Below are 57,200 nucleotides of genomic sequence, written 5' to 3' on the forward strand. Positions count from 1 at the left end.
CGACACGCCAGATGTCGGACGGTTCCGCAGAACGCGTCCGACATCTGGCGTGTCGGCCCCCGGAGTGTATGTGAGCGACGATCTCAGTCCCGGCTGAGCGTCACCGCCAGGTCGAGGAACAGCGCGGCCGACCAGCCGAACGCCGTGGTCGCGCGCTCGGCCTTGAAGCCGGTGCGCGGGTTGTAGTACTCGTGCGGCCCGCCGCCGTGGACGACAAGACGCACGGTCTGCTCGCGCAGCTGACGCGCGCGCTCCGCATAGCCGGATGCCTCCAGCCCCTCGGCGACAAGGGCGCTGGTGTTGATCCAGATCGGCCCGCGCCACATCCGCTCCGGCGAGAAGTCGGGGTCGGATGCCGCGACAGTCGGCAGTCCCCACTCCAGCGCGAAGCGCGCCGAGTCGTCGACCGCCGCGCGCAGAACATCACGGATGTCGTCCGGCAGCGTGCCGGTGAGCAGCGGCATGAGCCCGACCACCGTGTCGCTGTCGATGCGCTGTCCGTCGCCGAAGGCGAGGAAGCGCCCGGCCTGGGCGTCCCACATGTCGTGCAGAAGCTGCTCGGTGCGCTCCGCACGCTCGGAGAAGCGGCCGGTCGCGGCCGCAGGCTCGTACCGCGACAGCAGGTCCGCGATCTCCCGGTCCTGACGCACCAGGTACGCCCCGAGGTCGGGGGCCGCCGTCGGGATCGGCCCGTCGAAGATCGGGCTGTCGTCCAGTCCGGACGAGTACGGATGCCCGTACTCCGGCATCCCGTCGCCGTCGAGGTCGGACCCTGCGAACCACCAGTCCTGCGACCGGATGACTGTGGCGAGCTGCGCACGCGCCCACTCCGGAGCATCCTCCGCCTCGAGCACCTTGCGCAGCGCCCACGCCGCCAGCGGCGGCTTGGTCAGCGGCACCGGCGCAGTCGGGTCGGCGACCGCCGAACCCGTGCGACGCAGCTTGGCCCGATCGCCCTCGGGCAGGTCGTCGCTGGAGGCCAGCACACCGAGCTCGTGCACGACGTCGGGCAGCTGCCCGTCGGCGCCGGGGAATCGGAAGGCGATCTCGAGCTGCTCGCGGGCGAGCTCGGGGTCGCCATGCCGCAGGCCGACGGCGATGAAGTAGGCGTCCCACTGCCATACGCCGACATAGCCGATCTTCGACGGCACGACGCCGCGGGCGTCGCCGAGGGCGGGCAGCGAGACGATGTTCGCCCCGAGCACCCACCAGCAGAACGCCGCCATCTGCTGCAGATCGTCGCGCACGACCGGGCACTTCGCGAACCAGGCATCCCACTGCGCTGCGCAGGCGGCGAGCGCCGCCGCGTGGTCGCCGGGTGACACGGTCGCCGTCCGGTCGGCGGCGACCTCGATGCGCAGACCGGCACCGAGCGGATGCTCCTGCACGCGCCCGTCCGGATGCGTCAGCCGCACGCGGAGCCCGAGCCCGGCTTCGGAGCTCGCGTCCGCCACGCCGGCGGTCCCGCCCGAGACACCGGCGTGTCCGGCATCCGATCCGAAGTCCGGCACGCCGACGCTCAGCGCACCCGGGCCGTCGAAGGTCAGCGACACGTCGTCGCCGAAGGCGATCCGGTACGGCAGCACGTCGGTCACCGGCAGCACCGCGCCCGCGGCATCCAGCACCGCGAGTCCGTCGAGCACCCGGCAGTCCTCCAGCCACCGCTCGTACTCCGACGTGTGCACGCGCAGCGTGCCGTCCGCGGCATCCTCATCTCTGAACACCAGGATGCGCGACTTCGGCAGCGTGAACGGAGCCGTGACCAGGTCGAGATGACGGCCGGCGAGTTCGGTGAAGCTCATCGTCCCCCCAGTCCCGATGCGGCCATGCTGTTCAGGATCCTGCGCTGGCCGATCACGAACACGATCAGCATCGGGACGGTCGCGATCGCGGACGCCGCCATCACCAGCCCGTAGTTGATCGAGCCGAACTGGCTCTGGAACGAGGTCAGCAGCAGCGGCACGGTGAACAGGTCGGGCGAGTTCAGCAGCACCAGCGGGAACAGGAACGCGTTCCAGACGCCGAGGGCGGTGATGATCGCGAGCGCGGCGAGGCCGGGCTTCAGGTTCGGCAGCACGATGCTCCAGAAGATCCGCCAGCGGCCGGCACCGTCGACGAGCGCGGCCTCCTCGAGCTCCCTCGGCAGCCCGAGCACGAACTGCCGCATCAGGAACACCGCGAACGGGTTGGCGATCATGCCGGGCACGATCAGCGCCAGGTGCGAGTCCACCCACCCGAACTGCGACATCAGCAGGTAGAACGGGATCAGGGTGACCTGCGAGGGGATCATCTGCGTCGCGAGGAAGATGATGAACAGCGTCTTGCTGCCCTTGAACCTGATGCGCGCGAACGCGTAGCCCGCCATCGACGCCGTGATCAGCGTGCCGACCACGACCAGGATCGTGATGTACGCGCTGTTCAGGTACGCCTGCGCGAACGGCACGGCGTTCCAGGCGTCCACGTAATTCTGGCTCGTCCACGGGCTGGGGAAGAACGACAGCGGATCCTTCAGCAGCTGCGGCAGCGTCTTGAACGACGTGAGCAGCATCCAGATGAACGGGAAGACCATCGACAGGCCCGCGATGATCAGCAGGATGTGCAGCACGATGTTGCCGCTGCGGCGCCTGCCGCCGCCGGTCGGGCGTCGGCGCTGCTTGCGTCCGGGGGCGATCAGCGCGACGGTCGAGTCGGTCGCCGGCAGCATCGCGCCTTCGGTGAGGGAGGGGGTCGTGGTGCTCATTCGGGATCGTCCTCGTAGTGCACGAACTTCTTCTGCGCGCCGAACTGGATCGCGGTGATGATCAGCGTCAGGATCAGCAGGATGATGGATGCCGCGCTGGACGGCCCGAACTCGAAGCGCCCGAAGCCGAGATCGTAGATGTGGTAGACGATCGTGCGGGTGGCGTTGTCGGGGCCGCCGCCGGAGACGAGCACGTAGACGATGTCGAACGTCTGCAGCGACGAGATGAAGGCGATCACCGACGAGAAGAACATGATCGGCGAGAGCAGGGGCAGGCGGATGCTCCAGAACAGCCGCCACGCACCGGCGCCGTCGATGCGCGCAGCCTCGATGACCGAGGGCGAGATGTTCTGCAGGCCGGCCAGGAAGATGATGACGTTCAGGCCGAGCGACGACCAGATCGCGACGATGCACACCGCGATCAGCGCGAGCTTCGGGTCCTCCAGCCAGGCGGGCGGGGCGATGCCGAAGACCTTCGAGATGAACGCCGACATCACGCCGTCGGAGCGGAACATCTGCTGCCAGATCATGGCGATCGCGACCGTGGAGGTCATCACGGGCGCGAAGAACAGCATCAGGTAGAGGGTGCGGGTCTTCAGCTTCTCCAACGCGACCGCGACGATCACGGCGAGACCGAGGCCCACCGGTACGGTGATGACCGCGATGATCAGCGTGTTCAGGATCGAGCGCCACAGCAGCTCGTCCTGGAACTGCGAGGTGAAGTTCTCGAACCCGACCCATTCCAGATCGCTCAGCCCGTCCCACTTCGAGAACGCGAGCACGAGGCTCGCCGCGAACGGGACGACCACGAACAGGAACATGCCGACCAGCTGCGGGGCGACGAAGAAATAGCCCCAACGCCGGTCGCGGCGACGCCAGGCCGCCTCCTTGCGCATCACAGGGGCGGATGCCGCAGGCGTGGCCTGCGGCATCCCCCCATCCGTCAGAACAGCCGACATGTCACTCCGCCGAACGCTTCTTCACCAGCTCGGCGGCCTTGTCCAGAGCCGTCTGCGCGTCTTCCTTGCCCTCGTAGAGCTTCTGGAACTCCTCGGCGATCGCCACCGGCAGGCCGGGCACGCGGGCCTCGGCGGGGTAGTTCACGAAGCCGATGTCGCGCATGTCGAGGAAGGTCTGCGCGTGGGCGGGGAAGCCGTCCTCGAGCACGACGTCGTCGGCGCCCTTGATCGACGGGACCGCGTTGCCGCTGCCCTTCAGGCGGAAGGTCTGGCCCTCGGCGCTGAGGAACTCGGTCCAGAACGTGAACGCGGCGTCCTTGACCTTGGTCTTGCCGTTCATCGCGAGGAAGCTCGTCGCGACGCCGGTCGGGGCGGCCTCGCCGTCAGGGGTGGGCCAGCGCACGATGTCGTAGGAATCCCTGTTCACCTTCGCACCGTCGAGGGAGCCGATCGTGTAGCGGCCCTGCACGAAGAAGCCGGCCTTGTGGGTGACGAACTGGCTGTCGGCACCGGCGGTCTCGGGCATCGTGTCGGCGACGACGAACGTCTTGCTCTGGAACAGGTTGCCGAACTGCTGCATCAGCCCGACGGACGTGGAGTCCTTGTTCGCCGTGAACTCGCCTGACTCGCTGTAGGGCTCCGGAGCGCCCTGGGAGTTGAGCCAGCTCCAGTGCGTGGCCCAGTAGTTCCAGAACATCGAGCCGATCAGGCCCTTGTCGTGGAGCTTCTCGTTCATCTCGAGGTACTTGTCGGTGGTCCACTCGCCGCTCTCGGCGAGGGTCGCGGGGTCGTCGGTGATGCCGGCGGCCTTCAGCGCCTCCTTGTCGTACCAGAGCACGTCGGGGTTGGAGTCGTTCGGGGCGGCGTAATACTCGCCGTCCTTCTCGGCGGCGCCGAACAGGCCGGGGAAGAAGTCGTCGGGCTTGGTCTTGCTGTCGGACGACTCCATCAGCTTCTTCAGCGGCATGAGCCGCTTCGAGTCGACGAACTGGCCGACCATGTCGTCACCGACGTAGAACACATCGGGTGCGGTGTTGCTGGTGAGCTGCGCGAGCAGCTTGGAGTGGTAGTCGCCGTAGCCGGCGACGGGCTGGAACTTGACGGTGATGTCGGGGTGCTTCTTCATGAAGTCGGCGTTGAACTCCTTGTACCGCGTGAGTTCGTCGGCGGAGCCCCAGGTCGACCAGACCACGGTCGCCTTGCCGTCCGCACCGACGCTGCCTCCGCCGGAGTTGCCGCCGCTGCAGGCGGCGAGTCCGGCGCCGAGCGCGAGGATCGCGCCGAGAGCGACGGATTTCCTGATCGTTGCACGTGAGATGGCCAACGCTCTACCTCTTTCGTCCTTGGAAGGGTTCCGGTCGGGTGCCCGGGTTGTGACTGCATCCGTATTCTGTATACAAAACGCATTCCCTGTCAAGGCTTTGAGATCATCCCGTGATGAAAGGGGTGGCGGGCGACGAAGGGCAACCACTTCCCGCGCCGGACTACGCTCGGAGCCATGCCCCTCGTCGTCACAGTCCCCACCGCACGCCTCGCCACCGACATCGGCGACCTTCCCGATGGGGTCGAGCTGCACGTCTGGGACTTCACGACGCCGCCGCCGGCATCCCGGCTCGACATCGTGGTGCCGCCGTACATGGGGTCGGCGGGTGCGCTCGAGAAACTCGACGGCCTCGACGTCGGGCTCGTGCAGAGCCAGTCGATCGGCTACGACGGCGTCGCCGATCGACTGCCGGCAGGGATGCCGTTCGCCAACGCCGCCTCGGTGCACGAAGCCTCGACGGCCGAGATCGCGGTCGCGCTCATGCTCGTCGCGCAGCGCCAGTTCCCCCGGTTCGTGCGCGCTCAGGACCGCGGCGAGTGGTCACCGGTGTTCGCCGAGAGCCTCGCCGACCGGCGGGTGCTGCTGGTCGGCTTCGGCGGGGTCGGCACCGCGACCGCACGCCGCCTCGCACCCTTCGAGGTGGAGATGACCGCGGTGGCGAGCAGGCCGCGGACCGAGCAGGTCGACGGCGTCGGCGAGGTCGCGGTGCACGGCATCGACGAGCTGACCGCGCTGCTGCCGGACGCCGAGATCGTCGTGCTGTCGCTGCCCGACAACGATGCGACGCGGCATCTGTTCGACGCCGGCATGCTGGCACACATGGCCGACGGCGCGCTGCTGGTCAACGTGGGCCGCGGCCCGCTGATCGACACCGACGCCCTGCTCGCAGAGCTGCAGGCCGGCCGACTGCGCGCCGCCCTCGACGTCTTCGAGCCCGAGCCGCTGCCCACCGGGCACCCGCTCTGGTCGGCGCCGGGCCTGGTCGTCAGCCCGCACGTCGGCGGGGCATCCACGGCCATGAACCCGCGCATGGCTCGCCTCGTGCGCTCGCAGATCGAGCGGATGCTGGCCGGCGAGCCCCCGGCGAACGTGGTGATCGCGGGGGCCTGAGCTCGACGATCCGCATCCCGCCGCGCACGGTGACGTCGCCGCCCGCCGTTACGGTTGAAGGATGACGATCACCGCCGCCGCAGACGGCTCCGCCCTGGGCAATCCCGGCCCGAACGGCTGGGCCTGGTACATCGACGACGCGAACTGGGCGGCCGGCGGATCGCCGCACGGCACCAACAACCAGGGCGAGCTGCAGGCGGTGCTCGAACTGCTGCGTGCGACGGCGGGCACCGACGACGACCTGCGCATCCTGTGCGACAGCAAGTACGTGATCGACTCGATCACCAAGTGGATGCCGGGCTGGAAGCGCCGCGGCTGGCGCAAGGCCGACGGCGGCGCCGTGCTCAATCAGGACCTGATGAAGGCCCTCGACGAGGCGATGTCCGGGCGCGACGTGCGCTTCGAGTGGGTCAAGGGTCACGCCGGTCACGACCTGAACGAGGCCGCGGACGAGCGCGCGAACGCCGCCGCGAAGGCCTATCAGCAGAAGCAGGAGCCCCGCCGCGGACCCGGTTTCACGATGAGCACGGCGGGCGCGGCAGCTGCGACGTCCACAAACCGGATGCAGGGAGATCCGACGGATGCAGGGCGACGCGCCGCCGATCCGCCCGCCCGCCCCGCATCCACCCCTGCAACTGCGCCGGCCGCCACCGCCGTGGCCCCCGCGGCTGTGCCCCTCTGGGCCGAGGCATCCGATCTTCTCGAGGGACTCGACGACAGCCCAGCTCCCGCTCCCCTCGACCTGCACGTGACGCTCTCAGCGCAGGAGCACGCCCGCCTGCGCGATCGCGCCGACGCCCAGGGTGTCTCGCTCGAAGAGGCTCTCCGCCGCCTGATCTGAGCACACCGCTCCGGCCACCTGCAGGGCGAGAAGACATCGGCAGGGCGACGCGCCGCGCAGCGGCCCTGCATCCGGGCATCCGCCCTGCATATGTCGCCGAGAAACCTGCGTCCGAATCGATTCGAACACACCCCTGGCGGGACTGTAAGCGTTTGCAGTAACCTGGTGCTCATGACCCTCGAGCAGATCGCCGCCCCCGGTTCCGAATGGTGGCGCAGCGCCGTCATCTACCAGATCTACCCCCGCTCCTTCGCGGACGCGTCGGGTGACGGCATCGGTGACCTGCCCGGCATCACGAGCCGACTGGACTCCCTCAAGGAGCTCGGCGTCGACGCCATCTGGCTGAGCCCGTTCATGACCAGCCCGCAGCGCGACGCCGGCTACGACGTTGCCGACTACCGCGACGTGGACCCGCTGTTCGGCACCCTCGCCGACTTCGACGAGATGCTCGCACAGGCCCACGCCCGCAGCATCCGCGTCATCGTGGACCTCGTGCCGAACCACTCCTCCGACCAGCACGTCTGGTTCCAGGAGTCGCTGAAGGCTGCACCGGGCAGCCCCGAGCGCGCGCGGTACATCTTCCGCGACGGCAAGGGCGAGAACGGCGAGCTGCCCCCGAACAACTGGGAGTCCGTGTTCGGCGGCGGCCAGTGGACCCGCGTGACCGAGGCCGACGGCACCCCCGGTCAGTGGTACCTGCACATCTTCGACCCCACCCAGCCCGACTTCGACTGGACCAACGAGGAGGTGCGCGAGGAGTTCCGCAGCATCCTGCGCTTCTGGCTGGACCGCGGGGTCGACGGTTTCCGCGTCGACGTCGCCCACGGCATGATCAAGAAGGACGGCCTGCCCGACTACACGCCGCCGGCCGACGCCGACTCGATGGGCGGCGGCGAGGACGACGTGCCGTACTGGGGCCAGCCCGGCGTGCACGACATCTACCGCGACTGGCACAAGGTCATGGCCGAGTACGACGGCGACCGCGCACTGTGCGGCGAGGCCTGGCTCCCCACGCTGAAGCAGACCTCGCTCTGGGTGCGCCCCGACGAGATGCACCAGACGTTCAACTTCCCCTACCTGATGACGCCGTGGGATGCCGCGCAGCTTCGCGCCGTGATCCGCGAGTCGCTCGACGAGTTCGGCGGCGTCGGCGCCCCGAGCACCTGGGTGCTCTCGAACCACGATGTCGTGCGGCACGCCTCGCGTCTGGCGCTCACCGCGGACAACCCGCAGGGCGAGGGCATCGGCCCGAAGTCGGCAGGCAAGCCCGACCCGGTGGTCGGCCTGTCTCGCGCTCGCGCCGCGACCACGCTCATGCTGTCGCTGCCCGGCTCGGCGTACCTCTACCAGGGCGAGGAGCTCGGGCTTCCCGAGGCGATGGAGATCCCGGACGAGTTCCGTCAGGACCCCACCTGGTTCCGCACGAACGGCGAGCGCTACGGTCGCGACGGATGCCGCGTGCCGCTGCCCTGGACGGCGGATGCTCCGGCCTACGGCTTCAACGACACCGGCGACTCCTGGCTGCCCCAGCCCGCGGAGTGGGCGCGCTTCGCCCGTGACGTCGAGGAGGGCGACGCCACGTCGACGCTCAACCTGTACAAGCTGCTGATCGAGCTGCGCCGCGAGCGCGGCCTCGGATCCGGCTCGCTGGTCTGGGAGGATGGCGGTGACGACACCGTGGCGTTCCGTCGCGGCGACATCCATGTCGTGGCGAACCTCGGCACCGAGCCGGTGGAGCTCGGCGACGATGTGACCCTGCTGGTGCAGAGCGAGCCGTTCACCGGCACTGCCCTGCCCCCGAACACGGCCGCCTGGTTCACGAAGGCCTGACCCTCCTCCGGTTCCGGTCTCACCCGTTGCGGGTGGCAGTGCCTCTGAACCCGCCACGGGTGAGACGGGAACCGAGATCGATGAAGGAACGACGATGACGAGTATCGACGAGGTCGCGAAGCTCGCGGGCGTCTCCACGGCGACCGTCTCGCGGGCACTCAGCGGGCGCGGGCACGTGTCCGCCGCCGCGCGCGAGCGCGTGCAGGAGGCCGCGAACCAGCTCGGCTACGTCGTCTCGTCGCGGGCCTCGAGCCTGGCATCCGGTCGCACGCGCAACATCGGCGTGATCGTGCCCTACCTCGACCGCTGGTTCTTCGCGACGGTGCTCTCCGGCGTCTCGTCGGCCCTGATGAAACAGGGCTACGACATCACGCTGTACAACATCACGGCGGATGCCGCAGTGCGGCGCGAGGTGTTCCACACGGCGCTGCGCCGCCAGCGCGTGGACGCCGTGATCGCCGTGTCGATCGAACTCGACGACGACGAGTCGGCGCAGCTGCTCGCGCTCGGCCTGCCGGTGATCGCTATCGGCGGCCCCAACCCGCAGCTGAACACGCTCACCGTCGACGACACCGCCATGGCACGGCTCGCGACCGAGCACCTGCTCGGACTCGGCCACCGCGACATCGCGCACATCGGCGCGAATCCCGAGTTCGATCTCGACTTCCATGTGCCCAGCCAACGCCGGCTCGGTTTCGAGCAGGCGCTGGAGGATGCCGGCGTGCCCGTCAACCACGCGTTCCTCGAGCCTGCGGACTTCACCGTCGACGGCGGGTTCCGCGCGGCGAAGCAGCTGCTCGGGCGGCCCGGTCCTCGGCCGACCGCGATCTTCGCAGCATCCGACGAGATGGCGATCGGTGCGATCCTCGCGGCGCGCGACCTGGGCTTCCGGGTGCCGGAGGACCTGTCCATCATCGGCATCGATGGCCACGAGCTGGGCGAGTTCTTCCAGCTGACGACGGTCGACCAGTTCCCGCTCGGTCAGGGCGAGCGGGCCGCCTCCGCCGTGCTGTCGCGCCTGGAGGACGGCCCCGGGCAGACTCCGCAGACGGCGCTGCCGTACGAGCTCATCGTGCGCGGCACGACCGCCCTGCTGCATCCGCGCACCTCGACCACCCGGCGCTGAGCCGGGCCGCACGTCGGTTCCGATCGCGACGGATGCGGCACCGGCGCGGGGCACCCACAACCGGTGAGACCGGAGCAGAGAGGGTCAGAGCACGGGCTTCTTGTCTCCGCGGCGGATCAGGAGCAGGTGCACGACGAGCGACATCACCAGGAACACGGATGCCAGCGGGATGAGCATGTCGGCGGGCAGACCTGCGGCGAGCGCCGCACCACCCGTCGCGCTGCCGATCGCCGAGCCGAGCATCATGCCGCTGGTGTTCAGCGCGACGACCAGCGCGACCGAGTCCGGCGCCATCATCGCGAGCCGAGACTGCAGCGAGACGCCGGATCCGCCGTTGAACGTGGCGGTGCCGAGGAACCAGACCAGGATCGAGACGACGCCCCAGACACCGGGCAGGGCGAGCCCTGCGGTGCCGAGCAGCATGAATCCGATCAGCGCGATGATGATGGTCGTGATCACGCGGTCGGGGCCACGGCGGTCGATGGATCGTCCGGCGATCATGTTGCCGACCAGGCTGAAGACGCCGTAGCCGAACAGCGCGCCGACCATCGGCAGACCCAGCCCGGTGCGCGGGCCGATGATCAGCGCCGCGTAGGTGAAGCACAGGTAGCTCGCGCCCATCAGGCCGATCGGCACCAGCAGCGCGGCGAGGATCGGCCCGCGGGTGAGCGGTCTCAGTGTCTCGCGCAGCGGCAGCGAAGGCAGGTGCAGCTTCGGGACGAAGGCCAGGATGCCGATCAGGGCGACCGTGCCGATGCCGGCGACGATGAACAGCGGGATGCGCCAGTTCGCCTCGCCGAGGAGCAGCCCGACCGGGACGCCAAGCGCGGTCGCGGCGAGGAAGCCGCCCATCACGATCGACAGGGCCCATCCTCGACGCTCGGGCGGGGTGATCGCGATGACGTATGCGGCGACGACCGCGCTCAGCAGCGCACCGCCGATCGCGGAGATCACCCGGCCGGACATCGCCCAGGCGTACGTCGGTGCGATGGCGACGATCACGTTGCCGACCACGAACACCGCGAGCGAGATCGCGATGGTGGCCTTGCGCTCGAACCGTCCGGTGAGCGCGCCGAGCACCGGGCCGGCGAACGCGCTGGTCAGCGCGAACACGCTCATCAGCTGTCCGGCGGCGGCCTCCGGCACGTGCAGGTCACCGGCGATCTGCGGCAGCAGGCCGGTGAGGACGTAGCCGTCGATCCCCATGGAGAAGTTCGCCAGGAACAGCCAGAGCAGGGCGCCGATGCCGGCGGCGCGCCCGGCGCGACCTTTTAGTGAGTGCACCGAACTATCCAACCAGTATCCACGGACACTGATTCCCGCTCGCGCCGCGACGAGATACGTACGCGCGTCGCCCAGCTCATCGACGAACTGCTCGAGTGAACCACTTCCCGTCGAGTGAACCGGTTATCGACGTCGATAGCCGGTGCACTCGGCGGCAAGTGGTTCACTCGGCATCAAGCCCTGCGCTCGGCACCCGGATGCCATCACGCCGATGCGGCTGCGCCGGCGGCTACGCGACCGTGAATCCCGCCCGCAGCAGGACCTCGTCGCGGGAGGACGGGCCCACCAGCAGCTCGAAGTCGCCCGGCTCCACGATGCGTCGACCTCCGGCATCCACGATCGAGCAGTCCGCCACGGGCAGCTCGATGCGCACGCGCTGCGACTCTCCCGGCGCGAGCTCCACCTGGCGGTAGGTCTTCAGCTCCTTGTCAGTCCAGCTGACGCTGGTGACCTCGTCGCGCACATAGACCTGCACGGTCTCGCGCACCGGTCGCGTGCCGGTGTTCGTCACGGTCACGTCGGCGACCAGGGTCTCCTCGAGCCCGACCGACGACGACACCAGGCCCAGCCCGGAGTACTCCACGGTCGTGTACGACAGCCCCTCGCCGAACGCCCATGCCGGCGCCTGGCTCAGGTCGGCGTAGCGGTGCCCGTGCTGCCCGCGGATCTGGTTGTAGTACGTGGGCTGCTGGCCGACGTGCCGTGCGAATGAGATCGGCAGGCGCCCCGAGGGCTCGATCGCCCCCGAGATCAGCTCGGCGACCGCTCGACCGCCGTGCATGCCCGGATTCGCCGCCCAGATCACCGCGGCGGCCCCCGCGGCGGATGCCGGCAGCACGAGCGGCTTGGACGCGAGCAGCACGATCACGACGGGCTTTCCCGTGGCGATCATCGCGTCGAGCAGGGCGTTCTGCCCTCCGATCAGCTCGAGAGTGGCGGTGGAGCGCCCCTCGCCGACCAGCTCGATGCGGTCTCCGACCACGGCGACGATCACGTCGGCGGCGTTCGCCGCGCGCACCGCGTCGGCGATCATCCGCTGGTCGGGCTCGGCAGGGACGACGACCGGCGGGCGGGGCTGTCCGTCGGGGAAGGTCGCGCCGAGCGGGTCCGGTTCGAGGGTGAGGATGTCGGCGCCCTGCGCGTACCGCACGGCGTAGCCGTCCACCTCGCGGAGCCCGTCAAGCACGGTGGTGATCATCTCGCGCGGCTGGCCGTCCAGCCATCCGGCCTGGCCGGAGCCGCCGGCCCAGTCGCCGAGCTGGTTCTGCGCGTCGTCGGCGAGCGGACCGACGACGGCGACGCGGATCGGCTCCACCTCGGACAGCGGAGCGGACGCCCCGAGCGGCAGCGTCCCGTCGTTCTCGAGCAGCACCAGCGAGCGCCGCGCCACCTCCAGGTTCAGCTCGCTGTGCGCGCCGCTGCCGACCACCGCGTCCATCTCCTCGGAGGGCAGCCGAGGGTCCTCGAACAGCCCGAGATCGAACTTCAGGGTGAGGATGCGAGCGACCGCCGCGTCGAAGGAGTCCTCCGCCAGCATTCCCTTCTCGACGGCCTCCAGCGCACCCTCGAAGAAGTGCGGCGTCGTCATGGCCATGTCGTTGCCGGCCTTGACCGCAGCGGCGGCGGCATGCGCGTAGTCGGGCTGCACGCGCTGCTCCCACACCATCCGGCCGACGTTGTCCCAGTCGGTGACGAGGGTGCCGGTGTAACCCCACTCGCCGCGCAGCACGTCGTTCAGCAGCCAGTCGTTCACCGTGATCGGCACGCCGTCGGTGGTCTGGTAGCCGAGCATGAACGTCCGGCAGCCCTCGCGCGCGACGCGCTCGAAAGGCGGCAGGAACCACGAGCGCAGCTTGCGCTGCGAGATGTCCGCCTCCGAGGCATCCCGTCCGCCCTGTGTCTCGGAGTAGCCGGCGAAGTGCTTCGCCGTCGCGAGGATCGCGGTCCTGTCCTCGAGCCCATCGCCCTGGTACCCGCGCACCATGGCGCTGGCGAGCTCGCCGATGAGGAACGGGTCCTCGCCGAACGTCTCGTCCACCCGCCCCCAGCGCAGATCGCGGGCGATGCACAGCACCGGCGAGAAGGTCCAGTGGATGCCGGTCACGGCGACCTCTTCGGCCGTCGCCCGCGCGACCCGCTCGAGCAGGTCGGCGTCCCAGGATGCCGCCATGCCGAGCTGCGTCGGATAGATCGTCGCCCCCGGCCAGAACGAGTGACCGTGGATGCAGTCCTCGGCGACGAGCAGCGGGATGCGCAGCCGGGTCTGCTCGGTCAGCTCGCGCGCCTGCAGGATGCGCTCCGGGGAGGTGTGCAGGATCGATCCGGTGTGCCGCCTGTGCACGGCATCGGTGAGGTCCTCACGGGCGTCGAGCTGCAGCATCTGCCCGACCTTCTCCTCGAGGGTCATCCGCCCGAGCAGGTCGGCGACCCGTTCGGCAGTGCTCAGCGTCGCGTCGCGGAACGGCAGGGCTTCGGTCTGGGTCGTCATGCTTTCACGTTCTCTTCGTCGGGCTGGTCGATGCGCACGGCGGTGACGGCGTCGTTGAGCTTCAGCCCCTTCTTCTTCATCGCGCGGGCCCGCTCACCGGCCGACCGCAGACGCGGGTTGACGTACTCGTCGATGCCGAAGTTGATCAGCGCCAGGCCGACGCCGAGCAGCGAGATGCACAGACCGGCGGGCACGTACCACCACCAGTAGTCCGGGAACGCGCTGTTCTGCTGCGCCCAGAACAGGATGGTGCCCCAGTTCAGGTTCGACACCGGGATGACCCCGATGTACGCGAGCGTGGTCAGACCGAGCACCGCTGCGGTCATGGTGCCGACGAAGCTCGAGGCGATCAGGGCCATGAGGTTCGGCAGCATCTCGACCAGGATGATGCGGTGCAGCGGCTCGCCGTTGGCGCGGGCCGCCTGGATGAAGTCGCGGTTGCGCAGCGACATGGTCTGCGCGCGCAGCACTCGCGCACCCCAGGCCCAGCCGGTGAGACCCAGCACGACCGCGATGAGGAACAGCGGCGGGTCCTCGAACTGCGAGGCGATGATGATCATCAGCGGCAGTGCGGGCAGCACGAGGAAGACGTTCGACAGCGCCGACAGCGCCTCGCTCTTCCAGCCGCGCAGGTAGCCGGCGGTCACGCCGACGACGATCGCCAGCACGGTCGCGATGATCGTCGCGAGGAAGCCGACCACGAGGACGCCTCGCGTGCCGTAGACGAGCTGGCTGAAGATGTCCTCGCCGATGTGCGTGGTGCCCATCAGGTGCTGGAAGGACGGCGGCTGCAGCGTCGCGTCCAGGTTCTGCTCTGTCGGGTCGTACGGCGCGATCCACGGCGCGAAGATCGCGACGAGGGTGAAGACACCGAAGATGATGAGTCCGGCCGCCGACTTGCGGTTGCTGAACATCGCCATCGACGCCTTCAGCTGGGTCCAGAAGGTCTTCTTCTTCGGCGCAGGACGATCGGCGGTGAGCACGACCGCGGTCTCGGGGGCGCCCACGCCCGCGGGCTGCACCGGCTGGGGCGACTTGTCTGCAGGAGCGTTCATGGTCAGGCCTCCGTCTGACGCGTGCGGGGGTCGAGGATCGCGTACACGATGTCGGCCAGGATGTTGGCGACCAGGACGGCCAGGACGAGCACCAGGAAGATTCCCTGCATGAGCGCGTAGTCCTTCGCGTTGGTCGCGCTGAGCAGCAGCAGGCCGATGCCGGGATAGGAGAACACCATCTCCATCACGATCGTGCCGCCGACGATGAAGCCGAGTGCCAGGGCGAAGCTCTGGATCTGCGGCAGCACCGCGTTGCGGGCGGCGTAGCGCCAGAGCACACGGCTGTTCGGCATGCCCTTCGCCTGCGCGACCGTGATGTAGTCCTCGTCGAGCACGGTGAGCATCATGTTGCGCATGCCCAGCAGCCAGCCGCCGATCGAGGCGATCACGATCGTGATCACGGGGAGGATGGCGTGCGAGATCACCTGCGAGATGAACTCGGCGTTCCAGCCCGGTTCGACGCCGACCTCGTAGGCGTGCCCGGCGGGGAACCAGCCCAGCACCGACGAGAAGATCGCGATGAAGATGAGGCCGAGCCAGAAGTACGGCACGGTGCCGAAGAACGTGGTCACGGGGATGAGCACGTCCAGCTTGCCGCCGCGCCGCCAGCCGACGATCGCGCCGAGCACGGTGCCGACCACGAACGAGATGATCGTGGCGACGCCGACGAGCCCGAGGGTCCAGGGCAGCGCCGCAGCGATCGCGTCGCCGACAGGCGCCATGCCGGTCGAGATCGACACCCCGAGGTCGCCGTGCAGCAGCATCCCCCAGTAGTCGAAGTACTGCTTCCAGAGCGGGACGTCGGTGCCGACGCCGAACAGGGCGCGCAGCGCCTTCTCGGCCTCGGGCTGCAGCTGGCCCTGACTGCGGGCCATGTAGGACGTGACCGCGTCGCCCTTCATCATCCGCGGGATGAAGAAGTTGATCGTGATCGCCGCCCACGCGGTGAACAGGTAGAAGGCGACGCGGCCGCCGATGAAGCGCCACGGCACCCGCATCCCGCGCTTCTCCGCGGTGGTCGCGGTCGTGCCGACCAGCGTCGGGTCGGCAGGTGCGGAATCGGGGGATGCCGGATCAGCGGATGCCGCGGGGCTCGTGCCTGCGGGCGACTGGGTGTCGGTGCTCATCGCATGCCTCCGGGGGTCTGGGCGGCGAGGGTTCGGAAGAACTCCTCCGGGTCGGGCGACGCTGCGCGCAGCTCGCGCGTGTAGGGATCGGTCGGGTGCAGGATCACGTCGTCGGCGGGTCCGTGCTCGACGACCCTGCCCTGGTTGAGCACGATGATCTCGTCGCTGAAGTGCCGCGCGGTGGCCAGGTCGTGCGTGATGTAGAGCACGCCGAGCCCCTCCTCGCGCTGCAGGTCGGCGAGCAGGTTCAGCACGCCGAGGCGGATCGACACGTCGAGCATCGACACCGGCTCGTCGGCGACGAGCAGGGCGGGGCGGGAAGCCAGGGCGCGCGCGATCGCGACGCGCTGACGCTGTCCGCCGGACAGCTCGTGCGGGCGCCGCTCCATCACGGCATCCGGGTCGAGGCGCACGCGCTCGAGCAGGCGCCGCACCTCGGCGTCGATCTCCTGCTTCGGAACGACGTGGTCGAGCCGAAGCGGGCGCTCCACGTGGTGGCGGATCGAGTGGTACGGGTTCAGGGATGCGAACGGGTCCTGGAACACCATCCGCAGCTGCTGCCGGTACTTGCGCAGCCCCTTGCCGCCGCGCGGGATGGGCCTGCCGTCGATGAGCACCTCGCCGCGAGTGGGCGTCTCGAGCTGCGTGAGGATCTTCGCGATCGTCGACTTGCCGCTGCCGGACTGGCCGACCAGTCCGATGGTCTGTCGCGACTGCAGCGTGAAGCTGACGTCGTCCAGTGCCTTGATCTGCCCGGATCCCCGGACGTTGTAGATCTTGGTGACGTTCTTGAACTCGAGGGTCGTCATCTCGCGACCACTCCCCTCTCTCCGGTCAGGCGCGGGAACGAGGCCAGCAGGCTGCGGGTGTACTCGTGCTGCGGGTTCGTCCAGATCTGCTGCGCGGCGCCGAGTTCGACGATCTCGCCCTCGCGCATGATGGCGATGCGGTCGCTGATCTCGAGCAGCAGCGGCAGGTCGTGGGTGATGAAGACCACCGAGAATCCGAACTCGTGCCGCAGCTGCGAGATCTGCCGCAGGATCTCGCGCTGCACGAGCACGTCCAGGGCGGTGGTGGGCTCGTCCATGACCATGAGCTGCGGGCGCAGCGCGAGCGCCATCGCGATCATCACGCGCTGACGCATGCCGCCGGACAGCTCGTGCGGGTAGGACCGGTAGCGCTGCCGGCCGACCTTGACGATCTCGAGCAGTTCGTCGACGGCGGCGCGACGCTCCTTCTTGCCCATGCCGGGGCGGTGGATCACGAACACGTCGTCGAGCTGCGAACCGATCGTCGCGACGGGGTTGAGGGCGTTCATAGCGCCCTGGAACACCATCGAGATGCGATCCCAGCGGAACTTCCGCATCTGCTCGGCATCGAGCGAGTGCAGGTCGATGTCCTCGCCGCTCTCGTCGTGGAAGACGACGCTGCCGCTGGTGATCACCGCCGGTGGCTTCAGCAGCCGCTGCACGCCGTAGGCGAGCGTGGTCTTCCCGCTGCCGCTCTCGCCGGCGAGGCCGACGATCTCGCCGCGCTGGATGTCGAGGGTGACGTTCGATACCGCGCGGACCGGTGGGTCCACGTCGTACACGACGGAGAAGTCGTGCACGGAGAGGAGGGTTTCTGTCATTGCTGGCCTTCAGCTCGGCGGTCGTTGAGCGCCCCCATCCGCGGCTCCTGAGCGAGCGGAGCGAGACGAGGGGCGCCCAACGACCGGAGGGGATTACTTGACGGGCTTCAGCTTCATGACGACCTGGACCGCGGACGGCTGGGTCGGGTCGGCCGTGGCGTACTGGTCGTCCTCGCTGGGCCATCCGGTGTAGTTCCGGGTGTTGTACTCGGCCAGCTGCGGGTGCGTTCCGATCGGGATGGCCGGCACATCGTCGACGAAGATCTTCTGGATCTTGTTCAGCGCGTCGGTGCGGGTCGCGTCATCGGATGCCTGCTGGTACTGCTTCAGCAGCGCGGTCGCCTCGGGGTTGTTGTAGCGCCCGAAGTTGTCGGACACCTTGCCGCCGGAGGCCTGCTCCAGGTAGGCGCCGTTCATGACGTCGTCGTAGATGTGCCACGGGTTCGAGCCGGAGCCCGACCAGTGCAGTGCGGCGTCGAAGTTGCCGGTGGCCATGTTGCTGAACCAGGTGTCGGCGTCGGGGGTGGCGACCTTCGCGTCGGCGCCGAGGGTCTTCTTCACCTGCGTCGCGACCAGCTGGATGCCGGTGACGTAGTCGTTCCAGCCCTGCGGGTCCTGCAGGGTGAAGGTGACGGGCTTGCCGGACGGGTCGATCAGGGCTTCGCCCTTCCAGGTGTATCCGGCATCCGTCAGCACCTTCTTGGCGCCGTCGACGTCGATCTCGAAGTTCTGGTCCTTGTACTCCGGGGCGATGTACTGATCGCCGGTCGGCTGCGGGATACCGGTGACGTTGGTCAGCTCGGGGCCGGCGTTGCTGCGCGCCTTCTCGGCGTGCGCCTTGCGGTCGACGACCATGTTGACGGCCTTGCGGAAGGCGACGTCGTTGAACGGCGCCTTCGTCGTGTTGACCAGGATCATGTCGGGGCTGAGCACGTTGGCGCCCCAGAACACGTTGTGCTTCGGGTCCTTGTCGACGTAGTTGGTCTGGTAGTCGGTGATGAAGATCTGCGCCCAGTCGGTCTCGCCGCTCTGCAGCGCCCGGAGCAGGCCGGTGTTGTCGTTGTACTCCAGGTACTTCAGCTGCGGCACCGGCACGGCGCCGCCCCAGTAGTCCTTGCGCGCGTCGAGCACGACGCCCTGCGACGAGAAGGTCTTGATCGTGTACGGGCCGGTGCCGATGGCATCCTTGACGGCGTCCTTCGACGGGTCCTTGATGTCCTTCCACTGGTGCTCGGGCACGATGCTGATCTGCAGCACATCGCCCTGCTTCACGAACTTCGACTCGCTGAAGGTCATGACGACGTTGTCGCCGTCCTTCTTGATGTCGGCCAGCTTCAGACCGCCGAGGTCGAGGGCGGGGGTGTTCTTGATCAGGTTGAACGTGAAGATGATGTCGTCGGCGGTGAAGGGCTCACCGTCGTTCCACTTGACGTCCTTGCGGGGGGTGACCGTGAGCTGGGTGTAGTCGCTGTTCCACTCCACCTTCTCGGCGAGCCACGGGGTGGTCTCGTTCTTGCCGACCGGGTTCACCATGGCGAGCGGTTCGTAGATCATGCGGTCGTAGCCGAGCGACATACCCGATCCGGTGCCGATGAACGGGTTGTTGATCTGCGTCGAGAGGACGCCCGAGCCATCGGGCTTCGCGACGGTGAGCGCGGGCGAGGCGCTCGCGCCCTTGTCGTCCGAGCCACCGCCCGACGAGCATCCGGTCAGCACCGTGGCGCTGAGGGCGGCGATCGCGGACACCGCGATCAGGGTCTTCCTGAGCTTCATTGCATCTCCTTGGCACGGTCCATTGTGCTGTAGGTCAGCCGGTGCGGGGGCATCCGGCGTTTTACTTACTTACGAGAAAGTAAGCTAGCGTGAGATTACTCATCAGTAAGCTGAGCGCGCAAGTGCAGGACGACGTCGAACGAGGAGGTGTGACCGGAACGTGATGAAAGAGACCACCCGCCTCCGCCGCGAGGAGGAGCGTGCGCGCAAGCGCACCGAGATCCTGAAGGCCGCGGTCGAGACCTTCGGAGCGAAGGGATCGACGAACGGCACGCTCGCCGACATCGCCCAGCAGGTCGGGATGACCCACGCCGGCGTGCTGCACCATTTCGGCTCGAAGGAGAACCTCCTGCTCGAGGTGCTCGAGTACCGCGACCACACCGACGTCGAGGACCTCGCCGAGAAGCACATCCCCGGGGGCCCGGATCTGTTCCTGCACCTCGTGCGGACGGCGTTCCTGAACGCGCAGCGACCTGGCATCGTGCAGGTGTTCACCGTGCTCTCCGCGGAATCCGTCACCGAGGAGCATCCGGCCCGCCGCTACTTCGTGGAGCGCTACGCGATGCTGCGCCGGGACGTGCACGGCGCCTTCCTCGAGCTGTGCGCGCAGGAGGGCGTCACCGACCGGACCGCCATCGACATGGCTGCGGCGTCCATCCTCGCCGTGATGGACGGCCTGCAGCTGCAGTGGCTGCTCGACCCCCAGACGATCGACCTCGGGGAGACCAGCGAGTTCGCCATCCGCTCCATCGTCGACGGAGTGCTCAACCCCGGGCCCGAGCTCGGCTCGTACAAGCACTGACGCGCCCTATGCTCAGGTCATGACGATCGACCTCGACGCGCTGTACACCGATCTGCACCAGCATCCTGAGCTGTCCTTCCAGGAGACGCGCACCGCGGCCATCGCCGCCGGCCATCTGCGCGACCTGGGCCTGGAGGTGCACGAGAACATCGGCGTCACGGGCGTGATCGGCGTGCTGAGCAACCCTTCGTCGGACTCAGGATCCGAGGGCCCCGTCGTCTGGGTGCGCGCGGACATGGACGCGCTCCCCGTCAAGGAGGACACCGGTCTGCCCTACGCCTCGACCGCCACCGGCGTCGACCCCGACGGCGAGACCGTGCCGCTCATGCACGCGTGCGGGCACGACATGCACGTCACGGCGATGATCGGCGCGGTCGAGCGCCTCGTCGCCGACCGCGACCGGTGGCACGGCACCCTCGTCGTCATCATCCAACCCGCCGAGGAGTACGGCCAGGGCGCCAGGGCGATGCTCGACGACGGCGTCCTCGACCGCTTCCCCCGCCCGGACGTGGTGCTCGGGCAGCACGTCGGACCGCTGCCCGTGGGTGCGATCGGCATCCGCCCCGGCCCGCAGATGTCGGCATCCGACGGCCTGCACGTGGTGCTGCACGGACGCGGCGGACACGGCTCGCGCCCCGACTCCACGATCGACCCGATCGTGATGGCCGCGGCGACCATCATGCGTCTGCAGACCGTCGTCTCGCGCGAGGTCGACCCGACGGAGCCGGCTGTCGTCACCGTCGGCTCGATCCACGCCGGCACCAAGAACAACATCATCCCTGCCGAGGCCGTGCTGGATCTCAGCCTGCGCTACCCCGACGACGCGGCCCGCGAGCGGGTGCTCGCGAGGGTCGAGCGCGTGATCCGCGCCGAGGCCGCGGCATCCGGCGCCGAGCGCGACCCCGAGATCACCACCCTGCACAGCCTGCCCGCGACGATCAACGACGCCGCCGCGACCGCGCGGGCGACCGCGGCGTTCCAGGCCGCCTTCGGAGAGCAGGCCGTCGTCGACACCGGTCTGATCACCGGCAGCGAGGACGTGTCCTGGTTCGCACGGGATGCCGGCGTGCCGCTCGTCTTCTGGTTCTGGGGCGGAATCGATCCGGCGACCTTCGCAGCCGCCGCGCAGAACGGCACGATCGAGCGCGACGTCCCGACCAACCACTCACCGTTCTTCGCGCCTGTGCTGCACCCGACCATCGAGGTCGGCGTCGGCGCGATGGTCGCCGCGGCCCGGGAGTTCCTCGGCTGAACCCGGTCAGGCCTCGAGCACGCGGTGGTTGATCTCGTGCGCCTCGCGGTGCAGCCGCTCCATCCGCTGGTCCAGTTCGCCGGCCGCCTCCGCGGCATCCGTCAGGCTCTGCACCAGGTGGCCGGGCACACGGCCGTCGAACTTGTAGTGGATCTTGTGCTCGAGGCTGGCCCAGAAGTCCATCGCGATGGTGCGGAACTGCACCTCGACCGGCACCGGCACGGGGCCGGTGGAGAGGAACACAGGGATCTCGGCGATCACGTGCAGGCTGCGATAGCCGTTGGGCTTGGGGTCGGCGATGTAGTCCTTGATGACCTTGACTGTCACGTCGTCCTGCTTGGTGAACAGGTCGAACAGCCGGTACACGTCGCTGACGAAGCTGCAGGTCACGCGCACGCCGGCGATGTCGGTGATCTCGCGGCGGATGCTGTCGAAGTCGGGGTCGATGCCCTTGCGCGCCACCTTCTCGACGATGCTGTCGGGTGACTTCAGCCGGCTCTTGACGTGCTCGATCGGGTTGTAGGCGTGGTTGTAGAGGAACTCGTCGCGCAGGATCGAGATCTTCGTCTCGACCTCACGCATGCCGAACTCGTACTCGCGCAGGAATCGCTGGAACTCGTCGCGCAGCTGCTTGGCCTCTTCGATCGCCTCATCCGAGACGGGTGCCGTGCTCATGGCTTCGACGTTACGCATCCGTCTTCAGAGTCGGCTGGGTGTTGCCGATGCCGCACGACGACACCTCTGCGCCCCGGTCTCGTACCGGCAGGGAATTCTCACGGACGCAGAACGCCGCCTCCCCGTCGGATGACGGGGAGGCGGCTTTCTGGTGCGGTCAGTTCGCGGGAGCGGCAGGCGAGTCCGGTGCGGCGGCGGGAGCTGCGGTGTCCGCAGTCGGGGCCGGAGCTGCGGGAGCATCCGCGACCGGTGCAGCGGGGGCCGGAACCGCGGGAGCCTCGGCGACCGGAGCGGCCGGGGCCGCGGCATCCGCTGCCTGGGTCGGAGCCGGCGGGACCGGCGCGGCATGCGGCTCGTAGCCCGGGGGCACGGGCTGGTAGCCCTCCGCCGGAGGGACCGGCGAGAAGCCCGCGCCCTGCGCGGCGCCGAAGGTTGACGGGTCGTTGGGGTCATACGCCGCAGCCGAGCCCTCGCGGCGCACCTTGCCTGCCGCGACGAAGTACTGCACCAGACCGATGATCGAGAGGATCACGCCGGCGGCCAGCGGGTACCAGAAGATGCGATAGGTGTAGTTGCCGCTGGAATCGGCCTGGGCGAACATCACCTGGAAGAACGGGATCGCGGCTCCGACGACGAACAGACCGGCCCACAGCACCACCATCCAGCGCAGTCTCTTCAGGGACGACTGCTGGATGTTGCCCTTCTTGTCCGCCTTGGCCGGCAGCAGGCCCTCCTGCTTGCGGGTCAGCAGCGCGAAGATCAGGGTCAGGATCAGGAAGACGACGGCGACGATCAGGACGATCAGCCAGACCACGAAGGTCGGGTCAGCCATCCGGGCCTCCGGAGCCGTCTCCAGGTACTTGTTGTACTCGTCGGCGGTGGAGGAGTATGCCTGGAGCGCCGAGTCGAAGTCGGTCTCGGCCTTCGTCAGGGCCGTGGTGTCCTCGGCAGTGATAGCGTCGGAGATGCCCGATGCGGCCTTGGCCATGTCACCTGCCTCGCCGGAGAACTTCTTGGCGTAGGCGGCGAACTCCCCGCTCGCGCTGTCGGCGATACTCTTGTAGTCGCCCTCCGCTGTCTTGGCAGCGGTCTCGAACGTGTCGGTGGCAGCCACGACGTCGTCGACGGACGCGTTCTGGTCGCTGTACGTGTCGATGAACGTGTTCGCCGCGGTCGTCAGCGCGTCGTCGACCTTGATCAGGTCGTCCATCGTGTCGGCCGACGCCGGTGCGGCAGCACCCAGTGCGATCGCCAGGCCCGCCAGGATCGCGACGATCCCGACGCGGGCGCGCGTCATTGTTCCAGCCATGCGGCTTCCCCCTCATCCGCTTGCGCGGCACCGTGATCAGCGGCATTCGCCGCCCGTAGAACCCTATGCGAAAGCTGGGAGTTTCCCGAACCCGCGGCATGGGGAGAAGTACCCATGCATGATTCGCCGCCCCGTATCGAGTCGCGCAACGGAACCGAAACGGCAGCAGATGCAGCCGATTGCCCGACCCGGGAGATGCGGTGCCGCTACGCGTCGCGCGAGCGCCAGAGCAGCCAGACGAAGTACGGGGCGCCGATGAGCGCCACGACCAGCCCGGCGGGCAGCTGTGCCGGGGCGAGCACGGTGCGGCCGATCGCATCGGCGACGCCGACGAGCACGGCGCCCAGCACAGCGGCGACCGGAATCACTCTCGCGTTGCGCGCACCGACCAGGGCGCGGGCGGCGTGCGGGGCGACCAGGCCGACGAACCCGATCACGCCGACGGCGACGACGCTCAGCGCCGCGAGCACGGCCGCGGTGATCAGCAGCCCCAGCCGCACCGGTTCCAGGCGGACGCCGACCAGGCGAGGGGTGTCCTCGTCGAGGGCGAGCACGTCCAACTCGCGGTGCCGCATCATCGCGAGCGGCAGGGCGATCACCAGCACGATCGCGAGCGGGATGACCTGCTCCCAGATGCGCCCGTAGGTGGTGCCGGAGAGCCAGGTGTAGACCTTCGGGGTGTCCCATGGGTTGCTGCGCAGCAGTACGAACGTGGTGAGCGCGGTGGTTCCGTACCAGACGCCGATACCGATCAGGATGAAGCGATCGGCGCCCAGTCCGCCCTTCCAGGCGAGCAGGTAGACCAGCGCGAAGGCCAACAGCGCACCGGTGACGGCTGCGGCCAGCATCCCGAACGTGGAGGCGGTCGCGCTCGTGATCACGAGCACCGCGCCCAGCCCCGCACCGCCGGTGATGCCGAGCAGTCCGGGCTCGGCGAGCGGGTTGCGACTGACGGCCTGTGTGATGCCTCCGGCCACGGCGAGCGCGGCACCGGCGAGAACCGCGGCGATCACGCGCGGGGCGCGCTCGTCGAGCGCGAATCCGATCTGCGGCGGCGCGATTCCCTGCAGCCAGAGCAGGATGTCGCCGGTGAGCAGTGAGGTGCTGCCCAGCAGCAGGCCGCCGATGATGACGACGATGAGCACCGCGATGCCGACCAGCAGCGTGATCCGGTAGCGCACGGCGCCGCGGGTGCGGAAGCGGATGCTGGGCGGCTGGCGCGTGGGGCCCGAGTCGCGCAGCCTGCGGGCCATGACGATCAGCACGATCGCACCGAGCACGGTGGTGGCGACGCCGGTCGGCACGGCGATCGCGCCCTCGGCGCCGATCAGCAGGCGAAGCACCGCGTCGGAGCCGATCACGACGATCGCACCGATCAGACCCGCCGTGGGCAGCAGCAGCACGTGCTTGCCGAGCGCGGGCACGAGACGCGAGAGCAGACGGGCGAGCACCGGCGCACAGAGGCCGATGAAGCCGATCGGACCGGCGAGCGTCACGGCCGTCGCCGTGAGCACCACGGCGAGCAGGATGCCCGATGCCCGGGTCGAGCGGATCGGCACGCCCAGCGACGAGGCCGTGTCGTCGCCGAGCGCCAGCACGTCGAAACGGCGCGACATCACGAGCGCGAGCACGGTGGCGATGATGACGACCGGTGCGGCTCGCAGGAAGGACTCGAGGCCGAGCTGCGACAGGCTGCCGCTGCCCCACGCGAGCAGGCCCTTGGTCTGCTCGGAGAACAGGATGAGCATGGTGGCCGTGCCGGCCTGGAAGGCCATCGCCAGCGCGGAACCGGCGAGCACCAGACGCGTGGTCGACGTGCCCGCTCCCCCGGCGAGACCGAGGACGAGGGCGGCGGCGGCGAGCCCCCCGGCGAACGCCACCGCCCCCGAGGCCCAGAACGGCACCGAGACGCCGAACGCGGCCACTGCAGTCACGGCGAAGTACGCCCCTCCTGTGACGCCGAGCGTGTCGGGCGATGCGAGTGCGTTGCGCGACAGCGACTGCATGATCAGACCAGCGACGCCGAGTGCGAACCCGACGGCGACGCCCGCCGCGAGCCGGGGCACGCGCGATCCCCACAGCACATCCGGCTCCGGCCACACCGCCCCCGACGTCCCCTGCGTCAGGTGCCACGCCGCGACCCCCACGAGCACCACCACGAGTGCGACCAGCACCCCAAGAGCAGTCAGCCGACCGGCGGCAGGGCCGTCGGCATCCCTCGATGGGATGCCGACGGCCTCCTGCACCTCACTACTCGCGTTCACGACTACTTCTCACCTTCCGAGCGGAGCGATGGACACATCCGGGGAGCTGGCATCGGGTCTGGCGGGAGCCCGGAGCGCCAGCGGAGGGCGGGGGCATGTCTCCCCGGATGTGTTCATCGCGTAGCGCACGCGACCCGACCCACCGACATTTCGTCTCGCTCCGCTCGCTCAATGACCGGGGAACGCGATCAGCCGACCGCCTTGACCGCCGCGACGAAGCCGTCCACGATCTGCTCCGCCGAACGCGGGCCACCGAACGTCCAGATCCCCGCCGGGAACGCGAACGTCCGGTCGTCCTTGACGGCCGGGATCGACGCCCACGCCGGGTTCTTCTTGGCGGCGTCGATGAAGCTCTCCGAGTCGGGGTCGGCGGTGCCGGTGTAGAACAGATTCGCGTCGCCGATGGTGGTCATGCCCTCGATGTCGGTCTGGCCGAGGCCGTAGGCAGGGTCGACGTCGCCGGTCCAGGCGTTGGTGAGGCCGACGGCCTCGCCGAGCTCGCCGATGAGCGAGCCCTGGCCGAAGGGGCGGAGGGAGACGTTGCCGCCGTCGACCCAGCCGTCGATGTAGACGAAGTCGGTGCTGGCCGGCTTCGCGGCGGCGACCTCGTCCGTGGCATCCGCGAGGTGCTTCTCGAACTCAGCGGTGACCTCCTCGGCGCGGTCCGCGCGGCCGGTGGCCTTGGCGATGAGGTCGAAGGTCGCCAGCATCTGCTTGATCGGGTCCTTGGCGTCGGCGCCGATGGTGGCGAGCACCGGCACCCCGTACTTCTCGAGCTGGCCGATGATCGCGTCGTCGCGGGTGTACGCCTCGACGATGACGAGGTCGGGCTTGGTGGCGAAGATCGCATCGAGGTTCGGCTCCTGGCGGGTGCCGACGTCCTTGACGTCCTCGGGGAGCTTCTCTGCGGTGTCCCAGGTGCGGTAACCGGCGGCGTCCGCCACGGCGACGGGGGTGACGCACAGGGTCAGCGCGTCCTCCACCTGCTGCCACTCGAGCACAGCGACGCGCTCAGCGGGCTTGTCGAGCTTGACGGTGCGACCGAATGCGTCGGTCAGCTCGACCGGATCGGTCGAGGTCTTCACGTCCTTGCACTGGTCACTCGCCGCGGCGGGCGCCTTCGAAGAGGTGGGCTCGTCCACGGACGTGGTGCCGCATCCGGCGAGTGCCATCGTCAGGGCACCGAGGACGGCGAGGGCGGCGAGGGGCTTCTTCATTCGGGTTCCTTTGCTGGGCGGTGCAGTTCGGGTCGGGAGTCGGGCGGGCATGATGCGTCGGGCCCCTTCGTGTCGTCGGGGCCCTCCGCAGCGGTGTCGTCAGGCGGGGGCGTGGATGCTGGGCGGCGGCGCAGATGCCGCGCGCTCGTGATGTCGTCCGCGCGGGATCACGCGCACCCGGCCGGTGTCTGCGTCGAGAACGGTGTCGATGCGCAGGCCGTACACCTCGGTGAGGTTCTCGCCGGTGAGCACGTCGGCCGGGTGGCCGGCCGCGTGCACGCGCCCCTTGTGCAGCAGCACGACGCGGTCGGCGACCGATGCCGCGTGGTCGAGATCGTGCAGCACGACTCCGAGCGCGGTGCCGTGGTCGGCGAGGTCGCGCACCAGGTCGAGGGTCTCGATCTGGTAGCGCAGGTCGAGGTGGTTGGTCGGCTCGTCCAGGAGCAGGATGCCGGTGCTCTGCGCCAGCGAGGTGGCGAGCCACACGCGCTGCAGTTCGCCGCCGGAGAGCTCGTCGACGGGACGGTCGGCCATCTCGGCGAGTCCGGTCAGCTCCAGCGCACGGCCGATGGCCTCACGGTCGGCGTCGGCGAAGCCGGAGAACCGGCTGCGGTGCGGATGCCGGCCGTAGGCGACCACGTCGCGCACCTCGAGTCCGGAGGGGTGCGGCCGCGACTGCGACAGCATCGCGACGGTGCGGGCGAACTCCTTGGCGGAGAGGGAGGCCGCGTCACGGGCATCCGTCTCGGTGCCGGTGCTCGTGCCGACGCGGACCGTGCCCGAGTCGATGTCGTGCAGGCGGGCGAGGGCGCGCAGCGCCGTCGACTTGCCGCTGCCGTTCGGGCCGACCAGGGCGGTGACCAGTCCGGGTTCGAGGTGAAGGGAGACGCCGTGCACGACCTCGGTGCGGCCGTAGCTCAGCACCAGGTCGTCGCCGCGCAGTTCGTCGGCGAGCGGCCCTCGGGAATTCTCGTGAACCTTCACGTTAGGGAAGCCTAACCTATGATGGAAGAGTGAGCCACCCCGCCTACCGGACTTATTCCACGACCGTCAGCCGTGTCACCGCGCTGTCCCCGAACTTCACGCGCATCACGCTGACCGGAGACGACCTGGTGCACTTCGCCACCGACGGTCTCGATCAACGCATCAAGCTGATCCTTCCGCTCGCCGACGGATCGATCACCGACGTCGGCCAGTTCGATGAGGGGTTCAACGGGGACTGGTACAAGCGCTGGCGGCTACTGCCTGATGAGAAGCGCAATCCGATCCGCACCTACACCGTGCGCGCGGCCCGGCCCGAGGCACGCGAGATCGACGTGGACTTCGTGCTGCATGGAGTCGACGGCCCGGCATCCGCCTGGGCGAGCGGCGCGGCCGAGGGCGACGCTCTGCAGGTGGTCGGACCGGACGCCCGCGCCGCGGAGCGCGGCGGGCTGGAGTGGAAGCCCGGCGACGCCGGCACCGTGCTGATCGCCGGCGACGAGACTGCGGCTCCCGCGATCTGCGCGATCGTGCAGTCCCTTCCCGCGGACGCGCGCGGCGAGGTCTTCGTCGAGGTGCCGACGGCGGCGGATGCCCTGGAGCTGGAAGCGCCCGCCGCCGTGCGGGTGACCTGGCTCGGCCGCGACAGCGCCCCGCACGGCGAGCGGCTGACCGCCGCGGTGCACGCCTGGGGCGAGCGGCGCACAGCGCCCGCGCTGGCTGAAGGGCGCTCTGGCCCCGCGGGAGACGAAACGACCGAGGAGGAGGAGTCCGACGACATCCTCTGGGAGGTCCCCGAAGCGGCATCGGGCACCGAGTACGCGTGGCTCGCCGGCGAGGCGGGCACGATCACGTCGCTGCGCCGGCACCTCGTGCGCGATCTCGGCATCGACCGCCGCTCGGTCGCGTTCATGGGCTACTGGCGGACCGGCCGCGCCGAGGCGTCCTGACGTCCGGTCAGCGCCGAGGCTCGCGGGCGTCGCGCAGCTGCTGACCGGAGAGGATGCCGGGCAGACCGCGGCCGTCACGGGTGAAGAACAGCATCACCGCGGCGACCAAGATCGCCGCGGACGACACCACGTCGAAGAACCCGCCGAGCAGCCCGATCGCCGACAGCCCCGCGATGCCACCGGCCCAGCGCAGCAGCCGGGGCAGCGGCTGCGGAATCCGGCTGCCGCCGTAGCGGAGCTGCACGGCGAAGTCGCCGACCGACTGGCCCGTCGCCAGGATCACGATCAGCCACAGCACCGCCGCCGTGGCCGTGCCGATGAAGCCGGCGAGCTCTCCCTCGGCCATCGTCTGCCGGTCGTGCAGCACGTATCCGACGAACAGCTGCGTGCCGATCCCGGCACCCACGGACACGAACCAGAATCCGAGGGCGTCGCACAGCATCGCCAGGGCGCGGCGTCCGCGGGTGACGGGTCGCGGCATCCCGGCATCCGCGGCCGGCGTCATGCCTCTGTACGCGCGCGGCACGATCAGCCCGGCGATCGAGCCGAGCACGGCGCCGGTGGTGTTGGTCATCAGGTCGCCGACGTCGAAGAAGCGATAGGCGCAGGGGTACAGCCCCCACACGCCGGTCAGCTGCGTGGTCTCGATGAACAGCGAGAGGCCGAATCCGATGAACAGCGCGACGAGGATGCCGCGGCCGCCGATGACCCGCACGAAGAATCCGAGCGGCACGAACAGCAGCACGTTGAACACCAGCTGCAGGATCGCCGGGTTCGTGATCGTGCGTCCCGGCGCGGCGATCGCCTTCCGGATGTCGCGGACCACCGACATCGGATCGGTGATCGCGCCCACGCAGCGGATCGTGTCGGGGTCGGGCAGCGGCAGCAGGGTGTAGGTCCAGATGGCCCAGAAGTAGATCAGCGCCGCGAGCCAGAGCAGCAGTCGACCGGCGGAGAGTCGGCCCCGCCGCCGGTAGCTGACGGCGACGAAGGGCACGAACAGCAGGAACCCGATGCCCACGCCGATCGCGATAGCGAGCACGCCGAGCATGATCTGATCCCCCATGCTGTCGAGTCTATTTCGCGGCACTCAGACAGCCGGATTGCACGGCGACCCGCGCAGGCGTAGTGTCGCCGTTCGTGGCAAACGAAGAACGCCCGGTAGAGCAGACCGCCAAGCGGCTGCTGCTGGGGGAACCGCTCACCTCTGAAGCGGCCAATGAACAGCTCCTGCCGAAGCGCATGGCGCTGCCGATCTTCGCATCCGATGCGCTCAGCTCCGTGGCCTACGGACCGCAGGAGATGCTGATGATCATGCTGATCGGCGGCACGGCGTTCCTGACGCTGAGCCCCTGGATCGCCGCGGCCGTCGTGCTGCTGCTGATCGTGGTCGTGCTCAGCTACCGGCAGATCATCAAGGCCTACCCCTCCGGCGGCGGCGACTTCGAGGTGACGCAGAAGAATCTCGGCGAGATCCCATCGGTGATCGTCGCGGCGGCGCTGCTGGTCGACTACGTGCTCACCGTCTCGGTGTCGATCGCCTCCGGCGTCGACAACATCATCTCCGCGGTTCCCGGCCTCAACCCCGCGCGCGTCGAGCTCGCGGTCGGCTTCGTCATCCTGATCGTCATCGTGAACCTCAGGGGCGTGCGCGAGGCATCCGCCGTCTTCGCGATCCCCACCTACATCTTCATCGGCTCTGTGCTCGTGATGATCGTCGCGGGCCTGGCGCGCACCGCCTTCGGCGATGCGCCGGTCGCGGCGAGCGCCGCCTACACCGTCCACGCCGACAGCCTCGGTCAGGCGGCGATGGTGCTGCTGCTGCTGCGCGCATTCTCCAGCGGATGCTCCGCCCTGACGGGTGTGGAGGCCGTGTCGAACGGCGTGCCGGCGTTCCGCATCCCGAAGATCCGCAACGCGCAGACCACGCTCGCGATGATGGGCTCGATCGCCGCCTGCCTGTTCGCGGGGCTCACCGCGCTGGCGCTGATCTCGGGTGTGCAGTACGCCGAGAACGCCTGCGACCTGATCGGGTTCGACTGCTCGAACCCTCAGCCCAGCCTGATGGCGCAGGTCGCCGCGGCGACCTTCGGCCCTGGCAGCATCATGTTCTTCATCATCCAGGCGGCGACCGCTTGCGTGCTGCTGCTGGCCGCGAACACCGCGTTCAACGGCTTCCCGCTGCTGGGCTCGGTGCTGGCCCGCGAGGGCTATGCGCCCAAGGCGCTGAACACCCGCGGCGACCGCCTGGTGTTCTCGAACGGCATGATCCTGCTCGGCATCGCCGCGGTGGGCGTGCTGGTGGTGTTCCAGGCGAACCTGACCAACCTCATCCAGCTGTACATCATCGGCGTGTTCGTGTCGTTCTCGCTGGGCCAGATCGGCATGGTGAAGCACTGGCGCAGCCTGATCCGCGAGCACCGAGGACGGGACGAGGCCGTTCCACGGGACATCTTCGTGAGCATGGGCGTGAACCTGGTCGGCGCGATCATGACCGTCTCGGTGCTCGTGATCGTCACCATCACCAAGTTCACGCACGGTGCCTGGCTGGTGTTCCTCGCGATCCCGCTGCTGGCCCTGCTGATGGTCGGCGTGAAGCGGTACTACCGCGATGTCGAGCACGAGATCGCGATCGACGACACCACGCATTTCGGCTCCGAGGGCGATGTCGCGATCGTGCTGGTCAACCGCCTGCAGAAGCCGGTGATCAAGGCCGTAGACTACGCGATGGCCGCCCGGCACAAGAAGACCGTGGCACTGCACGTCGCGACCGACGCGCACGACGGAGAGCAGCTGCAGAAGGACTGGATCGAGCACCGCATCCCTGTTCCGCTGGTCATCGTGGAGTCGCCGTACCGCACCTACGCGCAGCCGGTCGAGGCGTACATCAAGAAGTACCGCGAGAAGCATGGTCCGTCGGTGATCACCGTGTATCTGCCGCAGTACATCGTCGGGCACTGGTGGGAGAGCGTGCTGCACAACCGTCGCGCCCGCCGCATGGCGAACCAGCTGATGCTGATCCACGGCGTGACGATCACGCTGGTGCCGTGGCTGCTCGACTCGTCCGAGCTGATCTACGGCCGCCGCTCCCGCCCGGTTCCCGGCCAGGAGCGCGCCGGCCGCCCTGTCACGCAGGCCGCCGGACGGCGCGCGCATCGGGATGCCGGGCCGCCGGACAACGACGCGCAGGGCTGAGCCGAGATCGCGGCGAACCCCTGAGATCCCGCTGAGACCCACGTGCTGCACGTGGGTCTCAGTTCGTTCCCGGAGACTCACGAGAATCTCATGCGCTCCCGCCCTGTGAGGACCCCGTATGGGTCGTGAGAACGCCCGTAGGGATTCCGTGAGGATCCGGATGCTGTCCCCGTGAGAGCGGTGTGATCGGTGACGTGCTCGATCTCATCTACCTCGCGCTGACCGCGCTGATCTTCGTCCTGGTGTCGCTCGTCGCGACCGGGCTCGAACGCCTGTCCCCCCGCCCCCGGGCGTCCGCCGCACCTGAGGCGCTGAACCGGGAGGACCAGGCATGATCGTCTTCGACCTCGCCGCGGTGGTCCTCGGCCTTATCGCCGTCGGCTACCTGCTGGTCGCCCTCATCGCCCCGGAGAAGTTCTGATGAGCGCCGCGGACGTCTGGCTCGGCGTGCTCCAGGCCGCCACTCTGGTGGCCGTCCTCGTGCTCCTGTATCGCCCGCTGGGCGACTACATCGCGCACGTCTACTCCGCCGCCCGGCATCTGCGCGTCGAGCGCGGTCTCTACCGCCTGATCGGCGTCGACCCGGCATCAGAGCAGACCTGGCGCTCCTACGCGCGCGGCCTGCTGCTGTTCTCGGTGGCCGGCATGCTGCTGGTCTACCTGCTGCAGCGGATGCAGCAGTTCTTGCCCCTCTCGCTCGGCCTTCCTCCGGTGCCCGAGGGCCTCGCATTCAACACCGCAGCATCCTTCCTGGCCAACACCAACTGGCAGTCGTACACCCCGGAGCAGACCGTGGGACACCTGGTGCAGATGGCCGGCCTCGCCGTGCAGAACTTCACATCGGCCGCGGTCGGCATCGCCGTGGCGATCGCCCTGGTGCGCGGCTTCGCCCGACGCGGCTCGGCCACGATCGGCAACTTCTGGGTCGATCTGACGCGCGGCCTCATCCGGCTGCTGCTGCCCATCGCCGTGATCGGCGCGATCGTCCTGATCGCCGGCGGCGTCGTGCAGAACATGTCCGGCTTCACCGAGGTGCACACCCTCGTCGGCGGCACCCAGCAGATCCCCGGCGGGCCTGTCGCCTCGCAGGAGGTCATCAAGGAGCTCGGCACCAACGGAGGCGGGTTCTACAACGCCAACTCCGCACACCCGTTCGAGAACCCGACCCCGTGGACCAACCTGTTCGAGATCCTGCTGATCCTCGCGATCCCGTTCGCCCTGCCGCGCGCCTTCGGCCGGATGGTCGGCGACGACCGCCAGGGCTACGCGATCGTCGCGGTCATGGGCGTGCTCTTCCTCACCTCGCTGACCATCCTCTCGGTGCTGGAGGCGAACGGCCAGGGTCCCGCCCCGCAGATGGCTGGCGCCGCGATGGAGGGCAAGGAGCAGCGCTTCGGCACCCTCGGCTCCACGCTGTTCGGCAGCGCCTCGACGCTGACATCGACCGGCGCCGTGAACTCGATGCACGACTCGTACACGGCGCTGGGCGGCATGATGCCGATGCTGAACATGATGCTCGGCGAGGTCGCCCCCGGCGGCGTCGGGTCGGGGCTGTACGGCATGCTCGTGCTCGCCGTGATCGCGGTGTTCGTCGGCGGCCTGCTCGTCGGGCGCACTCCCGAGTACCTCGGCAAGAGGATCGGCCCGCGCGAGATGACCCTCGCCAGCCTGTACATCCTCGTCGTCCCGGCACTCGTGCTCGGCGGCACGGCACTGAGCTTCGCGATCCCCGCCATCCGTGCCGACGTCGAGGGGACCAGCATCCTCAACCCGGGCACGCACGGACTCAGCGAAGTGCTCTACGCCTTCACCTCGGCGGCGAACAACAACGGCTCCGCGTTCGCCGGACTGACCGCGAACACACCGTGGTTCAACACCGCCCTCGGCATCGCGATGCTGCTCGGCCGGTTCGTGCCGATCGTGATCGTGCTGGCGCTCGCCGGTTCCCTGGCCTCGCAGCACCACGTGCCCGAGACAGCGGGCACCCTGCCCACGCACCGGCCGCTGTTCGTCGGCCTGCTGACGACCGTCGCCGTCGTCATCACCGCACTCACCTACTTCCCCGTGCTCACGCTCGGGCCCCTCGCAGAAGGACTGGTCTGATCATGACCCTCACCGAAAGCTCCCCGGCAGACACCACCCCGGATCCTGAGCACCCTTCGTCTCGCTTCGCTCGCTCAGGATCCGCGACAGGCCCGCGCGCCTTCGGCACCGCGCAGCTGATCGCGGCCGTGCCCGGCGCGCTGCGACGGCTCAACCCCGCGCGGCTGCTGCGCAACCCCGTGATCCTGCTGGTCTGGGCGGGCGCCGCGTTCACGACGGTCCTCGCGATCGCCGAGCCCCTGCTCGGGACGTCCGATCCCGGCGTCCCCGCCGGGTTCACCTGGGCGATCGCCGGCTGGCTGTGGTTGACCGTGCTGTTCGCCAACCTCGCCGAGTCGGTCGCCGAGGGCCGCGGCAAGGCGCAGGCCGCGAGCCTGCGGAAGACCCGCACGATGACCACGGCGCGGCGAGTGGCTTCCGGCGATCCGTTGGACGCGGTCACCGAGGAGGTCGCCTCCTCCGACCTGCGACTCGGCGACATCGTGATCGTCACGGCCGGCGAGCTGATCCCGGGCGACGGTGACATCGTGGCCGGCATCGCGACGGTCGACGAGTCGGCCATCACGGGTGAGAGCGCCCCCGTCATCCGCGAGTCCGGCGGCGACCGCAGCGCCGTCACCGGCGGCACTCGGGTGCTCTCGGACCGCATCGTCGTGCGGATCACCTCAAAGCCCGGCGAGACGTTCGTCGACCGGATGATCGCCCTCGTCGAGGGCGCGAACCGGCAGCGCACGCCCAACGAGATCGCCCTGAACATCCTCCTCGCGAGCCTGTCGATCGTGTTCGTGCTCGTCGTGCTGGCGCTGAACCCGCTCGCCGGGTACGTCGCGTCACCGGTCGGCATCCCCGTGTTGATCGCCCTGCTGGTCTGCCTGATCCCGACGACGATCGGCGCGCTTCTCAGTGCGATCGGCATCGCCGGCATGGACCGGCTGGTGCAGCGCAACGTGCTCGCGATGTCGGGCCGTGCGGTCGAAGCCGCCGGCGACGTGTCGACCCTGCTGCTCGACAAGACCGGCACCATCACCTACGGCAACCGCCGCGCCGACGACGTGCGCCCCGTCACCGGAACGGATGCCGCGGAGCTGCTGCGCGCCGCCGCGCTGTCGTCGCTCGCCGACCCGACGCCGGAGGGCGCCTCGATCGTGGAGCTGGCCTCGGCGCGCGGCATCCGGGTCTCCTCCCCCGAGGGAGCCGTGGCGGTGCCGTTCACCGCCCAGACCCGGATGAGCGGCATCGATCTGCCCGACGGGACGATGATCCGCAAGGGCGCCGGCTCCGCCATCCGCGCCTGGCTCGAATCCCTGGGATCGGATGCCGGAGGCGCAGCCGACGAGGCGACCCGATTCGCCGACGAGATCGCCGCCTCCGGCGGAACGCCCCTCGTGGTGGCCGTGGCAGTGGACGGCACCGCCCGCATCCTCGGGGTCGTGCACCTCAAGGACATCGTCAAGGACGGCCTGCGCGAACGGTTCGACGAGCTGCGCGCGATGGGCATCCGCACCGTCATGATCACCGGCGACAACCCGCTGACCGCAGCCGCGATCGCGAAGGAGGCCGGCGTCGACGACTACCTCGCCGAGGCGACACCCGAGGACAAGCTCGCCCTGATCCGTCGTGAGCAGGAGGGCGGCCGGATGGTCGCGATGACCGGTGACGGCACGAACGACGCGCCGGCACTCGCGCAGGCCGATGTCGGCGTCGCGATGAACACCGGCACCTCGGCGGCGAAGGAGGCCGGCAACATGGTCGACCTCGACTCCGACCCGACGAAGCTCATCGACATCGTGCGCATCGGCAAGCAGCTGCTGATCACGCGCGGGGCGCTCACCACGTTCTCGCTGGCCAACGACATCGCGAAGTACTTCGCGATCATCCCTGCCATGTTCATGGTCGCCTTCCCCGGGCTGGGCGTGTTGAACATCATGCAGCTGCACTCCCCGGCATCCGCTGTTCTCAGCGCGATCGTCTTCAACGCGATCGTGATCGTGTTCCTCATCCCGCTCGCCCTGCGCGGCGTGAAATACCGCCCGGCGAGCGCGGATCGGATGCTGCAGCGCAACCTGCTGATCTACGGCGTCGGCGGTGTGATCGCGCCGTTCCTCGGCATCAAGCTCATCGACCTCGTCGTGAGCCTCATCCCCGGCTTCTGAAAAGGACAGACCATGTCGAACCTCCGCACCACCCTCCGCAGCACCGGGGTCGCTGTTCGCGCCGTCCTGGTGATGACGCTGCTGCTCGGCGTCGTGTACCCGCTCGTCGTGACCGGCATCGGCCAGGTCGCGTTCCCCTGGCAGTCGAACGGCTCCGTCATCACCGAGAACGGCAAGGCCGTGGGCAGCTCGCTGTTGGGGCAGTCCTTCAGCGATGAGAAGGGGAACCCCCTGCCGCAGTACTTCCAGCCTCGCCCGTCCGCTGGCGGCTACGATCCGACGGCCTCCGGCGGCAGCAACCTCGGGCCGTCCAATCCCGAGCTGGTGAAGCAGATCGAGCAGCGCCGCGCCGAGGTCGCCGCATTCAACGGCGTAGCGCCCTCGCAGGTCCCCGCCGATGCACTGACCGCCTCGTCATCCGGACTCGACTCCCAGATCAGTCCCGCGTACGCCCTGCTGCAGGTGCGGCGGGTGGCCGAGGCACGCGACATGCGCGAGGATGACGTGCGAGCGATCGTCGAATCGCACATCCAGGGGCCGGACCTCGGCTTCCTCGGGGAGGAGCGGGTGAACGTGCTGGAGCTGAATCTTGCCCTCGACGCGGCATCCGGGGCATCCCGATGACGCGAGGGCGACTGCGCGTGCTGCTCGGCGCCGCTCCCGGCGTCGGCAAGACGTTCGAGATGCTCGCCGAGGGGCACCGCCTGGTCGCCTCGGGGCAGGACGTCGTGGTCGCCATCGTCGAGACGCACGGCCGCACCGCCACGGCGGCGCAGCTGATCGGCCTCGAGCAGGTGCCGCTGCGCACCGTGCAGCACCGCGAGGTGGAGCTGCACGAGGTCGACCTCGAGGCCGTACTCACCCGCGCACCGCAGGTCGCCCTGGTCGACGAGCTCGCGCACACGAATGCGCCGGGGTCGCCGCACGAGAAGCGCTGGCAGGACGTCGAGGCCATGCTGGACGCCGGCATCGACGTGATCACCACGGTCAACGTGCAGCACATCGAGTCGCTGAACGGCGTCGTCGAGAAGATCACCGGCGTCGCCCAGCAGGAGACCGTGCCCGATGCGGTGGTGCGCGCCGCCGACGACGTCGAGGTGGTCGACCTCGCGCCGCAGTCGCTGCGTGACCGGCTGTCGGCCGGGTACGTGTATCCCGCCGAGCGGGTGGATGCCGCGCTGTCGAACTACTTCCGGCTCGGCAACCTCACGGCGCTGCGCGAGCTGGCGCTGCTGTGGCTGGCCGACGAGGTCGACTCGGCGCTGCGCACCTACCGCGTCGAGCACGGCATCGACAGCGCCTGGCAGACCAGGGAGCGCGTGGTCGTCGCCCTCACCGGCGGGCCGGAGGGCGAGACCCTGCTGCGCCGCGGTGCGCGGATCGCCGCCCGGACCGCCGGCGGCGAGCTGATGGCTGTGCACGTGCTCGCGCAGGACGGCCTGCGCGGCGGTGCGCCCGGTGCCCTGGCCGCGCAGCAGCGCCTGGTGGTCTCCCTCGGCGGCAGCTATCACCAGGTCGTCGGCGACGACGTGCCGAGCACGCTGGTCGAGTTCGCGCAGTCGGCGGATGCCACGCAGCTGGTCATCGGCGTGAGCCGCCGCGGCCGGCTCGCCGCGGCGCTGACCGGACCCGGCATCGGCGCGGAGGTGATCCGCCGGTCGGGCGACATCGACGTGCACATCGTCAGCCATGCCGCCGCGGGTGGCCACCCCGGGCTTCCGCGCATCACCGGCGGGGCGCTCGGCTGGCGGCGGCAGCTGCTCGGGCTGGCGATCGCACTTGTCGGCGGGCCGCTGCTGTCCTGGACGCTGTTCACGCTGCGTTCGCCGGCATCGATCACCTCGGACGTGCTGGCGTACCAGCTGCTCGTGGTCGTGGTCGCGCTGGTGGGCGGGCTGCGTCCTGCCCTGTTCGCGGCAGTGCTCTCAGGCCTGACACTGGACTTCCTCTTCGTCGAACCGCTGTTCACGGTCACCATCGCCGACCCGCTGCACGCCCTCGCGCTCGTGCTGTACGTCGTGATCGCGGTGCTCGTGAGCATCGTGGTGGACCAGGCCGCGCGGCGGGCGCGTGCCGCGCAGCGGGCATCCGCCGAGGCCGAGCTGCTCGCCGGCGTCGCCGGCAACGTGCTGCGCGGCGAAAGCGCTCCGCTGGCCCTCGTCAGTCGCGCCAGGGAGGCGTTCGGATTCAGCGGAGTGCGGCTGCTCGACAACGAGGGCGCGGTGATCGCGACCGACGGCGAGCCCGTCCCGGACGCCGCCCCCGAGATCGTGCGCGTCGGCGACCGCGCGACACTCGAGCTGTACGGGTCCGCGCTGGACGCCCCGGCGCGCAGGCTGCTGGACGCGATCGTGGCGCAGCTCTCGGCGGCGATCGAGCACGCCGACCTCGCCGCGACGGCACGCCGCGCCGACGTGCTCACCGAAACGGACCGGGTGCGCAGCGCACTGCTCTCGGCGATCAGCCACGACCTGCGCCGACCGCTCGCCGCCGCGATGGCAGCCGTCGGCGGGCTGCGGCAGGCGGATGCCGTCGGCCGATCGTCGACCGGGACGGCCGGTATCCTGTCCCCCGCCGACCGCTCGGCTCTGCTCGAGACCGCCGACGAGAGCCTCGGAACCCTTTCGAAGCTCGTCACCGACCTGCTCGACGTGAGCCGGGTGGAGGCCGGGGTGCTCGCCGTCTCGCTGGCTCCGGTCGACGGGGCCGGAGCCGTGCTCGCTGCCCTCGACGAACTGGGCCTCGGCCCCGACGAGGTGGAGCTCGGCCTGGACCCCGACCTCCCGCCGCTGCAGGCCGACGCCGTGCTGCTGCAGCGCGTGCTCGTGAATGTGCTGGCCAATGCGAACCGGCACTCCCCGGCGGGCGAACGGGTGCTCGTGACCACGAGCCGCCTGGGCGCGACGGCCGAGATCCGCGTCGTCGACCGCGGCGTCGGCGTGCCGGCCGACCGTCAGCAGACCATGTTCGCCCCGTTCCAGCGCGAGGGCGACAGCGACAACACGATCGGCCTCGGCCTCGGCCTGGCGCTGTCGCGCGGATTCACGGACGGCATGGGCGGTAGCCTGACCCCCGAGGACACCCCCGGAGGAGGGCTCACGATGGTGATCGCGCTGCCCGTGGCCATGGATCCTGAGCGCCCTTCGTCTCGCTCCGCTCGCTCAGGACCCGCGGGAGACGAAGGGCGCTCAGGAACCGCGAGAGACGAAGGGCCGGAGGCATCCTCATGAAGCTGCTCATCGCCGACGACGACCCGCAGCTGGTGCGTGCCCTGCGCATCACGCTCGCCGCGCACGGCTACGACGTCGTCGCCGCACCCGACGGTGCCGCCGCGATCCAGCTCGCCGCGCAGGCGCATCCCGACATCGTGCTGCTCGATCTGGGCATGCCGCACCTCGACGGGGTCGAGGTGATCCATGCGCTGCGCGGCTGGTCGAACGTGCCGATCCTCGTGGTCTCCGGGCGCACCGGGTCGGCCGACAAGGTCGATGCGCTCGACGCCGGGGCCGACGACTACGTCACCAAGCCGTTCCAGATCGACGAGCTGCTGGCACGCCTGCGCGCGCTGTCGCGTCGCGCCGCTCCGGCATCCGGGGAGTCCACGGTCGCCTTCGGCGACGTCGTCGTCGACCTGGTCGCGAAGTCGGTGACCCGCGCCGGCGCACACGTGCACCTGACGCCGACGGAGTGGCGGATGCTGGAGCATCTGTCCCGGCATCCCGGTGCCCTCGTGACGCGGCAGGAGCTGCTGCGCGAGTTGTGGGGCACCGAGCAGGTCGCCGACACCGGCTACCTGCGGCTGTACATGTCGCAGCTGCGCCGCAAGCTCGAGGCCGATCCGTCGAATCCCGTGCACCTGCTCACCGAGCAGGGGATGGGCTACCGCCTGATGGTCTGACGCGGACCGTCAGCCGTCGGCGCGGACGCGGGCGACGCGGATACCGCGCTGGGATGTCGGAAAGCGCTCGAGCATCGCGCGCAGCTCCGCGGCGTCGACGTCGGCTCCGAACGCCTCGGCGCCGGGCTCGAGCATGATCCCCGCGCTCAGCGGCCCCGCCACGACCGGGTCGAAGCCGAGTGCGTCGACCAGCTGCGCGACCGTCTCGAGGTCGGCGGGATCGTCGCCGGCGATCGCGATCGCCTTGCGATCGGCAGAACCGGATGCCCGGGCGTCGTCCTCCAGGTCGTGATAGCCCATGTGGCTCAAGGCCTTCACCACCCGAGCATCCGGGAGATACGCCTGCACGGTCTCGCTTGTCGTGGTGCGAAGGTCATCGAACTCGGGACGGATGCCGTCCGATCCCCACCAGTAGTTCATCGCGTCGATCACGAGCTTTCCGCGCAGAGCATCCGCCGGGATCGTGCGGTACTTGCCGAGCGGAAGCGCGAGGATCACCGCATCCGCCTGCTCGGCGACCTCGCGCGCGGTGAGCGGCACAACTCCCACGCCGTGGGCGGAGGATCGGATCAGTGCGGGATCGCCCGACCCGGCCAGAAGCACGCGGATGCCGGCATCCGAAGCGAGCCGCGCGAGCACCAGACCGACCCGCCCGGCACCGAGGATTCCGAGCGTGCCGATCATGCCTCGATCGTATTGCCGCGGCCGGGCGTCGGGAGTAGACCTGGAAGCCCAGTGAGAACGGAGCAGCCCATGTCCTACCGCATCGGATACCTCATCGGAAGCCTCGCGAGCGACTCGATCAACCGCGTCCTGTCTCAGGCGCTGGTGAAGCTCGCGCCGGACGATCTCGACATGGTCGAGATCCCGATCCGCGATCTGCCGATGTACAACCGCGACGACGAGTACAGCCCGACGCCTGCGGTCACGGCGTTCAAGGACGCGCTGGCGAGCGCCGACGGGCTGCTGTTCATCTCGCCGGAGTACAACCGCTCCATCCCGGGGGCGCTGAAGAACGCGATCGACGTCGGGTCCCGCCCGTGGGGGCAGAACTCCTTCGCCCGCAAGCCCGTCGGCATCATCGGCGCCTCGGCCGGTTCGATCGGCACCGCGGTCATGCAGTCGTCGATGCGCGGCGTGCTGAGCTTCCTCGACGCCCCGCAGCTGAACGCGCCGGAGGCGTACATCCACTTCAACCCGGAGATCTACGGCGCCGACGGCACGGTCTCGGACGAGAGCACCGCGCAGTTCCTCGCGCACTACATGTCGGAGTACTCGGCTTTCGTCGCCCGCGTGCTCTCCAGCGCGCTGCCCGGTCACATGGGCGACGCGGATCCGGAGGTCATGCACTGAGGAGGCGATGAGCGGCCGGGCGCACGGCAATGGGTGCCGGCTGCGGGGGCGGATGACGAGTCCGCCCCCGCAGTCCGTCAGGCGGCGACGGGTTCTGCGGCCTCGTCGACTCGTGGGGCCAGCGCCGCGCGCACCAGGAGGCGTCCGTCGTAGCGCTGTTCGGGGAGTCGGCCGAGCCGCGCCCTGTCTTCGGCCGCGAGTCCGGCACGGATCCCCTCGCGGATGAGGTCATCCTTCATCGCGGGGAACTCCATCGTCGTCAGGAAGCGATCGAGTGCGGGGGTGAGGGTGTTCATCGTGTGGTCCTTCCTTGATGGGTGTTCGGATGGCGAGCGGTGGGGCGCGCCGGCGCGCCCCACCGCCCTTCGTCAGGCTTCGATCTCCTGGCGGCGGTCCGTCTGCTCGACGGCGATCTTCCTCGGCTTCGCGCGATCGCTCACCGGAATGATGATCGACAGGACCCCTGTCTCGTAGGAGGCGCTGATCCCGTCGACATCGACGCCATCGCCGAGCGTGAACTGCCGGAGGAACGATCCACCCGTGCGCTCGCGGGAGATCCAGCGCACTCCCTCACCGCTGTCGGAGGTGCGCTGCGCACGGATCGACAACTGGGAGCCATCGACATCGACATCGATGGACCCGGGGTCGATGCCGGGCAGATCCGCATGGAGCACGTATCGGTCGCCGTCACGGAAGAGATCCACCGGCATGAACCGGGGTGTGCGCGCCGTGTCGAGCACGCTCGCGGCGAAGCGATCGAGCTGGCTGATCGGATCGAAGGTCATTCCCATGATTTCTCCTCTCTTGCGGCCCATGTGGGCTGGTGATGTATGGTGCAGATAATCTGCACTTCTGGATGTAGATTTGTTATAGATCAACTCGACAACATTCGCAACCGGCACCCAGGGAAATTTCAGAGATGGCAGAACGCACCTCCCGCACCCCGCTGTACGGCATCGCAGTCGCCGCACAGCTCGTCGACATGCCGGAGGCCACTCTTCGCCTGTTCGAGCAGAAGGGCCTCCTCGAGCCCTTCCGCAGCGACGGCGGCACCCGCCGGTACAGCGACGACGACATCGCCCGTCTGCGCCGCGCCGGCCGGCTGCGTGACGAGGGCATGAACATCACCGGCATCGGGCGCATCCTCGCCCTCGAGGACGAGAACGCCGACCTGCGCGAGGAGCTCGCCGCCGAACGCGAGGAACGGAATGGGTGATGCACCGCTCGCACCTCACCCGGGCTAGCCTGGGCCGATGAGCGACGTCTGGCCGATCCGCACTCCCCGCCTCGAGATCCGTCCCTGTACGACCGACGACCTCGACGCGATGTGGGAGTACTGGCAGCTGCCCGAGGTGAACCGGCTGCTCGGCAGGGCGCCCGGCACGCACGAGGCGTTCGTCGAGACCTTCTCCGCCCCGGACCGACTGGCGGTGACGTACGCGATCGACCTGCTCCCCGGTGAGGAGCAGGAGCTCCCCGTACTCATCGGCGACGTGATGGTGCGCATCGAGGACGGCTGGGCGCAGGCGGAGGTGACCGATCAGGCGAAGGACGTGCAGGCCGAGCTGGGCTGGGTGCTGCATCCCGACCACGCGGGCAAGGGCTACGCGACCGAGGCGATCCGCGCCGTGATCGACGTCTGCTTCGGGCCGCTCGGGCTGCGCCGCGTGCACGCCGGATGCTTCGCCGCCAACGAGCCGTCCTGGCGCCTGATGGAGCGCCTCGGGATGCGCCGTGAGGAGTTCAGCCGCAAGACCGCGCTGCACCGCTCCGGCGAGTGGATGGACGGGCTGAGCTACGGGCTGCTCGCCGAGGAGTGGCCGGTCACTGGTGCCGGGGCCGCAGGTCCAGCCGCCGCAGCGACTGCGCGTTGAGCGCCACGACGATCGTGGACAGGCTCATCAGCACCGCACCGACCGACATCGGCATCACGAACCCGATCGGCGCGAGCACGCCGGCCGCGAGCGGCACCGAGATCAGGTTGTAGCCGGCCGCCCACCACAGGTTCTGCTTCATCTTGCGGTAGCTGGCCCGCGAGAGCTCGATGACCGAGAGCACGGAACGAGGGTCGGCGGAGGCCAGGATGACGCCCGCCGAGGCGATCGCGACATCCGTTCCGGCGCCGATCGCGATGCCGACATCCGCCTGGGCGAGCGCCGGAGCGTCGTTGACGCCGTCGCCGACCATCGCGACCTTCTTGCCTTCGCGCTGCAGCTCGGCGACCTTGGCGGACTTGTCCTCCGGTCGCACACCTGCGAACACGCGCTCGATGCCCAGCTCGGACGCCACGGAGCGTGCGACTGCCTCGGCATCGCCGGTGATCATGACCACCTCGACGCCCTTCGCGCGCAGCGCCTCGACGGCCTCACGCGACTCGGAGCGGATCTCGTCCGCGAGCTTCAGCCCGCCGATCACCTGACCGTCGCGCACGACGTGCAGGATGATCGCGCCGTCGGCGCGCCAGTCCGCGGCATCCGGAACCTCCTCCGCACCGACCTCGTCGAGCAGACGCGGTCCGCCGACGCGCACCTCGTGCCCCTCGACCGTCGCGGTCACGCCGACGGCCGGCGACGAGGCGAAGCCGGTCGCGGTGGCCACGTCGAGGGCGGATGCCGCGCGCACGATCGCCTTCGCGAGCGGGTGCTCGCTGTCGGACTCGGCGGATGCCGCGAGCGCCAGCACCTGGTCGGAGGTCCACTCCCCGACCGGCGCGATGCCGGTGACGGTGGGCTCGCCCTTGGTGAGCGTTCCGGTCTTGTCGAACAGCACCGCGTCGATGTCGCGCATGCTCTCCAGCGCCAGGCGGTCCTTGACGAGCACGCCGGCGCGAGCCGCCCGCTCGGTGGCGATCGAGACGACCAGCGGGATGGCCAGGCCCAGCGCATGGGGGCAGGCGATCACGAGCACCGTGATGGTGCGGATGACGGCCTCGTCCGGCAGTCCGATGAACGACCAGACGATCGCGGTGATCGCCGCGGCGCCGAGCGCGAACCAGAACAGCCAGGCGGCGGCCCGGTCGGCCAAGCGCTGCGCGTGCGAGCTGGACGCCTGTGCGTCGGCGACGAGCTTGCGGATGCCTGCCAGCGCGGTGTCGTCGCCGGTGGCGGTGACCTCGACCCGCAGACCGGAGTCGGTGGCGACGGTTCCGGCGGTGACGGAGTCGCCGGTGCCGCGGGAGACCGTACGGGACTCGCCGGTGAGCATGGACTCGTCCATGTCGGCGCGGCCGTCGACGATCTTCCCGTCGGCCGGGATGCTGCCGCCGGGGCGCACGATCACGACGTCGCCGACGCGGAGGTCGGACGGGTTGACCACGGTGCCGTCCGCGAGCTCGGCCTCGTCGGGCAGCAGCGCGGCGAGCGAGTCGAGCGCAGAGCTGGTCTGCGCGAGCGAGCGCATCTCGAGCCAGTGCCCGAGAAGCATGATGACGATCAGCAGCGCCAGCTCCCACCAGAACTCGAGCTCGTGGTGCAGGAGACCGAGGCTCGCGCCCCAGGATGCCAGGAAGGCGACGGTGATCGCGAGGGCGATCAACAGCATCATCCCCGGCTTGCGCGCCTTGAGCTCGGAGACGGCGCCGGTGAGGAACGGCCGGCCACCCCAGACGTACATCACGGTTCCCAGCACGGGAGCGACCCATCGCGCCCACCCCGGGACCTCGTAGCCCAGGATCATCGCGAACATCGGCGACAGCGCGACCACTGGGACGGCGATGATCAGGTTGATCCAGAACAGCCGCCGGAACTGTCCGACGTGATCGCCGTGGCCTCCGTGACCCGCGTGAGCGTCGTGACCCGCGTGAGCGTCGTGACCCGCGTGAGCGTCGTGACCCGCGTGAGCGTCGTGACCCGCGTGAGCGTCGTGACCCGCGTGGGCGTCGTGCCCGTCGTGCCCGGCGTGCATGTCATGCCCGGAGTGGTCCTCCTGCGCATGCTGAGACCGTTTCGTCTCGCTCGTTCCTCGCTCGCTCAACGACCCGGTGGCGTGGCCCTCGTGCTTGTCCATGTTCACGACAACGAACATACCCCCCTGGGGTATTCCCTGACAAGGGTTCCCAGAGGGGTATGGCGTGAGTCGCTCAGCGGAATCGGCGCAGCCGCAGACTGTTCCCCACCACGAAGACGCTCGAGAAGGCCATCGCCGCGCCCGCGATCATCGGGTTCAGCAGTCCCAGCGCCGCGAGCGGGATCGCCGCGGTGTTGTACGCGAAGGCCCAGAACAGGTTGCCCTTGATCGTGCCGAGCGTCCGCCGCGACAGGCGGATCGCGTCCGCCGCCGCGCGCAGGTCGCCGCGGACGAGGGTGATGTCGGATGCCTCGATCGCGACATCCGTACCGGTGCCCATCGCCATGCCGAGGTCGGCCTGCGCGAGCGCCGGAGCGTCGTTGACGCCGTCGCCGACCATCGCGACGATCCTCCCCTCGCCCTGCAGGCGGGCGACGACCGAGAGCTTCTCGGCCGGCAGCACCTCGGCGATCACTTCAGAGATGCCCACCTGCGCGGCGATGTGTCGCGCGGCCGCCTCGTTGTCACCGGTGAGCAGGATGGGCGTCAGCCCCAGCTTCACGAAGGAGGCCACCGCCTCGGCCGAGGTCTCCTTCACCCGATCCGACACGACGATCACGCCGCGCGCCGCACCGTCCCAGGCCACGAGCACCGCGGTCTGACCGGATGCCTCGGCCTGCGCCTTCGCGTCCAGCAGATCCTGCGACGGGTGCACGGCCCAGTCCTCGAGCAGCGACAGTCGTCCGACGAGCACCGCGTGCCCGTCGACGACGCCGGTGACGCCGCGTCCTTCCACGTTCTGGAACGACTCGACCTCGGAGAGCTGGCGCCCCTGGTCAACTGAGAGCGTTTCGTCTCGCGGGTCCGCGGTTCCTGAGCGCCCTTCGTCTCGCGGGTCCGCGGTTCCTGAGCGAGCGGAGGGAGACGAAGGGCGCTCAGGGGCCGGAACCGGTGAGGCCACCGCAGCCTTCGCGATCGCCTGGGCGATCGGGTGCTCACTGGCGTCCTCGACCGCGCCGGCCAGGCGCAGCAGCTGCGCAGCATCCGTGCCGCCTGCGGGGATGACGGATGCCACAGACATGCGCCCTTCGGTCACAGTGCCGGTCTTGTCGAGCACGATCGTGTCGACGCGGCGGGTGGACTCGAGCACCTCGGGTCCCTTGATGAGGATGCCGAGCTGCGCGCCGCGCCCGGTGCCGACCAGCAGCGCGGTCGGGGTCGCGAGACCCAGCGCGCAGGGGCAGGCGATGATCAGTACGGCGACGGCGGCGGTGAACGCCATGCTCCAGTCGCCCGAGATCAGGGCCCAGGCGACCAGCGTCACCAGGGCGATGCCGATGACGATCGGCACGAAGACGCCGGAGATGCGGTCGGCCAGGCGCTGCACCTCGGCCTTGCCGGACTGCGCCTCCTCGACGAGCTTCGCCATCTGTGCGAGCTGGGTGTCGGAGCCGACCCGGGTGGCACGCACCACCAGGCGCCCGCCGGCGTTCACGGTGGCGCCGGTGACGGCATCCCCTGGCCCCACCTCGACCGGCACGGATTCACCGGTGATCATCGACGCGTCGACCGCGGATGTGCCGGTCGACACCACGCCGTCGGCGGCGACCTTCTCCCCCGGGCGCACCACGAACTCGTCGCCGACCCGGAGGTCCTCGATCGGGATGCGGGCCTCGATGCCGCCACGGAGCACCGCGACGTCCTTCGCGCCGAGCTCGAGCAGTGCGCGGAGCGCCGCCCCCGCCTGCCGCTTGGCGCGCTTCTCGAAGTAGCGGCCCGCGAGCACGAAGGTGGTCACGCCCGCGGCGACCTCGAGGTAGATGTTGCCCGCACCATCCGTGGGCGCGACCGTCCACGAGAACCCGTGCGTCATGCCCGGCATGCCGGCGGTCCCGAGGAACAGCGCGTACAGCGACCACAGGAACGCGGCCGAGGTGCCCAGGCTGATCAGCGTGTCCATCGTGGCCGCGCCGTGCCGCAGGTTCACCCAGGCCGCACGGTGGAACGGCCAGGCGCCCCACACGATCACCGGCGCGGCGAGGGCGAGCGACGCCCACTGCCAGTAGGTGAACTGCAGAGCCGGAATCATCGCCAGCAGGATGACCGGCACACTCAGCACGGCCGAGCCGATCAGGCGCTGCCGCAACGAGCGCAGCTCGGGATCCTCGACATCCACCCCGTCATCTGCGCGCTCCTTCTTGGCCGCCGGCACCTGCGCCGTGTACCCGGCGTTCTCGACCTCGGCGATGAGCACCGCCGGGTCGAGAGCGCCGTCGACGCTGACCTGAGCCTTCTCGGTCGCGTAGTTGACCGTGGCGGTGACGCCGTCGAGCTTGTTGAGCTTCTTCTCGATGCGCATCGCACAGGACGCACACGTCATCCCGCCGATGGCGAGTTCGATGCGGTTCTCTGCTGCTGCGGTGCTCATGTTCCGAATGCTCCGGTCTCGATGGTGGTGGGTGTCAGGCGGCGACGGCCGCGTAGCCGGCCTCGTCGACTGCGGCGATCACGGCGGCCGCATCGACGGATGCCGCAGAGGTGACGATGAGCTTTCCCGTCTGCGCGCTCACGTCGACGCCCTCGACGCCGGCGACCTGCTGGACCTCCTTGCGGACGGACATCTCGCAGTGTCCGCAGGTCATCCCGGTCACCTGGAACTCGGTCGTGGTCATGGTTCGCACCTTTCTGTTACTGACTCCAGAGTACCCCCCTGGGGTACCGTCTCACCAGGATACAAGAAGATACCCCCCTGGGGTATTCCCAGGGGGGTATCGACCAGCGGAGCTCACTCCACGAGCTTGCCCTCCACCGCATCCGACGCCGACGCCTCGGCCAGCGCACGGAACGATTCCGGCGCGTCCGGGAGCGGCTCGAACTCGACGCCGCCGCCCGGCGTCCAGATCATGTTGCCGCGCAGCGCCGGGTCGGTCTCCGGGAAGTCGGCGCGGTTGTGGCATCCACGGGTCTCGCGACGCTCGATCGCCGACTCCAGGGTGGCGCGCGCGGCAAGAAGCGAGCCGAGCAGATCGAAGGCGTGCGCCAGATCGTCGAAGCCGGCGATGTCCGGGTGCGCGGTGACGTTCTTCGCGCGCTCCTCGAGGACGGCGAGCTCGGCGAGGCCCTCGCGCAGCGACTCCTCGGTGCGGATGACACCGGCGTGCTCGGTCATCAGATCGCGCACCGCGCGCTGCAGCCGGCGCGGCGTCTCGGTTCCGGTGCTGCGCAGGAAGCCCTCCAGCTCGGCGCGCGCCTCGGCGACCGCCTCGGGATCACGACGCACCTCGGTGCGACCGCGCACGTACTCGGCCGCGGTCTCGCCGGTGATCCGGCCGTAGACCATCAGCTCGATGAGCGAGTTGCCGCCCAGGCGATTGGCGCCGTGCAGCCCGCTGGACGCCTCGCCGATCGCGTACAGACCCTCGACACCGGTGCCGTGGTCCTCGGGCCGCACCCACACGCCGCCCATCGAGTAGTGCGCGGTGGGCGCCACCTCCATGGGCTGCTCGGTGATGTCGAGCATCTGCAGATCGATCATCGCGCGGTACAGCCGCGGCAGCTTCTCGAGGACCTGCTCTCGCGGCAGATGCGAGACGTCCAGCCAGACGCCGCCCTTCTCGGTGCCGCGCCCCTCGGCGATCTCGGTGTAGTTCGCAAGCGCGACGCGGTCACGGGTCGACAGCTCCATGCGCTCGGGATCATAACGCTCCATGAACCGCTCGCCCTGCGCGTTGGTGAGGATGCCGCCCTCGCCGCGCGCCGCCTCGGAGACGAGCGTGCCCGCGGCGTCGTCCGGTTCGAGCAGCCCGGAGGGGTGGAACTGCACGAGCTCGGCGTCGCGGATGCGCGCTCCGGCCAGCGCCGCCAGCCGGAACGAGTCGCCGGTGTTCTCGTCGCGCCGCGACGAGGTGTACCGCCAGATGCGGGTGTGCCCACCGGCGGCGAGAATCACCGCGTCGGCATGGATGACGATCGGCGTGCCGTCGACGATGTCGAAGCCGTAGGCGCCGAACACCGTGCCGTCCGCCGTGAGGATGCGGGTGATGTAGACGGTGTCGATGATCGGCACCGCGAGCTCGGCCGCGCGACGCACCAGCGTGCGCTGGATCTCGAGACCGGTGTAGTCGCCGGCGTAGGCGGTGCGGCGATACGTGTGCGCACCGAAGAAGCGCTGGCTGATGCGGCCGTCGGCCTCGCGCGCGAAGGGCATGCCCCACCGCTCGAGGTCCTCGACGCCGCGGGCCGCGTTCCGCGCGACGACCTCGACGATCTCGGGGTCGGCGAGGAAGTACGACTCGCGCAGAGTGTCGGCGGCGTGCTGCTGCCAGGAGTCCTCGGGATCCATGGTGCCCAGAGCCGCGTTGATGCCGCCGGCCGCGAGAGTGGTGTGCGCGTCGTGCTTGCGGCGCTTGCCGACGGCGAGCACCTGGATGCCGCGCTCGGCGAGTTCGATCGACGCGCGGAGGCCGGCACCGCCGGTGCCGATGACGAGCACGGAAGTTGTGAGATGACGTTCTGCATGCGGGGAGGAGAGCATGCGTTCCACGCTAGGAACCTCGAATGGATCCCGCCAATGCATTGTTTCTTTCATTTCGATACGCTTCACGCATGAGGCTCGAGGAACTCCGTTCGTTCGAAGCGGTCGCGCGGCTGGGCCACTTCACCCGCGCCGCCGATGAGCTGTTCCTGACTCAGCCCTCGCTGTCGCGGCAGATCCAGGCGCTCGAGTCCGACCTCGGCGCCACGCTGTTCCAGCGCGACCGCACCGGCGTCGCGATCACCACCGCCGGCGAGGCGCTGCTGCCGATCGCCCGGCGGATGCTGGCCGACGCCGACGCCGCCCGGCAGGAGATGGACGAACTGGCCGGGCTGCGGCGCGGCCGCATCCGTCTCGGCGCACCGCCGACGCTCTGCGTCTCGGTGGTGGCCGAGGTGATCGCCGAGTTCCGCCGTGCGCATCCCGGCATCGACCTGCACATCACCGAGGCGGGATCGCGCATCCTGGTCGAGGCGCTCAGCGAGGGTGCGCTCGACCTCGCGCTCACGATCACCCGGCCGAACGTGCGCAGCGACGCGGCGGTCGAGCGGGTGCCGCTCTTCACCGAGGAGCTGGTCGTCGCCTCCGCCGCCGACGCCCCCGGCGTCCCCGATCGCCTCACGATCACGGAGCTTGCGGCGCTGCCGCAGGTCGCCTTCAACCGCAGCTACGACCTGCGGGTCGCGACGGACGCCGCGTTCGAGGCATCCGGCCTGACTCCGACGATCGCCGTCGAGGGCGCCGAGATGGATGCGGTGCTGCGCTTCGTGGCCCGCGGGATCGGCGTGGCCGTCGTGCCTGCGACCGTGCTCCTGGGCAGACCTGAGCTGAGGGGCTCCCCACTCGGCGACCCGTCACTGACGAGGACGGTCAACCTGTCGCGGCGGGCCGCGGTCAGGGCGAGCGCCGCCGTCGCGGCGATCGAGAGGACGATCTTCGAGGTCGTCGCCGGGCTCGCCCACGAGGACAGCGGGCTCGGCGGCCGGATCACGCCGGTGGGTCCGTCGGATCACCGATCCTGACCGGACTCACCTCCCAGGCCTCTTGAACCAGCGCACGTACGCGATCCGCTCGACAAGTGCGAACACGACCACGATCACGACAGCGGGCACGCCCCGCACTCCGATCGCGGTCAGGAACGCGATGAGCAGCATCTCCAACCCCACCAGCGCCACGATCGCCCAGAGCGTCTGAGCCCTTCTCGGTCGCCCCGTCAGAGACGCATCAGGGCGATCCGAACTTGTTACTCGCATGGGTAACATTGTTACTCACTCAGGTAAGATCGTCAACGTGGGCACGAATGCTGAAGCGACCGCGCTGCGTCGCGCGCAGATCCTCGACGCCACGATCAGGGTGATCGCCCGTGAGGGTGTGCATGGCCTCTCCTTCGCAAAGGTCAAGGACGAGGCGGGGATCAGCAGCACCCGGCTCGTCTCGTACCACTTCGGCGCGCGTGACGCACTGCTCGCCGAGACGCTCCACCATGTACTCGGTCAGGCGGCGGCGTTCATGGGTCCCCGGATCGCCGCCGAATCCACGATCCGCGGCAAGATCGCGGCGTATGTCCGCAGCAACTTCGCATTCCTCGCCCGTGACGTCGACTACGCACGCGCCGTGGTCGCACTCGCGGGCGCGGTGTCAGCCGGTCCGAGCTCCAACTCGCTCGCACTGCTGGAAGACGGATTCCGAGCCGGCCAGGCGACGGGCGAACTCCGCGACTTCGACGTCGCGGTGATGGCGATCAGCCTCCGAGGTGCGATGGACGCCAACATCGTCAGTCTGGCGGCGAGCAGCACGGACTGGGAGTCCGCCGCTGAGCAGATCGTCGTGACCTTCGATCGGGCGATCGCCGCTCAGCCTCAGGAGTGATCATGCGCCGTCCGCCGGCGGATGCCGGCTGACGGGCTCAGACCCCCGCGCGCAGCCGGGCTGCAGCCTCGGTGCGCGAGGCGACTCCGAGCTTGCGCAGGATCGACGAGACGTGCACGCTCACCGTCTTGATGCTGATGAACAGCTCGTCGGCGATCTCGCGGTTGCTGCGGCCCGCGCCGATCAGATCGAGCACCTGCCGCTCGCGCTCGGTGAGCTCGGCGCCGTCGCCGCGCGAGTGGCCGTTCGCCAGACCGGATGCGGCGGTGAAGTCGGCCACATCGCGCGCGAGGCGCGCATGCCCGACGCGCTCGGCGATCGCCGTCGCCTCGGCCAGCGCCTCGGCCGCCTCGGCGCGATCCCCGCGTTCGGCGACGATCGCACGGGCCAGCTCCAGCCGCGCCAGCACGGCGTGCAGCACCGGGGCGTCCTCGTCGTCGGTGTGCACGAGGGCCGCGCGCAGCGCCGTGCTCGACGGGACGAGCAGAGCACGCAGCACCGGGTCCCAGTGCGGATGCCGGAGCCCGCCGGGCAGTGCGTCCCATGCCGCCAGCAGACGCTCCGCGAGGGCTGCGGCCCGCACCCCCTGCCCCTGCGCGCGCAGCGCGACCACCGTCCATGGAGCCTCGCTGAGCGTGCGCGCCATGTGCGCGGGCAGCCGCACCGGGGCATCGAGCAGCCCGTCGAGCAGATCGGCCGCGGCATCCGTGCTCCCGGCGTTCATCTCGATGTCGAGCGCGGACAGCAGCCGCCCGTACCAGACCTGCGTCTCGACCTCGGCGGCGGCGTCGATCCTGGTGCGCCATTCATCGCGCAGCGCCGCGGCCTCGTCGATGCGCCCGCGCCAGGCGAGCGCCTTGATGCGCGATGCGGTGGTGTACACCCGGAAGATGCGATGCGTGGGCATGGCCAGGTCGCCCGCGAGCAGCTCTTCAGCGCGGTCGATCCGGCCCAGGTGCAGCAGCGGCTCGACGAGGTTCTGGGTGAGGATCGACCCACTGGTGCGCTCAAGGCCGAGTGCGCGCGCGTGCGCGACACCTTCCTCGGCCACCCGGACGGCGTCGCGATGCCGTCCGAGCAGGCAGAGCGCATCGGAGTAGTTGACCCGGTATCGCAGCTTCGCGTCGTTGTTGATCGCGTGCTGCTGCGCCCGCTCGAACCAGGCGTAGGCGCCATCGGGGTCGCCGCGCTCCATCGCGCAGATGGCGATGGTGGTCGCCGCCATCGAGATCACCGGGTCGATCCCCATGCTCTCGCCGATGCGGATCGCCTCGGAGGCCGCGACCTCGCACTCGTCGAAGCGTGCGCTGATCATCAGCCGCCCGGCGAGCTGCACGAGCACCAGTGCCCGGAGCCGCTGATCCTCGAAGTCGTCGTCCATCAGCGCGAGCGCCCGCTCGGAGTACTCGATGGCGCCGTGCCGCCCGGCGTTCTGCAGGTACATCGCCTTGTCGCGCAGCAGGCGCACGCGCGCACCGAGCTCGATGCCGTCGTCGTTCTCGGCCTCCTGCAGCGCGAGCTCGACCACGCTGAGCGCCCGCTCGCTGTCGCCCGCGTTGCGCATGATCGACCCGAGTCTGGTGAGCAGCGTGATCCGGGGCATGCCGACCAGCTCCGCCGCATCCGGCACCTGATCCCACAGCTCCAGCGCGAGTTCGCCGAACCGCGCGGCGGAGGAGAACGCGTAGTCGGTGCGCGCCTGCGTCATCGCCTGCACGGCCGCGGCGAGCGCCCGCCGGGCGTCGTGCGCCTGATGCCAGTGGAACGCCAGTTCGGATGCGCGAGAGCACTCGCCCGCCGGACGTGCCTCGAGCGCCTCCGCGTAGGCGCGGTGCAGCCGACCGCGCTCACCGGGAAGCAGGTCGTCGTGCACGGCCTCGCGCAGCAGCGCGTGCCGGAAGGCGTAGGCGTCGTCGTCGCGCACCGCGAGGATCGACGCCGCCATCGCCTCGCGCAGGGCGCCGTCCAGACGCTCGTCGGGCAGCGCGGAGAGTGTCGCGAGCAGATCGTGCGACACCGAGCCGTCGGAAGCGGATGCCAGGCGCACCACCTTCTTCGCGTCGTCACCGAGCCCGTCGAACCGGGCGAGCAGCACATCGCGCAGAGTCTCGGGAATGGGCCCCTCGGCGTTGCAGGCCAGCTCCTCCACGAAGAACGGCACGCCTTCGGAACGCTCGAGGACGCGCTCGAAGGATGCGTCGTCGACGCCCCCGCGCAGCGATTCGGCGAGGACGCGCACCGCGGCGGCGTCGAGCCGCTCGAGGCCGATCCGGTCGAGCAGCCTGGCGCGCTCGGCAGCGACCAGGAACGAGCGCACGGCACCGCCTCGGCCGATCTCGTCGGTGCGGCAGGTGAGCACGAACATGACCTGCTCCCGCGCGAGGGCGCGGAGCAGGAAGGAGAGGATCGAGAGCGTCGCAGGGTCGGCCCAGTGCAGGTCTTCGACGACCACGACCAGTGGATGCCGCCGCGCGGCGGCCTCGAACACGTCGGCGATCGCCTCGCCGAGACCCTCGGGCGGAATGGCGGCCCGATCGATCGGCCCCTCGCCCAGTTCCGGCAGCAGCAGGCGCAGTGCCGCCCGGCCGGGGCCGGCCGCCTCGGCAGACGGGTCGTCGAGCGCCTCGAGCGCCCCGCGCACGATCGCCGGCAGCGGCCCGTAAGGCACGGGGATGGAGCCGTAGTCGAGGCACCACCCGGTCAGCAGCGTGGCGCGCCCGTCGAGCCGCTGCGCGAACTCCGCGAGCAGCCGGGTCTTGCCGATGCCGGCCTCGCCGCCGATGAGGACGGATGCCGGCTCGCCGCCGCCCGCGCGGTCGAACGCCCGCCCGAGCAGCCCGAGCTCGATGTCGCGGCCCACCATCGTGGCGGACGGTGTGACGAGAGGCATGCCCCCATCGTGCCACCGACCACCGACGTCGGGCCCGGCGGTGACGACGCTCACAGCGGAACCGGCATCCGGTTCACCGCCGTGCCGTGCTCCGGAGCGCGGCGAGGTGCGACCTGGGCAGGCCGCACCGCTCGCCTCACGCCGCCGCCGGGCAGTCCGCGCACGGCGTGACGTCCCGGGCGACGGATGCTGCGCGGGCCCGGGCGTCGGCGTGACGGGTGGCCGCGGCCGCCCGCATCCGATGGATCAGGCCGCCGCTGCGCTCCGGGACGCCCGCGCGCTCACGCTGCTGGCGGCGGCGCTCCGCCTCGCGGGCGGCGTGCTCGGTCTCGATCGCGGTGATGCGGCCGTGGAAGAAACTCTGCTCGTACATGGCGACTCCTCGTTGTTGTGCATCCCTACACTCCGCTCTGAGGCGGGTGGGCAGCATCGGGAGGAATCCCTATTTCGTGACGGCCTCGCCCTAGAGGCCCGTCGCAGAACCGGGCGCGACTGCTCCAGGCCGTGACTAAGGTGTGAGACGACATGCGCATCGCAGTGCTGGGCCCCGTCCGCATCGTCGGCGACGACGGTGCGGAGGTACCTCTGCCCGGCAGGCTGCAGCGCCTGCTGCTCGCCGGACTGCTCACGGCCGAGGGCCGTCGTGCTCGCCTCGACGCCCTCACCGAGCTGCTCTGGCCCGGAGACACCGGCGCGGGGGTCACCCGACGGGTGCGCGTGCAGATCCACCGTCTGCGCAAGGTGATCGGCGCGGCGCGCATCGAGTCGGATGCCGATGGGTACCGCCTCGTGCTGGACGGCGACCACGTCGACGCCGATGCGCTCGAGGCCGCCGTATCCGGTCACGGCGATCTCGCCGCGGCTCTGGCCGGCTGGAACGGTGACCCCTATGCCGGCCTCGAGCAGGAGCTGTTCCAGCGCGAGCGCCTGCGGCTGCGGGAGCTGCGGCTGACCGGTGCCGTCCAGCTGTTCCAGGACCGTCTCGACGCCGGCGAAGGCGGCGAGCTCGTGCCCGAGATCCAGCGGCTCCTCGCCGAGGAGCCCCTCAGCGAGCGCCTCAGGGCGCAGCTGATGCTCGCCCTGACCCGCGCCGGACGATCAGGGCGGGCGGGCGAGGTGTTCCGAGAAGGGCGCCGGCTGCTGATCGACCAGATCGGGGTCGAACCGGGCGCCGAACTGCAGGCCGCGCACCGGCTGGCACTGCGTTCCGGCGTCGCCGCGGGCTCGGCCCCGGCGGAACTTCCTCCGGGGGCCACGACCCTGATCGGACGTGATGCGCAGCTGGCCGAGCTGGATCGCCTGCTGCCGGGCGGCGAAGGCGCTCGCACCGCGCTGATCTCGGGCCCGGCGGGCTCGGGCAAGACCGCACTCGCGCTCGCCTGGGCGCAGGCCCGCCGTGTCGAGTTCCCGGACGGACAGGTCTACGTCGATCTCGCCGGCTTCAGCTCCGCAGGGCCGCGCTCCGCGGAGTCGGCGCTCGCCCACCTGCTCACCTCTCTTGGCGTCCTGCCCAGCGCCGTGCCGCAGCGGGTTCCGGAGCGCAGCGCGATGCTGCGCACCCTGGTCGCCTCGCGACAGATGCTGATCCTGCTCGACGACGCCGTGGACGGCGAGCAGCTGCGTCCCCTGCTGGTCTCGGCACCGGGCGTCGTGACCGTGGTCACCTCGCGTCGGGAGCTGACATCGCTCGCCGCCGGGATCTCGGCACGCCGAGTGCACCTGGGGCCGCTCCCGCCCCGCGACGCCGCCGCGCTCCTCGCCAGGGGCACCGACGGCGCGGGGCGCCAGCGCTCCCCAGCCGGCCACTCGATCGCGGAGGCGCCGGCCCCTGCCTTCGCTCGGCTGGCCGCGCTGTGCGGGCACCTGCCCCTCGCCCTGCGCATCGCCGCCGAGCGCCTGCGCGAGTACGGCGGCTCTGCAGAGGTCGCGGCGGCGGATCTCGTCGCCGAGCTCGAGGACGAGCGCCTGCGCCTCGATGCACTGGCGACTCCCGACGAGGAAGGCCGCGGCGTCCGGGCCGTGCTGCGGGCCTCCTATGACGCCCTCGCCCGGGACGACGCCGCGCTGTTCCGGCGGATCGGACTGCTGGAGCATCCGTCCGATCTCGACACGGTCGCGGCCGCTTGGGGGCGCGACCCGCACGAGACCCGGCGCGCCCTGCAGACGCTGGTCGGACTGCACCTCGCTGAGCGCCACATCGGGAACAGGGTCGGCCAGCACGACCTGCTCGCGGCGTTCGCCCGTGAACTGCTGCACCAGGTCGACGGCCCCGACATCGTCGGGGACTCGCTGCGCCGCATCCGGTCGCTCTGGCTCTGGGGCGTGATCGACGCCTGTCGCGTGCTCGGCCTCGACGTGCCCCTGCGCGAGGGCGAGCTGCCGGACCCGGCCTTCCGGACGAAGGCCGCGAGCTTCACCGATCCCGCGGCGGCGGTGACCTGGCTGCAGGACATGTGGCCGGCG

Annotated in this window: 48 protein-coding genes (1 of these 48 running past the window's edge); 21 read left to right on the forward strand and 27 right to left on the reverse strand. The window is 69.9% G+C overall.

Translation table 11 applies throughout. The features are described from left to right. Window positions 1-83 precede the first annotated feature (83 nt). Genes ACFVAE_RS08720 through ACFVAE_RS08735 form a run of 4 tightly spaced genes read right to left on the reverse strand, consistent with a single transcriptional unit; the run spans window position 84 to window position 5,023 of the window. A complete protein-coding gene (locus ACFVAE_RS08720) occupies window positions 84-1,802 on the reverse strand; it encodes an amylo-alpha-1,6-glucosidase (protein ID WP_378890613.1) in 1,719 nt (572 codons plus the stop codon). Continuing rightward, window positions 1,799-2,740, reverse strand: coding sequence for a carbohydrate ABC transporter permease (locus ACFVAE_RS08725; RefSeq protein WP_378890616.1), 942 nt, complete (start codon window positions 2,738-2,740; stop codon window positions 1,799-1,801). Before ACFVAE_RS08725 ends, ACFVAE_RS08720 begins: the two co-directional genes overlap by 4 nt. Continuing rightward, a complete protein-coding gene (locus ACFVAE_RS08730) occupies window positions 2,737-3,672 on the reverse strand; it encodes a carbohydrate ABC transporter permease (protein WP_378890619.1) in 936 nt (311 codons plus the stop codon). The genes ACFVAE_RS08725 and ACFVAE_RS08730 overlap by 4 nt, the downstream gene beginning before the upstream one ends. Window positions 3,673-3,700: 28 nt before the next feature. Continuing rightward, complete coding sequence (locus tag ACFVAE_RS08735) at window positions 3,701-5,023, reverse strand: ABC transporter substrate-binding protein (protein ID WP_378890622.1); 1,323 nt, start codon at window positions 5,021-5,023, stop codon at window positions 3,701-3,703. Window positions 5,024-5,197: 174 nt separating this feature from the next. On the opposite strand from ACFVAE_RS08735, the gene ACFVAE_RS08740 reads away from it, so the two are divergent. The 4 genes from ACFVAE_RS08740 (at window position 5,198) to ACFVAE_RS08755 (ending at window position 9,930) form a co-directional block, all read left to right on the forward strand. After that, entirely contained in the window at window positions 5,198-6,133 is a 936-nt protein-coding gene (locus ACFVAE_RS08740; protein WP_378890625.1) for a 2-hydroxyacid dehydrogenase, read from the forward strand. A 61-nt stretch (window positions 6,134-6,194) separates the two neighbouring features. Continuing rightward, the gene (locus ACFVAE_RS08745) at window positions 6,195-6,974 is read left to right on the forward strand and encodes a ribonuclease H (protein WP_378890628.1); all 780 of its coding nucleotides are present in this window, start codon (window positions 6,195-6,197) and stop codon (window positions 6,972-6,974) included. A gap of 171 nt (window positions 6,975-7,145) precedes the next feature. Beyond that, window positions 7,146-8,804 carry a glycoside hydrolase family 13 protein gene (locus tag ACFVAE_RS08750; protein WP_378890631.1) on the forward strand — a complete coding sequence of 553 codons (1,659 nt, stop codon included), beginning with the start codon at window positions 7,146-7,148 and terminating at the stop codon, window positions 8,802-8,804. A gap of 94 nt (window positions 8,805-8,898) precedes the next feature. Then, window positions 8,899-9,930, forward strand: coding sequence for a LacI family DNA-binding transcriptional regulator (locus ACFVAE_RS08755; RefSeq protein ID WP_378890634.1), 1,032 nt, complete (start codon window positions 8,899-8,901; stop codon window positions 9,928-9,930). 84 nt (window positions 9,931-10,014) lie between these two features. Here ACFVAE_RS08755 and ACFVAE_RS08760 read toward each other — a convergent pair whose 3' ends face one another. From ACFVAE_RS08760 to ACFVAE_RS08790, 7 genes are all read right to left on the reverse strand, one after another. Then, complete coding sequence (locus tag ACFVAE_RS08760; protein ID WP_378890637.1) at window positions 10,015-11,214, reverse strand: MFS transporter; 1,200 nt, start codon at window positions 11,212-11,214, stop codon at window positions 10,015-10,017. 229 nt (window positions 11,215-11,443) lie between these two features. Continuing rightward, the gene (locus ACFVAE_RS08765; RefSeq protein ID WP_378890640.1) at window positions 11,444-13,702 is read right to left on the reverse strand and encodes a glycoside hydrolase family 3 N-terminal domain-containing protein; all 2,259 of its coding nucleotides are present in this window, start codon (window positions 13,700-13,702) and stop codon (window positions 11,444-11,446) included. Then, window positions 13,699-14,757, reverse strand: a complete 1,059-nt coding sequence (locus tag ACFVAE_RS08770; RefSeq protein WP_378890643.1) for an ABC transporter permease — start codon at window positions 14,755-14,757, stop codon at window positions 13,699-13,701. The genes ACFVAE_RS08765 and ACFVAE_RS08770 overlap by 4 nt, the downstream gene beginning before the upstream one ends. Before the next feature lie 2 nt (window positions 14,758-14,759). Then, entirely contained in the window at window positions 14,760-15,755 is a 996-nt protein-coding gene (locus ACFVAE_RS08775) for an ABC transporter permease (RefSeq protein WP_378893531.1), read from the reverse strand. A 125-nt stretch (window positions 15,756-15,880) separates the two neighbouring features. After that, entirely contained in the window at window positions 15,881-16,693 is an 813-nt protein-coding gene (locus ACFVAE_RS08780) for an ABC transporter ATP-binding protein (RefSeq protein WP_378890646.1), read from the reverse strand. Next, the gene (locus ACFVAE_RS08785) at window positions 16,690-17,514 is read right to left on the reverse strand and encodes an ABC transporter ATP-binding protein (RefSeq protein ID WP_378890649.1); all 825 of its coding nucleotides are present in this window, start codon (window positions 17,512-17,514) and stop codon (window positions 16,690-16,692) included. The genes ACFVAE_RS08780 and ACFVAE_RS08785 overlap by 4 nt, the downstream gene beginning before the upstream one ends. A gap of 93 nt (window positions 17,515-17,607) precedes the next feature. After that, a complete protein-coding gene (locus ACFVAE_RS08790; RefSeq protein WP_378890652.1) occupies window positions 17,608-19,287 on the reverse strand; it encodes an ABC transporter substrate-binding protein in 1,680 nt (559 codons plus the stop codon). Window positions 19,288-19,450: 163 nt separating this feature from the next. On the opposite strand from ACFVAE_RS08790, the gene ACFVAE_RS08795 reads away from it, so the two are divergent. Both ACFVAE_RS08795 and ACFVAE_RS08800 read left to right on the forward strand, forming a co-directional pair. Then, on the forward strand, window positions 19,451-20,089 hold the full coding sequence (locus ACFVAE_RS08795; RefSeq protein ID WP_378890655.1) for a TetR/AcrR family transcriptional regulator: 639 nt from the start codon (window positions 19,451-19,453) through the stop codon (window positions 20,087-20,089). A gap of 19 nt (window positions 20,090-20,108) precedes the next feature. After that, window positions 20,109-21,341 (forward strand): amidohydrolase, encoded by a 1,233-nt coding sequence (locus tag ACFVAE_RS08800; protein ID WP_378890657.1) that lies wholly within the window; start codon window positions 20,109-20,111, stop codon window positions 21,339-21,341. A 6-nt stretch (window positions 21,342-21,347) separates the two neighbouring features. Here the strand turns inward: ACFVAE_RS08800 and ACFVAE_RS08805 are convergent, their stop codons facing one another. The 5 genes from ACFVAE_RS08805 to ACFVAE_RS08825 all read right to left on the reverse strand — a co-directional run bounded on the left by ACFVAE_RS08805 (window position 21,348) and on the right by ACFVAE_RS08825 (window position 27,790). Further along, window positions 21,348-22,016, reverse strand: coding sequence for a GTP pyrophosphokinase family protein (locus tag ACFVAE_RS08805; RefSeq protein WP_378890660.1), 669 nt, complete (start codon window positions 22,014-22,016; stop codon window positions 21,348-21,350). Between the two features lie 157 nt (window positions 22,017-22,173). After that, the gene (locus tag ACFVAE_RS08810) at window positions 22,174-23,313 is read right to left on the reverse strand and encodes a hypothetical protein (protein ID WP_378890663.1); all 1,140 of its coding nucleotides are present in this window, start codon (window positions 23,311-23,313) and stop codon (window positions 22,174-22,176) included. 218 nt (window positions 23,314-23,531) lie between these two features. Beyond that, on the reverse strand, window positions 23,532-25,589 hold the full coding sequence (locus ACFVAE_RS08815) for an iron ABC transporter permease (RefSeq protein ID WP_378890666.1): 2,058 nt from the start codon (window positions 25,587-25,589) through the stop codon (window positions 23,532-23,534). A gap of 188 nt (window positions 25,590-25,777) precedes the next feature. Next, window positions 25,778-26,806, reverse strand: coding sequence for an ABC transporter substrate-binding protein (locus tag ACFVAE_RS08820; RefSeq protein WP_378890669.1), 1,029 nt, complete (start codon window positions 26,804-26,806; stop codon window positions 25,778-25,780). A gap of 99 nt (window positions 26,807-26,905) precedes the next feature. Beyond that, window positions 26,906-27,790: an ABC transporter ATP-binding protein gene (locus ACFVAE_RS08825; protein WP_378890672.1), complete on the reverse strand. Its 885-nt coding sequence runs from the start codon at window positions 27,788-27,790 to the stop codon at window positions 26,906-26,908. A gap of 29 nt (window positions 27,791-27,819) precedes the next feature. Here ACFVAE_RS08825 and ACFVAE_RS08830 point away from each other — a divergent pair, with 29 nt between their 5' ends. Then, a complete protein-coding gene (locus ACFVAE_RS08830) occupies window positions 27,820-28,737 on the forward strand; it encodes a siderophore-interacting protein (protein WP_378890675.1) in 918 nt (305 codons plus the stop codon). A 7-nt stretch (window positions 28,738-28,744) separates the two neighbouring features. Here ACFVAE_RS08830 and ACFVAE_RS08835 read toward each other — a convergent pair whose 3' ends face one another. After that, window positions 28,745-29,803 carry a VanZ family protein gene (locus tag ACFVAE_RS08835; RefSeq protein WP_378890678.1) on the reverse strand — a complete coding sequence of 353 codons (1,059 nt, stop codon included), beginning with the start codon at window positions 29,801-29,803 and terminating at the stop codon, window positions 28,745-28,747. A gap of 176 nt (window positions 29,804-29,979) precedes the next feature. Between ACFVAE_RS08835 and ACFVAE_RS08840 the strand changes: the two genes are divergently transcribed. From ACFVAE_RS08840 to ACFVAE_RS08875, 8 genes are all read left to right on the forward strand, one after another. Next, on the forward strand, window positions 29,980-31,932 hold the full coding sequence (locus tag ACFVAE_RS08840) for an APC family permease (protein ID WP_378893533.1): 1,953 nt from the start codon (window positions 29,980-29,982) through the stop codon (window positions 31,930-31,932). A gap of 194 nt (window positions 31,933-32,126) precedes the next feature. Further along, entirely contained in the window at window positions 32,127-32,267 is a 141-nt protein-coding gene (locus ACFVAE_RS08845) for a hypothetical protein (protein WP_378857996.1), read from the forward strand. Continuing rightward, window positions 32,264-32,353 (forward strand): potassium-transporting ATPase subunit F, encoded by a 90-nt coding sequence (locus tag ACFVAE_RS08850; protein ID WP_378857995.1) that lies wholly within the window; start codon window positions 32,264-32,266, stop codon window positions 32,351-32,353. Before ACFVAE_RS08845 ends, ACFVAE_RS08850 begins: the two co-directional genes overlap by 4 nt. Next, window positions 32,353-34,035: a potassium-transporting ATPase subunit KdpA gene (gene kdpA / locus ACFVAE_RS08855; RefSeq protein ID WP_378890681.1), complete on the forward strand. Its 1,683-nt coding sequence runs from the start codon at window positions 32,353-32,355 to the stop codon at window positions 34,033-34,035. The genes ACFVAE_RS08850 and kdpA overlap by 1 nt, the downstream gene beginning before the upstream one ends. 2 nt (window positions 34,036-34,037) lie before the next feature. Then, window positions 34,038-36,188, forward strand: coding sequence for a potassium-transporting ATPase subunit KdpB (gene kdpB / locus ACFVAE_RS08860; protein WP_378890684.1), 2,151 nt, complete (start codon window positions 34,038-34,040; stop codon window positions 36,186-36,188). 12 nt (window positions 36,189-36,200) lie between these two features. Then, window positions 36,201-36,812: a potassium-transporting ATPase subunit KdpC gene (gene kdpC / locus ACFVAE_RS08865; RefSeq protein ID WP_378890687.1), complete on the forward strand. Its 612-nt coding sequence runs from the start codon at window positions 36,201-36,203 to the stop codon at window positions 36,810-36,812. After that, complete coding sequence (locus tag ACFVAE_RS08870) at window positions 36,809-39,418, forward strand: DUF4118 domain-containing protein (protein WP_378890690.1); 2,610 nt, start codon at window positions 36,809-36,811, stop codon at window positions 39,416-39,418. The genes kdpC and ACFVAE_RS08870 overlap by 4 nt, the downstream gene beginning before the upstream one ends. Continuing rightward, entirely contained in the window at window positions 39,415-40,086 is a 672-nt protein-coding gene (locus ACFVAE_RS08875; protein WP_378890693.1) for a response regulator, read from the forward strand. Before ACFVAE_RS08870 ends, ACFVAE_RS08875 begins: the two co-directional genes overlap by 4 nt. A gap of 9 nt (window positions 40,087-40,095) precedes the next feature. Here ACFVAE_RS08875 and ACFVAE_RS08880 read toward each other — a convergent pair whose 3' ends face one another. After that, complete coding sequence (locus tag ACFVAE_RS08880) at window positions 40,096-40,770, reverse strand: NADPH-dependent F420 reductase (protein WP_378890695.1); 675 nt, start codon at window positions 40,768-40,770, stop codon at window positions 40,096-40,098. A gap of 69 nt (window positions 40,771-40,839) precedes the next feature. On the opposite strand from ACFVAE_RS08880, the gene ACFVAE_RS08885 reads away from it, so the two are divergent. Then, on the forward strand, window positions 40,840-41,439 hold the full coding sequence (locus ACFVAE_RS08885) for an NADPH-dependent FMN reductase (protein WP_378890697.1): 600 nt from the start codon (window positions 40,840-40,842) through the stop codon (window positions 41,437-41,439). A 77-nt stretch (window positions 41,440-41,516) separates the two neighbouring features. Here the strand turns inward: ACFVAE_RS08885 and ACFVAE_RS08890 are convergent, their stop codons facing one another. Both ACFVAE_RS08890 and ACFVAE_RS08895 read right to left on the reverse strand, forming a co-directional pair. Then, window positions 41,517-41,735 carry a hypothetical protein gene (locus tag ACFVAE_RS08890; protein ID WP_378890700.1) on the reverse strand — a complete coding sequence of 73 codons (219 nt, stop codon included), beginning with the start codon at window positions 41,733-41,735 and terminating at the stop codon, window positions 41,517-41,519. A 72-nt stretch (window positions 41,736-41,807) separates the two neighbouring features. After that, entirely contained in the window at window positions 41,808-42,230 is a 423-nt protein-coding gene (locus tag ACFVAE_RS08895) for an Hsp20/alpha crystallin family protein (RefSeq protein ID WP_378893536.1), read from the reverse strand. 128 nt (window positions 42,231-42,358) lie between these two features. On the opposite strand from ACFVAE_RS08895, the gene ACFVAE_RS08900 reads away from it, so the two are divergent. Together ACFVAE_RS08900 and ACFVAE_RS08905 are read left to right on the forward strand one after the other, a co-directional pair. After that, window positions 42,359-42,655 carry a MerR family transcriptional regulator gene (locus ACFVAE_RS08900; protein WP_378890702.1) on the forward strand — a complete coding sequence of 99 codons (297 nt, stop codon included), beginning with the start codon at window positions 42,359-42,361 and terminating at the stop codon, window positions 42,653-42,655. Window positions 42,656-42,692: 37 nt separating this feature from the next. Beyond that, on the forward strand, window positions 42,693-43,313 hold the full coding sequence (locus tag ACFVAE_RS08905; protein ID WP_378890704.1) for a GNAT family N-acetyltransferase: 621 nt from the start codon (window positions 42,693-42,695) through the stop codon (window positions 43,311-43,313). Here the strand turns inward: ACFVAE_RS08905 and ACFVAE_RS08910 are convergent. From ACFVAE_RS08910 to ACFVAE_RS08925, 4 genes are all read right to left on the reverse strand, one after another. Further along, window positions 43,264-45,342, reverse strand: a complete 2,079-nt coding sequence (locus tag ACFVAE_RS08910; RefSeq protein WP_378893539.1) for a copper-translocating P-type ATPase — start codon at window positions 45,340-45,342, stop codon at window positions 43,264-43,266. The two genes, ACFVAE_RS08905 and ACFVAE_RS08910, sit on opposite strands and share 50 nt — an antisense overlap. Window positions 45,343-45,517: 175 nt before the next feature. After that, window positions 45,518-47,872 (reverse strand): heavy metal translocating P-type ATPase, encoded by a 2,355-nt coding sequence (locus ACFVAE_RS08915; protein ID WP_378890706.1) that lies wholly within the window; start codon window positions 47,870-47,872, stop codon window positions 45,518-45,520. Window positions 47,873-47,906: 34 nt separating this feature from the next. Then, the gene (locus ACFVAE_RS08920) at window positions 47,907-48,116 is read right to left on the reverse strand and encodes a heavy-metal-associated domain-containing protein (protein WP_378857983.1); all 210 of its coding nucleotides are present in this window, start codon (window positions 48,114-48,116) and stop codon (window positions 47,907-47,909) included. Between the two features lie 113 nt (window positions 48,117-48,229). Beyond that, window positions 48,230-49,978: an FAD-binding protein gene (locus ACFVAE_RS08925; RefSeq protein WP_378890708.1), complete on the reverse strand. Its 1,749-nt coding sequence runs from the start codon at window positions 49,976-49,978 to the stop codon at window positions 48,230-48,232. Window positions 49,979-50,049: 71 nt separating this feature from the next. Here ACFVAE_RS08925 and ACFVAE_RS08930 point away from each other — a divergent pair, with 71 nt between their 5' ends. Further along, window positions 50,050-51,000 carry a LysR family transcriptional regulator gene (locus ACFVAE_RS08930; RefSeq protein ID WP_378890710.1) on the forward strand — a complete coding sequence of 317 codons (951 nt, stop codon included), beginning with the start codon at window positions 50,050-50,052 and terminating at the stop codon, window positions 50,998-51,000. A gap of 6 nt (window positions 51,001-51,006) precedes the next feature. Here the strand turns inward: ACFVAE_RS08930 and ACFVAE_RS08935 are convergent, their stop codons facing one another. Beyond that, window positions 51,007-51,144 carry a hypothetical protein gene (locus tag ACFVAE_RS08935; protein WP_378890712.1) on the reverse strand — a complete coding sequence of 46 codons (138 nt, stop codon included), beginning with the start codon at window positions 51,142-51,144 and terminating at the stop codon, window positions 51,007-51,009. A gap of 124 nt (window positions 51,145-51,268) precedes the next feature. Here ACFVAE_RS08935 and ACFVAE_RS08940 point away from each other — a divergent pair, with 124 nt between their 5' ends. Then, a complete protein-coding gene (locus ACFVAE_RS08940) occupies window positions 51,269-51,847 on the forward strand; it encodes a TetR family transcriptional regulator (protein WP_378890714.1) in 579 nt (192 codons plus the stop codon). Window positions 51,848-51,884: 37 nt separating this feature from the next. On the opposite strand, the gene ACFVAE_RS08945 is transcribed toward ACFVAE_RS08940, so the two are convergent. Together ACFVAE_RS08945 and ACFVAE_RS08950 are read right to left on the reverse strand one after the other, a co-directional pair. Next, on the reverse strand, window positions 51,885-54,737 hold the full coding sequence (locus tag ACFVAE_RS08945; RefSeq protein ID WP_378890717.1) for an AAA family ATPase: 2,853 nt from the start codon (window positions 54,735-54,737) through the stop codon (window positions 51,885-51,887). Window positions 54,738-54,873: 136 nt separating this feature from the next. After that, complete coding sequence (locus tag ACFVAE_RS08950; RefSeq protein WP_378890720.1) at window positions 54,874-55,110, reverse strand: hypothetical protein; 237 nt, start codon at window positions 55,108-55,110, stop codon at window positions 54,874-54,876. A 152-nt stretch (window positions 55,111-55,262) separates the two neighbouring features. Between ACFVAE_RS08950 and ACFVAE_RS08955 the strand changes: the two genes are divergently transcribed. Beyond that, window positions 55,263-57,200, forward strand: the 5' portion of a protein-coding gene (locus tag ACFVAE_RS08955; RefSeq protein WP_378890723.1) for a BTAD domain-containing putative transcriptional regulator. The gene runs 951 nt beyond the window's last position; the window shows 1,938 of its 2,889 coding nt (coding positions 1-1,938); its start codon is at window positions 55,263-55,265; the stop codon falls past the right edge of the window.

Source organism: Microbacterium sp. NPDC057659 (assembly GCF_042799915.1).
Lineage (GTDB): Bacteria > Actinomycetota > Actinomycetes > Actinomycetales > Microbacteriaceae > Microbacterium.

Excerpts from the sequence above, each read along its gene's own strand:
- ACFVAE_RS08880 (WP_378890695.1), bottom strand. The coding sequence starts at position 40,770 with ATGATCGGCACGCTCGGAATCCTCGGTGCCGGGCGGGTCGGTCTGGTG.
- ACFVAE_RS08905 (WP_378890704.1), top strand. The coding sequence starts at position 42,693 with ATGAGCGACGTCTGGCCGATCCGCACTCCCCGCCTCGAGATCCGTCCC.
- ACFVAE_RS08785 (WP_378890649.1), bottom strand. The coding sequence starts at position 17,514 with ATGACAGAAACCCTCCTCTCCGTGCACGACTTCTCCGTCGTGTACGAC.
- ACFVAE_RS08770 (WP_378890643.1), bottom strand. The coding sequence starts at position 14,757 with ATGAACGCTCCTGCAGACAAGTCGCCCCAGCCGGTGCAGCCCGCGGGC.
- ACFVAE_RS08925 (WP_378890708.1), bottom strand. The coding sequence starts at position 49,978 with ATGCTCTCCTCCCCGCATGCAGAACGTCATCTCACAACTTCCGTGCTC.
- ACFVAE_RS08945 (WP_378890717.1), bottom strand. The coding sequence starts at position 54,737 with ATGCCTCTCGTCACACCGTCCGCCACGATGGTGGGCCGCGACATCGAG.
- ACFVAE_RS08720 (WP_378890613.1), bottom strand. The coding sequence starts at position 1,802 with ATGAGCTTCACCGAACTCGCCGGCCGTCATCTCGACCTGGTCACGGCT.
- ACFVAE_RS08875 (WP_378890693.1), top strand. The coding sequence starts at position 39,415 with ATGAAGCTGCTCATCGCCGACGACGACCCGCAGCTGGTGCGTGCCCTG.
- ACFVAE_RS08805 (WP_378890660.1), bottom strand. The coding sequence starts at position 22,016 with ATGAGCACGGCACCCGTCTCGGATGAGGCGATCGAAGAGGCCAAGCAG.
- ACFVAE_RS08780 (WP_378890646.1), bottom strand. The coding sequence starts at position 16,693 with ATGACGACCCTCGAGTTCAAGAACGTCACCAAGATCTACAACGTCCGG.
- ACFVAE_RS08740 (WP_378890625.1), top strand. The coding sequence starts at position 5,198 with ATGCCCCTCGTCGTCACAGTCCCCACCGCACGCCTCGCCACCGACATC.
- ACFVAE_RS08765 (WP_378890640.1), bottom strand. The coding sequence starts at position 13,702 with ATGACGACCCAGACCGAAGCCCTGCCGTTCCGCGACGCGACGCTGAGC.
- ACFVAE_RS08795 (WP_378890655.1), top strand. The coding sequence starts at position 19,451 with ATGAAAGAGACCACCCGCCTCCGCCGCGAGGAGGAGCGTGCGCGCAAG.
- ACFVAE_RS08755 (WP_378890634.1), top strand. The coding sequence starts at position 8,899 with ATGACGAGTATCGACGAGGTCGCGAAGCTCGCGGGCGTCTCCACGGCG.
- ACFVAE_RS08885 (WP_378890697.1), top strand. The coding sequence starts at position 40,840 with ATGTCCTACCGCATCGGATACCTCATCGGAAGCCTCGCGAGCGACTCG.
- ACFVAE_RS08910 (WP_378893539.1), bottom strand. The coding sequence starts at position 45,342 with ATGCACGCCGGGCACGACGGGCACGACGCCCACGCGGGTCACGACGCT.
- ACFVAE_RS08900 (WP_378890702.1), top strand. The coding sequence starts at position 42,359 with ATGGCAGAACGCACCTCCCGCACCCCGCTGTACGGCATCGCAGTCGCC.
- ACFVAE_RS08775 (WP_378893531.1), bottom strand. The coding sequence starts at position 15,755 with ATGCGGGTGCCGTGGCGCTTCATCGGCGGCCGCGTCGCCTTCTACCTG.
- ACFVAE_RS08930 (WP_378890710.1), top strand. The coding sequence starts at position 50,050 with ATGAGGCTCGAGGAACTCCGTTCGTTCGAAGCGGTCGCGCGGCTGGGC.
- ACFVAE_RS08820 (WP_378890669.1), bottom strand. The coding sequence starts at position 26,806 with ATGAAGAAGCCCCTCGCCGCCCTCGCCGTCCTCGGTGCCCTGACGATG.
- ACFVAE_RS08895 (WP_378893536.1), bottom strand. The coding sequence starts at position 42,230 with ATGGGAATGACCTTCGATCCGATCAGCCAGCTCGATCGCTTCGCCGCG.
- ACFVAE_RS08725 (WP_378890616.1), bottom strand. The coding sequence starts at position 2,740 with ATGAGCACCACGACCCCCTCCCTCACCGAAGGCGCGATGCTGCCGGCG.
- ACFVAE_RS08810 (WP_378890663.1), bottom strand. The coding sequence starts at position 23,313 with ATGACGCGCGCCCGCGTCGGGATCGTCGCGATCCTGGCGGGCCTGGCG.
- ACFVAE_RS08745 (WP_378890628.1), top strand. The coding sequence starts at position 6,195 with ATGACGATCACCGCCGCCGCAGACGGCTCCGCCCTGGGCAATCCCGGC.
- ACFVAE_RS08850 (WP_378857995.1), top strand. The coding sequence starts at position 32,264 with ATGATCGTCTTCGACCTCGCCGCGGTGGTCCTCGGCCTTATCGCCGTC.
- ACFVAE_RS08950 (WP_378890720.1), bottom strand. The coding sequence starts at position 55,110 with ATGTACGAGCAGAGTTTCTTCCACGGCCGCATCACCGCGATCGAGACC.
- kdpC (WP_378890687.1), top strand. The coding sequence starts at position 36,201 with ATGTCGAACCTCCGCACCACCCTCCGCAGCACCGGGGTCGCTGTTCGC.
- kdpB (WP_378890684.1), top strand. The coding sequence starts at position 34,038 with ATGACCCTCACCGAAAGCTCCCCGGCAGACACCACCCCGGATCCTGAG.
- ACFVAE_RS08915 (WP_378890706.1), bottom strand. The coding sequence starts at position 47,872 with ATGAGCACCGCAGCAGCAGAGAACCGCATCGAACTCGCCATCGGCGGG.
- ACFVAE_RS08870 (WP_378890690.1), top strand. The coding sequence starts at position 36,809 with ATGACGCGAGGGCGACTGCGCGTGCTGCTCGGCGCCGCTCCCGGCGTC.
- ACFVAE_RS08750 (WP_378890631.1), top strand. The coding sequence starts at position 7,146 with ATGACCCTCGAGCAGATCGCCGCCCCCGGTTCCGAATGGTGGCGCAGC.
- ACFVAE_RS08790 (WP_378890652.1), bottom strand. The coding sequence starts at position 19,287 with ATGAAGCTCAGGAAGACCCTGATCGCGGTGTCCGCGATCGCCGCCCTC.
- ACFVAE_RS08890 (WP_378890700.1), bottom strand. The coding sequence starts at position 41,735 with ATGAACACCCTCACCCCCGCACTCGATCGCTTCCTGACGACGATGGAG.
- ACFVAE_RS08800 (WP_378890657.1), top strand. The coding sequence starts at position 20,109 with ATGACGATCGACCTCGACGCGCTGTACACCGATCTGCACCAGCATCCT.
- kdpA (WP_378890681.1), top strand. The coding sequence starts at position 32,353 with ATGAGCGCCGCGGACGTCTGGCTCGGCGTGCTCCAGGCCGCCACTCTG.
- ACFVAE_RS08730 (WP_378890619.1), bottom strand. The coding sequence starts at position 3,672 with ATGCCGCAGGCCACGCCTGCGGCATCCGCCCCTGTGATGCGCAAGGAG.
- ACFVAE_RS08840 (WP_378893533.1), top strand. The coding sequence starts at position 29,980 with ATGGCGCTGCCGATCTTCGCATCCGATGCGCTCAGCTCCGTGGCCTAC.
- ACFVAE_RS08920 (WP_378857983.1), bottom strand. The coding sequence starts at position 48,116 with ATGACCACGACCGAGTTCCAGGTGACCGGGATGACCTGCGGACACTGC.
- ACFVAE_RS08835 (WP_378890678.1), bottom strand. The coding sequence starts at position 29,803 with ATGGGGGATCAGATCATGCTCGGCGTGCTCGCTATCGCGATCGGCGTG.